Here is a 56,746-nt window from a genome sequence, read left to right as displayed (position 1 = left end):
CGCCATGCCGGAATATCGGTATCAGAACTTCTCAAACTTCTGCGCATCACCAAACAAAGCCTATCGCGGGTGTTAGGCGATTTGGCCGCCATGGAACTGATCGATCAGGCACCGGGGTTGCGGGATCGCCGGCGGCGTCACCTGTCGCTGACACCAAAAGGCATGGAGATTGAACGCGCGTTGACCGAAAGCCAGCGCGCCTGCCTTGCCCGAGCCTATCGCCAGGTCGGCGCAGAAGCCGTGGATGGATTTCGCAAAGTGCTGCTTGGGGTCATTGGCGAAGATGATCGCCGCATTTTCAATGCCAATGCCACCGATCAATCAGACACACCCGATCCTCATGCCAATCCGGGCGCGGCCCGCTTGCGCCCCGAAAGAGACTGAACCGCCTATGCCAATGACACCGAATGACATAATTGGCGATGAAACCGGGCAGGCCCATATCCTGATCGTTGACGATGACCGGCGCCTGCGCGAATTGCTGCACCGCTATCTTTCCGAGAATGGCTTTCGCGTCACCGAGGCCCAGGACACGACACAGGCCCGCGCCCGCATGCAGGGGCTGGATTTTGATCTTCTTGTGCTCGACGTCATGATGCCGGGAGAAAGCGGACTTGATTTTGCATCCGATCTACGACGAACCAACGCCGTGCCCATTCTCATGTTGACCGCCATGGGGGAAACCGAAGACCGCATCAATGGGTTGGAGCGGGGCGTGGATGATTACCTTTCCAAACCGTTTGAACCCCGGGAACTGGTCTTGCGCATCCGCCGCATTCTGTCCCGCGCAGTGGCAAAGCCACCCCCCAGCCGCACGCTTTCTTTTGGGGACTGTCAATTCGACCTCAATCGTCAGGAATTAACGCGGGATGGAACGCTGATCCGCCTGACCACCACTGAAGCCAGCCTGCTGAATGCCCTGGCACGCAGTGCAGATGTTGCCCTGTCCCGCGAAACCCTGTCGCGCATGAGTGGCGAGACGGGCAGCGATCGCGCCATTGATGTTCAGGTAACCAGACTTCGGCGCAAGATTGAAGTTGACCCCAAAATGCCCCGCTACCTATGCACTGTGCGGGGCAAGGGCTATATCTTGAGGCCTGATTAACATGCGCGCCCTTTTCCACCCCACCCGCTTCATCAAACGGCTTTTGCCCAAGACCCTGCTGGGACGGTCGCTTTTAATCATCGTCTCCCCCTTGATCTTGCTGCAAATATTTTCTGCCTGGGTATTTTTTGAACGCCACTGGGATACCGTTGCACTGCGCCTTGCCCGTGGGCTTTCGGGCGATATTGCCGCTACCATTGATCTGGCCCGTCAGTCTCCGGGGACAAAAAACCACAAGGCGACCTTCGAATTTGCCCGGGTCCACTGGAACATCCATGTGACGTTTAAAGAAGGTGAAATCCTTCGCAATGTTGCCCCCGTGGCGGCACCCAATAATCTGGAGCGCATTCTCCGTCATGCGCTGACCGATCGTATCCACCTGCCAATGGTGATCGATTCACGATCAAAGGACCGCGACGTCTTTATTAATATTCAGGCACCCGATGGCGTCTTTCACATCATTGCGCCGCGCAAACGGCTGTTTACGTCTACGACGTATTTGTTTCTGGCCCTGATGGCAGGGTCTTCGCTTATTTTATTCGCTGTGGCCATGCTGTTTATGCGCAATCAGATCAGACCCATACGGCGGCTGGCGGCGGCTGCCGATACCCTTGGCAAGGGGGGGGATATTCCCATTTTCAGAATTCAGGGCGCCGTAGAAGTGCGACAAGCCGCGGCGGCATTTAATCGGATGCGCGACCGCCTGCAACGCCAGATCGGCCAGCGCACCGAAATGCTCGCAGGCGTTTCCCACGACCTGCGAACACCATTGACGCGCATGAAGCTTCAGATCGCCATGATGAACAATCCAGAAACCGAAGCGCTTAAGGGCGACGTAACGGAAATGGAACAAATGGTTGAAGGGTATCTGGCCTTTGCCAGGGGCGAAGGCAATGAACCCATGGCCGCAACCGATCTTACCGGGCTTTTGAAAACAATTGTCCGCGATGCCACCCGCAGTGGCGCGAACATCGATTTCACATGTGACGAAGCACTAACCCTGTCCGTCCGACGCGATGCCATCCGACGCTGCATTTCCAATCTGGTTTCCAATGCCGCCAAATATGGCGACCAAGTGAGCCTGAGCGCCGCACGCAAAAAGGACAAAATAGAAATCAACGTTGATGATAATGGCCCGGGCATACCCACAGATTTGCACGAAACCGTATTTCGCGCCTTTTCGCGTCTAGATCAATCGCGCAATACAGAAACCGGTGGTGTCGGGCTGGGCCTGACCATTGCCAAGGATATCGCACACACCCATGGTGGGGAAATCCAGCTTGGGGAATCCCCGATGGGTGGATTGCGGGCAAGTTTATATTTGCCCGTCTAGCGCACCGAACAGATTAAACCAAAATTTCTGAATTATTTGGCCAATTCAATGGAACGTTTTTTGGCCGCCGCAACGGCGCGGATCATCAGAGATTGAAGCCCATCATCGGCCATCAAGACCGCCAGGGCAGCGGCAGTGGTGCCGCCAGGGCTGGTAACCTGAACCCTGAGATCGCCTGCGGGCTCTTCTGATTGCAGCGCCAATTCCCCCGCACCGGCCACCGTGGCCCGTGCCAATTGATCGGCCAAATCTGGTGCCAGACCTGCTTTTTCGCCTGCCGCTGCCAGACATTCAATCATATAAAACACATAAGCCGGGCCAGAACCCGATAGGGCCGTGACCGCATCCATCAGGGATTCATCGGCCAACCAGACCACATCCCCAACGGCCGCCATCAATCGCTGGCATAACGCCTTACCGGCATCCTTCACCGACGGGGTCCCGTAAAGGGCCGTAATGCCGCGCCCAATCTGGGCCGGCGTATTGGGCATGGCCCGGACAATGGCCGCATCCGCGCCAAGTAAGCCTTCGAAATAACCCGCAGGCTTGCCCGCAGCGATAGAGAACATGATGCTTCCCCCAGCCGCAAACGGCGCATAAACGGGCACAACCACATCCATGATTTGGGGTTTCACTGCGAATAGGACAAGTGCCGGCGGGGCGGGAGGTGATTTGGAAAGAATTTCATCGGGGCTGTCAAAAACATCTACCCCCATTGCTGCGATTTCCTGGGCTGCGGCTTCATTGGGCTCAATGACCGTGATGTCCCCAGATTGGGCGACGCCACCAGATATCCAGCGATGCAAAAGCGCACCCCCCATGCGGCCACAACCAACCAGAAGCAGTTTTTCACCCACAGACATTTCCTTCAGTTTAATTTTTCAATCAGGCCACGCCTGGAATGGCGTGGTTAAGCCTCGCCGACCGGATCGACCATGGCACAAGTAATCGCCTCTGCTGGTTCTTTTCCGCCCCACAACACAAACTGGAACGCAGGATAAAACCGATCTGATTCACACAGCGCCACACTGACCAGTTCTTCAATTTGTTCTGGTGTTGGCCCGGAAGTGCCGCGCAACAAAATGGCATAACGGAACATTGGCAAGCCGTCTTCGGACCACAGGTCAAAATGGCCAAGCCAAAGCTTTTCATTAATCAAGGCCAGCAGGCCACTGACCGCATCGCGTTTCTTGGGCTCCACCCGAAGATCAAGGGCCAGAGAAAAATGCAATGCCTGCGCTTCGCCATGCCAGGCAAAAAACAAACGATAATCACACCAGCGACCGGCAATTTCGATTGCCAGTTCATCCATGGCAACACGATCACAGCTCCACTGGTTCGCAATCACCAGATTTTCGACCAAATCTATTGGATGTCCGTCATCAAAATCTGTTTCAAAGGCAAGATCACTCATGGCCTGAAACCCCCTTTTTTAACGACATGTTGTATGACCCCCATCTCCAACCCACTATGGAGTGTAGGTTGCCAAAAACACCCCATCGACGCAAGTGGCGATTGATGCGACACCGAAATAAGTTGTGGAAAAGTTTTCAGATCACGAAGGGGGAAAGCCTGCCAAAGATAATTTGGGGCTTATTTTTTGGCCGCTTTTTTCTTTTTTACCGGCACTTCTTTTTTGGCTGCCTTTTTCTTTTTCTGCGCGGGGGCCTTCTCTAAGGCCGCAATGCGCTTTTCCAGAGCTTCATTTTCTGTCCGCGCGCGAACAACCATCGCCTTGGCAACGTCGAATTCTTCGCGGGAAACAAAGTCTGCCGATGCAAGAATGGCGGCAAAGCGCATGCGCAACAATTCTTCGGCCTCTTTACGCAAGCCACCAGCCACCCCCAACGCGCCAGAGGCGACCCGGGCAAGATCATCAAGGATCGGATTACGTGTTTGCATGGCTTTTTCCTAAGGCTGAAAGTTGCACCCTATTATGGACAGGCGCCGGGTTTGCCGCAACGGTGTTGCGACAAGCGCCGCAGAAACCTATCGTGTCACACACGTTCCATAAATTCATGAAGGCGCATCATGTTTCCCGTGTTTCCCGCTTTTCCGGCCTTGGCCCTACCGTTTCCCACCATTGATCCGGTTATCGTTTCTTTCGGCCCCTTCGCCATCCGTTGGTACGCGCTGGCCTACGTGGCCGGATTGTTGATCGGCTGGTGGATGTTGATCCGCATCGCAGAAAAGCCACCAGCCCCCGACCAACCCGCCGTCATAAACCGGCTGGGCGTCGATGATTTCCTGCTTTGGGCAACCCTTGGGATCATTCTGGGCGGCCGGATGGGCTACGTCTTGTTCTATCAGGGCAGTTATTATCTGGATGACCCTTTGCGCATTCTCGCCGTCTGGCAGGGCGGCATGTCTTTTCACGGCGGCCTGATCGGGGTTGTCCTTTCCGGGATGTGGTTTTGTCGCCGACGCACCATTCCAGCGCTTGCCCTTGGTGATCTTTTGGCGCTTGTCGCCCCGATCGGCATTTTCTTCGGGCGCATTGCCAATTTCATCAATGGTGAACTGTTTGGCCGCGTCACAGACGTTCCCTGGGCCGTGGTGTTCCCCCGTGGTGGCGCGTTGTCGCGCCATCCCAGCCAGCTTTACGAAGCCGGTCTGGAAGGCATTCTTTTATTCGCCATACTATGGGGGCTGCATTTCTTTTGCGCCGCCCGGGCCAGACGCGGCTTTCTGACTGGTGCGTTTTTGCTGGGCTATGGCATTTTCCGCATTGGTTCTGAATTCTTTCGTGAGCCCGACGCCCATCTGGGCTTTATTGCGGGGGGCACGACCATGGGGCAATGGCTGTCCCTGCCCGTTGCCATGATTGGCGCATGGCTGATCTTCAAAGCGTTTAATCCCGGAGGCCAGAAAGCACGGTGAGCACCCTTTCGCGTTTGATCGCCAGCGAAATTAAAGACCACGGCCCGATCCCTGTCAGCCGTTTTATGGATTTGGCCCTGGCCCATCCGGAACACGGGTATTACCGGACCCGTGACCCCTTGGGCCAAACAGGTGATTTCATCACCGCGCCGGAAATCAGCCAGATGTTTGGGGAAATCATTGGCCTGTGGGCGGCCGTCGTCTGGCAATCGCTGGGCTGTCCTGATCCCTTTATCCTTGCCGAATTTGGCCCCGGCCGGGGCACCATGATGGCCGATGCACTCAGGGCTGCAAAATTGCAACCGGGCTTTGTTGAGGCTGCACACATTCATCTGGTGGAAACCAGCCCAACCTTGCGCGCCCACCAGAAGGAAACCTTGGCTGGCCATCACCCGATTTGGCACGACACCATCGAAGACCTGCCCCAAGGCCCCAGCATCATCATCGCCAATGAATTTTTTGACGCCCTTCCTATTCAGCAATTTTTATTGGGGGAACACGGCTGGACGGAACGCTTGATTGCAGGGGGTGACCCGTTTCATTTTGTTGCCTCAAAACCCATCCCGGATGCCATCCGACTGGCAGAAAATCTGCCCGAAACATCCCCCCCCAACACCATCAAGGAAACCTGCCCTGCGGCATTGGCGATTGCCGAATCCATCGCGCGGCGTCTGGTTGAACATTCCGGGGCCTGTTTGATCATTGATTATGGGTACGCCGATGATGCGGTTGGAGAAACCTGGCAGGCCATCCAACATCACGAATTTGTCGATCCATTGATCGACCCAGGTGATTCGGATTTGACGGCCCATGTAAATTTCAAAGCCCTCTGCCAGGCCGGTCGCGCAGGCGGGGCGTCGTGTTTTGGTCCCGTAACCCAGGGTGCCTTTTTAATGGACCTTGGCATTGGCCAACGCGCCCAACGCCTGAACAAAAATGCCACGCCCGAACAGATTGAAGTGATTGACGCGTCTTTGCGGCGTTTGATTGCGCCATCGGAAATGGGCAACCTGTTTAAGGTGATGGCGCTGGCCAGCCCCGATTTGGAAACCCTACCCGGTCTTTCACAGAACAGCGAGGCACAGAACATAGAGGCACAAAACACAGTGGCCCCGTCATGACCGCGCCCTTGGATGTGATCAAAGACGATGGCCTTTTGGCAATTGATGCCATCACCCACGGATTTTTTACCCGCAACGGCGGGCGCAGTCAGGGGATTTATCAATCCCTCAACACCGGGTTTGGATCCGATGATGACCCCGATGCGGTATCCCAAAACCGCACCCTGTGCCTGAAGTCGCTTGATCTTGACGCGGACGCGTTGGTCACGGTGCATCAGGTGCATTCTGCCAAAGCCGTGATCATCGATGGCCCACATGATCCCCATAATTCTGCGGATCACAAAGCAGACGCAATGGTGACAAACCAGTCCGGCGCTGCCCTTGGTATCCTGACCGCCGATTGCGTGCCCATTTTGATGGCATCTCAGGATGGAACGGTCATTGGCGCCGCCCATGCCGGGTGGCGCGGCGCACTGTCGGGGATCATTGAGGCAACGCTCGATGCCATGGAAAGCATCGGTGCCAATGGCAAAACCATTACCGCAGCCATTGGCCCCGCAATCGGCCAGCAATCCTATGAGGTCGGCCCCGAATTCCCCGCACCGTTTCTTGCCGAAGACCCAGCCGCCATCACCTTCTTCAAAGATGCGCCCAGAACCGGGCATTACCTATTTGACCTTGGGGGGTATACAAGCGCGCGTCTTTTGCGTCGCGGCATCACCGTATGCCATAGCCGGTTTGATACCTGTGCGCTGGAAGATCAGTTTTTCAGCTATCGGCGATCCACCCTGAATGGCGAGGCGGGCTATGGCCGCAACCTTTCCGTCATCGCACGCAGGGCCTAAGGAACCGACCATGCCACATCTTATTATCTTCACGATGTTTCTGGTGCTAACCCTGATGGTGAGCTGTGTTTTGTTATAAAAATACCGCCATCAAGAAGGGCCTTCTGGCAATCGGAATACTTTTCGCGCTTGTTGCCTGCACGCCTGCTGGCAAGCTTTATTCCGGGGGGCATTCCCAACACAATCTGCTGCTCAGGCCACAAGATCAGGGCTCTGTTCTGGTCGCCCCAATCATTGGCGTCCCCGCCAGCAAAGCACTGACCGAAGCCATTGCCTTGGCCCTGATCGAAGCGGAAATTCCAGCCCATACCAGCCTGATAAGCAATTCTGCCCACAAAACCGGCTATACCCTGATCGGAATTGCACAAACAACACGATCCGGGCAAATCCATTGGCGGCTGATGGATGCCAGAGGATTAATGGTCGGCGAATACCAGCAAAAAATACGCAAAATCGACCAAAACAACCCCCCCAAGAAATTTATAGCCAAGATCGCAACCGGCGTCGCCAAGGCCATGGCCCCCTTCTTTCCCGGCCATTCCAAACCCTTGTCCCCCCCCGTCATTACCATCCTGGGCATTGAAGGCGCACCGGGAGACGGGGCCATCAGCCTTCGCCGAAGCATGGGGTTTGCCCTTTCAAAACTGGGATTCAAAATTACGTCTGATCTTGCCACCGACGGGGCGGCCATGGTTTTGGTTGGGGATGTCCAAATGGAAAAAATATCTCCCGAATTTGAGCGCGCCAGAATTGCATGGTCGGTTCTGGCCCCCGATGGCCGGGTTCTCGGCACCATTCGACAGGCGTCTCAGGTTCGCGCAGGATCGCTGGATCAGAACTGGGGACCGGTTGCAGCACTTGCCACAAAGGCCGGGGCCGAAGGCGTGACACAATTAATCAAGCGCAGTCTTAAAATAACGCCCACACAAATCAACCAGAACCAGAAAAAAATCACACCATAGAGGCGTTGCCAGAATGCCCCCCTGCTGGTAAGTTCAGCCCGCTTGTTCAGGTCCTGTCAAAAAACTGTCTGTCTGACCCAATCATGAAAATTATGTGCTGCAATTCCAACCGTCCTCTTGCCGAAGCCATTGCGAAAAACCTTGGAACCCAACTGACCAAGGCCGATGTCCGACGCTTTTCCGATATGGAAATTTACGTCGAAATTCTGGAAAATGTGCGCGGCCAGGATGTTTTTGTCGTCCAGTCCACGTCTTTCCCGGCCAACGATAATCTGATGGAATTGCTGATCACCCTGGATGCCCTGCGCAGGGGTTCCGCTAAACGCGTCACGGCTGTCATTCCCTATTTCGGCTATGCCCGCCAGGATCGCAAGACCGCGCCTCGCGCCCCTATTTCTGCAAAGCTGGTCGCCAACCTGATTACCGCAGCCGGTGCCGACCGGGTCCTGACCATGGACCTTCATGCCGGGCAGATACAGGGTTTCTTCGATATTCCCGTGGACAATCTTTATGCCCAGCCGGTGTTTTCGAAAAACATCAAAGACGTGTTCAACGGCGATGACCTATGCGTTGTTTCCCCCGATGTGGGCGGTGTGTTACGGGCCCGGGGCATGGCCAGCCGCCTTGATGCCGATCTTGCCATTATCGACAAGCGCCGTGAACGCGCGGGCGTATCAGAAGTGATGAATATCATTGGCGAAGTAAAAGGCCGTGATTGCATTTTGATCGACGATATTGTCGATTCTGCTGGCACGCTCTGCAATGCATCCGTGGCCCTGACCAACGCGGGCGCCAAAAGCGTCTCGGCCTATGTCACCCACGGGGTGTTGTCTGGTGATGCCGTGGCGCGGGCAACCGCATCCCCCATGAGCCGTTTGGTGGTGACAGATTCGATTCAAGCGACCGATGCGGTCAACCAATCTGATACCGTACAACAGCTTTCCATTGCCCCCCTCATGGCCGAAGCCATCCGGCGCATTGAGGATGACAGCTCTATTTCCAACCTGTTTGACTGATTTCTGTAAATTTTTGGGAATTTCTGTAAATTTCTGTAAAAAACCCGCAATTTAGGGTTAAAACCTGCAATCAGCACTACCAAAACCTATTTTTTTGCCGTATACGAGCCGCTCAAACACGCTGGCACCCTGGAGGCTGGCGTACAATCAAAGGAGAATTACACTATGGCTGACGTCATTTCGCTTTCGGCGCGTGCCAAGGACCGAGCAGGTAAGGGAGCAGCTCGGGCCGTTCGTCGCACTGGATTTATTCCCGCTGTCATTTATGGCGGCAAAGAGGCCCCGGTCTCGATCGCTTTGGAACCCAAGATTTTGAACAAGGAATTAACCCGTGCCGGGTTTTTCAATACCTTGATCGATCTTGATGTGGATGACACAAAACACCGGGTTCTTGCCCGTGATGTCCAATCCCACCCTGTCACCGATGCCCCCATGCATGTTGATTTTCTCAGAGTTACGGCAGCCACCACTTTGACGGTGGCCATCCCGATGCTCTTTGAAAATGAAGAAGAATCCCCGGGGCTCAAACAGGGCGGCGTGTTGAATATTGTGCGCCATGATATTGAACTGAACTGTCGGGCGGATGCCATTCCCCAATCGCTGATCATTGATTTGACCGGTCGCGAAGTTGGCGACAGTATTCATATCAGTCATGTCGATCTGCCGGACGGTGCAACACCGGCCATTACCGACCGTGATTTCACCATTGCCACCATCGCCGCGCCGACTGTTGTGGTTGAAGAAGAGATCACCGCTGAAGAAGGCGAAGAAGGCGAAGAAGGCGAAGAAGGTGTCGAAGGTGCAGAAGGTACCGAAGGTGCAGAAGCCGCAGAAGGCGGCGACGACAAGGGAGAGGGCGGCAAAGCTTAGAGCCACCCACCCTTTGACCAAGGCAAACCCATGCGATTGCTTGTGGGGCTGGGTAATCCCGGCACTAAATATGCCCATAACAGGCACAATATTGGCTTTATGGCGGTGGATGAAATTGTCCGCCGCCATGGCTTTGGTGCTTGGCGCGGTCGTTTCCAGAGCCAATGCGCCGAAGGCATCATGGACGGCAATAAAATTCTGGCCATCAAACCCGAAACCTACATGAACGAATCCGGTCTGGCCGTGGGCGCTGCATTGCGCTTTTTCAAGCTTGAAGCGGAAGATGTCATCGTCATTCATGACGAAATTGATCTGGCGCCGGGCAAAGTGCGGATCAAACAAGGTGGCGGCCATGCCGGGCACAATGGGCTGCGCGATATTGATGCCCATATTGGCAAGAACTATCACCGGGTACGCATGGGTGTTGGCCATCCCGGATTAAAAGAACGGGTCACCGGCCATGTTCTGGATGATTTTTCAAAAGCAGATATGGTCTGGCTGAGCCCCCTTCTGGATGCGGTCGCAGAATCCTTTCCAAAGTTGGCTGCAAATGATGAAAAGGGCTTCACCAACACCCTTGGCCAAATTATTGGTCCGCAAGCCCCCCCCCAAAAAACCAAAGACGACAGGGAAACATAATGGGATTTAACTGTGGCATCGTCGGACTGCCCAATGTTGGCAAGTCCACCCTGTTTAATGCCCTGACGGCAACCGCATCGGCCGAGGCGGCGAATTACCCGTTTTGCACCATAGAGCCCAATACCGGGCGCGTTTCTGTGCCTGATGAACGTCTGGATACATTGGCAAAGCTTGCCAAATCGGTCAAAACCATCCCGGCCCAGCTTGAATTTGTTGATATTGCGGGCTTGGTCGCCGGGGCCAGCAAGGGTGAAGGCCTGGGCAACCAGTTTCTGGGGCATATCCGCGAAGTCGATGCCATTGTCCATGTGCTGCGCTGTTTCGAAGACGACGACATTACCCATGTTTCTGGTCGGGTTGATCCCGTGGCCGATGCCGATGTGGTGGAAACCGAGCTGATGCTGGCCGATCTTGAAAGTTTGGAAAAACGCATTGATGGGCTGGTTAAAAAAGCAAAGGGTAATGATAAGGAAGCCATGGCCACCCTGCCGGTTGCTGAAAAAGTTGCCGCAGCGCTTCGCGATGGCGTGCCGGCGCGCGCACTTGAATTAAGCGCAGATGAAAAACCAATTTTTGCTGGTCTGCAATTATTGACCGGAAAACCCGTGTTATATGCCTGCAACACCGATGAAGCATCGGCTGCCAAGGGCAATGCCTATACCGAAGCCGTTGCTGCCAAGGCTGCAAAAGAAGGCGCTGGCACGGTGATCATTTCAGCCGCCATCGAAGCCGATGTATCGCAACTGACCGACGATGATGAGCGCGATGCCTTTCTGGAAGAAATGGGACTGACCGAGCCCGGATTGAACCGATTGATCCGCGAGGGCTATCGCCTTTTGGGGCTGATCACGTATTTTACAGCAGGCCCCAAAGAAGCCCGGGCATGGACCATTCCTGTGGGCACCAACGCGCCCCAGGCAGCAGGGTGCATCCACACCGATTTCGAACGCGGGTTTATCGCCGCTGAAACCATGTCTTACGCCGATTATGTCGCAGAAGGCGGTGAACAAGGGGCCAAAGCGGCGGGCAAAATGCGCACCGAAGGCAAAACCTATGTGGTTCTCGATGGCGACATCATCGAGTTTCGCTTTAACGTTTAAAAATATATAGAATTTGAAATAAGGGATATTTGCGTCCAACCCGCCCAACCACTACAATCGCGCCTGATTTTACGGGCAACAAATCCAAATCATTAATTCAAAACAGGGAGAAATCAAAATGGGACAAATGGTAAAATTAACGTCTAGCGATGGCTTTGAACTCGGTGCCTATCGGGCCGATCCAGCAGGCGCGCCCAAGGGTGGCGTGGTCATCATCCAGGAAATTTTTGGCGTCAACAAACACATCAAGGAAGTCTGCGATGGCTACGCCGCAGATGGCTACATTGCCATTGCACCCGCCTTGTTTGACCGCGTCGAAAAGGACCTTGAACTGGGCTACGTTCCTGAAGATCAAGAAAAGGGCAAAGCCACCCGTGGCCAGCTGAACTGGGATGATTCATTAGCCGATTCCCAAGCCGCCGCAGAAGCCATCCGTGGCGATGCTGGCAAGGTTGGCATCATTGGTTATTGCTTCGGCGGTTCTGTTGCATGGATTGCAGCAACACGCGGCAATTTTGATTGCGCCGTTTCTTATTACGGCGGCAATGCAGCAGAGTTTGCCGAAGAAGTTCCAAAGTGCCCTGTCATTTGCCACATTGGCACCGAAGACAAGGGTGTGAATGCCGAAAAGGTTGCGACCATCAAAGCCGCACGCCCCGAAGTGCCTGTGCACATGTATGAAGGTGCGGGCCACGGCTTTAACTGTGACCATCGTGGTTCATTCGACGAGGCTGCCTCTAAAACAGCCCGCGAACGCAGCCTAGCACTTTTGGCCGAAAACATCGGCTAACCAGCGTTTATCGCTTCTTTTGCGGCCAGCAGCCTTAACCGGTTGCTGGCCGCAATTGTTTGAAATTGATTTCTAAGGTTTGGGCTATAAAACACGCCCGGCAACGGCATCCAGATGCGCCATAAGCGCCGGGTCACGAACTTCCGGTGCGGTGACCAAGGCCATATCCAGCGCCCTGTGACAGCCCTCTGGACAAACATCGGGGCTATCCGACAAATCCGGTGCCAAATGGCCGACCATGGACCGGGCCTTGTCCGCATTGGCCAACAGGGTCTTGATAATGGCGTCCACGGTGACGTCATCATGGTCTGGGTGCCAACAATCATAATCAGTGACCATAGCCACGGTCGCGTAACACATCTCTGCTTCGCGGGCCAATTTGGCTTCGGGCATATTGGTCATGCCGATCACCGATGCCCCCCATGAACGATACAGCTCAGATTCAGCCAGGGTCGAAAATTGTGGGCCTTCCATGGCAAGGTAAGCCCCGCCGCGATGGACCTGAATGCCTTCAGCCCGCGCGGCCGCCTCGATGGCATCGCCCATGCGCGCGCAAACCGGTTTGGCCATAGACACATGGGCCACCAGGCCGGTCCCGAAAAAGCTTTTTTCCCGGGCGAACGTCCGATCAATAAATTGATCAACGACGACAAATGCCCCCGGCGCCAATGCTTCCTTTAACGATCCAACGGCACTGACCGAAAGAATTTCGGTCACGCCCGAACGTTTAAGCGCATCAATGTTGGCGCGAAAATTAATGTCACTGGGCGGGATGCGATGGCCACGGCCATGGCGAGGACAGAACACAACTTTTTTGCCGGCAATATCGCCAAACAAAAATTCGTCTGATGGGTCCCCGAACGGGCTTTCCACCCGTTCCCAACGGGTATTGTTCAGGCCATCAATCTCATAAAGACCAGACCCGCCAATGATGCCAAGAACGGTTTCTTTTGCATCTGCCATTCTGCGGCTCCCCCGTAAAAATCAGTCGGTAAAGATCGACTAGTGAAGGTCGGCCCAGATTTTGCGTTTGAGCGCATAGAGCAAGCCGGTCAGGACCAACAAGAACAACAACACCTTGATGCCAAGGCGTTTGCGTTCTTCCATTTCAGGTTCTGCCGCCCACGACATAAAGACCGTGACGTCTTTGGCCATCTGCTTGGTCGTTGCTTTCGTGCCATCGGTGTATTCCACCGCTTCTTCGCCCAAAGGTGGCACCATGGCAATCTGGCCGCCACCGAAGGCCGAATTATAGAACATGCCTTCGGCCAGCTTTACGCCCTTTGGCGGGGTTTCCTTGTACGACGTCATCAACGCATACAGATAATCGGGGCCATGAAGACGTGCCTTTGTGATCACCGAAAGATCCGGGGGAAATGCCCCGTTATTGGCCGCACGCGCGGCATTGGCATTGGGGAACGGCGCCTTGAAGCGATCATAAGGGCGGCCCTTGCGGGTATACATTTCGCCTTCATCATTGGGGCCATCAATGACCTCAGTGGTGGCGGCAATGGCCTTGATTTCTTTTTCGGAATACCCCAGCGCTGATAGATTGCGATACGACAGGTAATCCATGGAATGGCACGATGAACAGACTTCCTTGTAAACCTGAAACCCGCGTTGCAAGGCAGCGCGATCAAATTTTCCAAAGATGCCATCAAACGACCATTTCTGGGCGGTAGGCTTTGGCGCACCAGAAGCAAAGGCCCCACCGATTAAGGCAGCACTCAAAATAAGAGAAAGGGTGATGTGTTTAAGTTTTATCATGGCCTTATTCCCCCCCTTCATTTTTTAACACCGGGTCTGAAATACTTTCTGGCAAAGGTCGGGTCTTTTCGAACTTGGCCACCAATGGCATTAAAATCAGAAGATGCGCAAAATAATACGCCGTTGCCGCACGTCCTAAGAACAGGGTCATGCCTTCAGGTTTTTGTGCCCCAACCCAACCAAGCAGGATGCAGTCAGCCAGGAAAATCCAGAACAATTGCTTGTAAATAGGCCGGAACTGGGCCGAGCGCACCTTTGAGAAATCAAGCCAAGGCAGTGCAGCCGGCACCAAAAGGGCACCAAACATGGCAATCACACCGGCCAATTTTGCCTCCATAAACACGATGGACGTGCCGGGGATGGCAATATCAGGCACGGAACGCAAAATGGCGTAGAACGGCAACAAATACCATTCGGGCACAATTTCTGCGGGCGTCTGAAGGGGGTTGGCAGGGATATAGTTATCGGGTTCGCCAAAGAAGTTTGGCGCGAAAAACACAAACCCCATGAAGAAGATCAGAAACACCCCAAGACCAAACATATCCTTGATCGTGTAATAGGGATGGAATGGGATGGAATCTTTTTCTGATTTGCGATCAATCCCCAGCGGGTTATTGGACCCGTGGGTGTGCAGTGCCACCAGATGCAACACCACCACACCAACGATCACAAACGGCAATAGATAATGCAGCGAGAAGAACCGTTGCAGGGTTGGATTATCCACCGCAAAGCCGCCCCACAACCAGGTCACGATTGGATCGCCGACAAGGGGGATGGCTGAAAACAGATTGGTGATGACGGTTGCGCCCCAGAAGCTCATCTGGCCCCAAGGCAACACATAGCCCATGAAGGCCGTTGCCATCATCAAGATCAGGACAATCAGGCCCAACCACCACAACAATTCACGGGGGCCTTTATAGGAACCATAATAAAGACCACGGAACATATGGATATAGACCACCAGAAAGAACATTGATGCGCCGTTCATATGAACGTAGCGGATCAACCAGCCATAATTAACGTCGCGCATAATCCGTTCAACGGAACCAAACGCCATGTCCACATGGGCCGTGTAATTCATGGCAAGGAAAATGCCCGTGGCAATCATGATCACCAGAACAATCCCGGCCAGCGAGCCAAAATTCCACCAGTAATTCAGATTTTTTGGTGTCGGGTAATCATTGAGTTCATGTTCCATGAACGTAAAAATTGGCAGCCGTTCATCGATCCAGCGGACAATGGGCCCTTGAGAGGATGGGGGACGTGGGGAAGATGATGTCATGGCTCTTCTCTATCCTATACGCAGCATGGTGTCGGTGAGGAACGTGTAAGTAGGCACTGTCAAATTCTTTGGCGCAGGCCCTTTGCGAATACGACCCGATGCGTCGTAATGGGACCCGTGACAGGGACAGAACCAACCATCAAATTCGCCGCGCGGCTGGCCTGTTTTCTGGCCCAGTGGCACGCAACCCAAATGGGTGCAAACACCAACCAGAACCAGCCATTCGGCCTTTTTGACCCGGGCCTTGTCGACTTCGGGATCGCGCAGTTTGGCACCATCATCGGCGCGGGCGCGTTTGATTTGGGCCTGTGTGCGGTGATCAATAAAAACGGGTTTTCCCCGCCATTTAACGGTAATGCGCTGGCCCGTTTCTATGGGCTTCAAATCCACCTCAATGGAAGAAAGCGCCAAGGTATCAGCCGCTGGGTTCATACTATCAACCAACGGCCAAACGGCGGCGGCGGCACCGGCGGCACCAAGGGCCACGGTTGCCAGTGTCAGAAAATCGCGCCGGGTTTCCCCGTCATCGCCCTGATCACTGTCTTTTACAGATTCCGACATTTCAAACTTTCCTTTGCTGCCCCAGAACGTGGCTTCAGTTGCTGTCGGTGTAATATAAATTCCCCTGCAATTAAAGCCCTAATCTGGCCGTTTTCTGTAGAATCCCCGCAGAATCCCCGTAAAATCTCTTTAAAAACAGGTTTGAATTTTACCCCAAAGGACTCAACAACCCATGCGAATCGCCCTGTTCCAGCCAGACATCCCCCAAAATACGGGCGCAATCCTGCGCCTTGGGGCCTGTTTGAACCTGAACATCGACATTATCGGACCAGCAGGTTTTGTCATTGCCGATGCCCGATTAAAACGCGCTGGCCTTGATTATGCCGCCCGTGCCGCATTACGCGAACACGACAGCTGGGACGCATTTTTACAAACCCTCGGCCCCGATGCACGGTTGCTGCTGTTGACCACCAAGGGGAGCACCGATTTTCGGGATGTCGATTACAAACCAAACGATATTTTGCTGATGGGCCGAGAATCGGCCGGGGTTCCCGATTTCGTTCATGACCGGGCTGATTTACGGATCACTATCCCCTTGGCCGAAGGCAACCGTAGTCTTAATGTGGCCATGACAGCCGCCATGGTCACAAGCGAGGCCCTTCGACAAACCGATGGGTTTCCAAAAAATTCTTAAGGAGCAACAGAACTTGAGCACCGCGCCCGACACACAAAAAGAAACTGCCGTTGCCTGGTTCGAAAGTTTGCGCGACCGCATCTGTAGCGCCTTTGAAAATCTGGAAGACACGCTTTCAGGCCCAGCCCTTGAGCACGTTAAAGGCATTGAACCCGGTCGCTTTGAACGCAAGGCCTGGGAACGGGACGGGATTGATGGCACTGCGGCGGGCGGCGGCGTCATGTCCGTTATGCGCGGGCGGGTGTTTGAAAAAGTCGGCGTTAATGTTTCTACCGTCCACGGAAAATTTTCCGAAGAATTTGCAAAAAACATTCCCGGTGCCGATACCAACCCGGAATTCTGGGCAGCAGGCATATCCCTTGTTGCCCACCTGCACTCCCCATTGGCACCGGCTGTTCACATGAACACGCGCCACATTGTCACCGCCAAGGGATGGTTTGGCGGAGGCGCCGACCTGACACCGATGTTTATGGAATCCCCCGAAGCTCTGGAGGATGCCGCCGATTTTCACGCCGCCCTGAAAGGCGCCTGTGACACATTTGACCCAGAATACTATCCCCGCTTTAAAAAATGGTGCGATGAATATTTCTATCTGCCACACCGTGGAGAGACTCGGGGGCTCGGCGGCATTTTTTACGATTATCTGGATGCCGATTGGGACAAAGATTTCGCCTTTACCAAGGCTGTGGGCGAAGCCTTTTTAAACGGCTATCCCCCCTTGGTGGCCCGGCGCATGAATGCCCCCTGGACCGATGAGCAACGCCACCATCAGTTGATCAGACGCGGGCGTTATGTGGAATTCAACCTTCTTTATGACCGGGGAACCCAGTTCGGGCTGAAAACCGGCGGTAATACCGAAGCCATTCTGATGTCCATGCCCCCTGAAGCCATTTGGCCCTGATCCCCGCCATCTGAACCCACCCCTGCGCCACGGGGCAGCACGCCTGCGCTGGACATCCAAAATATAGTTAAAATTTCTCTTAATTTTTCGCCGGTTTCAGCCAGTTTTCTTCAAAATTTAACGTATCGTTAATAATTCACGGCTAAAACTCCCCCTATCGCTGTTGGTCCTTGGGGGGCGGCTTGTCGCCAGCAGTTGCATGGTTATTTGTACAGACATAAAATTAGGACAGGCGTCAATAGCGTGAAAAATCAATCCTCCTTAAAAGCCGGAAGCACCTTCCGGCTGACCCGGAATTTTGCAATCTTTGCGGGCAGCGTTATCTTCGTAATTGCCCTTGTGGTGTTCTACGCGCAGCACAGCTTGGCCAGAAACTGGATTCTGGATGCCACCATCATTGGCGTGGCGCTGATTTCTGTTTTTATCATTTTGCTGATCATGGTTTGGCGTGCAGAAAAACAGATCCAGACCCAGCATCTGGAAATTATCAAAACCACACAGGGCATCCTGCGCGCCGATGCGGCCAATCAGGAAAAAACACAATTTTTGGCAAATATCAGCCACGAACTTCGCACGCCGCTTAATGCTATTATCGGGTTTTCGGAAATCATCAAAAATGAAATCCGGGGGCCACTGGGCAATACGGCCTACAAAGAATACATCGTTGATATTCATCGTTCCGGCCAACACCTTCTCAATGTCATCAATGAAGTGCTGTCCATGGTCAAGGCGGAAAGCGGGGCCATGGTCATAGAGACCAAGCCGGTTGATCTGGTATCCCTGATTAACACCGTCATCCGCATGATGCGACAAGAAGCGGAAAAATCCGGCGTCGCCATTTCCATCGAAGCAGAAGCAAACCTTCAGAAAATCAGCACCGATGGCAGCAAGCTGAACCATGTTTTGATTAATTTGCTGTCCAATGCCATCAAATTCACCCCGGCCGGGGGGCGCGTGCGCATCACTGTGGTCCAGGACCCCAGCATTCTGGAAACCCGAATTCTGGTTTCAGATACAGGGATCGGCATGCGCATCGAAGACATCCCCCTTGCCATGTCTCCATTTGGCCAGATTGAAAATGTATTCACCAAGGTAAAAGAAGGCACCGGCCTTGGACTCAGCCTGTGCCAGAAATTTGTCACCCTGTTGGGGGGGAAATTGGAAATTGAATCCGTCCCTGACCAAGGCACTACCGTCACCGTGACCTTGCCCAACCATCTGGGCGAAGAAGGTCAAAAAGAAGATGATGGGTCAGAAAGCAATGATAGCGATGACATCATTAGTGTCGCCTAAGCGCTAGGGTTGCTAGCAATTTTGCGTAGTTTTTCAAGGCATGCAGCCCGGTCCGGGCGAAAATCTTCTTCAATCCACCATTCTTCTACCTGCTCCACCAATTGGCCCACCGCTGGGCCTCGATCAACCCCCAGCGCCAAAACGTCTGATCCCCGAACCGGGAATTCCGGACGCGGCCAATCGCGGCCATATGCCAGGACTGCGCGATAATCGGCATTCGGTTGTTCCGCCCAGGAAAGCAGCACCAGATCGCAGTAGAGCGGGTTTCCGAAACGGTAAATGCTCCGGCGCTGATCAACCTCTGTGATATCCTCTGTGATCATCCCCCCGTCCACACACAAGCCCGCCAACCGATCCCGATCATGGTTTGAATGGCGCAGGCGTTGTGAAATTTTCAAGGCGCCGGCCTTATCGGTTTCAATCAATGCCGCCAGACGCAGCACAGGATCAGGCCCATTTTCTTCTATCGCTGCCAACGCTTCCAAACGATCAAAATGCTGTGCTTCGGGCAAAATATGAACCAGCGCCCCCACATCATGCATCAACCGCAATACCGAAACGGGCGCGGGGTTTAAAAAAATCCGCGTCAATTCTGCCCATACCCGCTCCCCTGAAAGGGTGGGCAATAAATGCGCGCAATTTTTTATCGCTGCCAGCGCTGCCCCGTCGGGGCCAGCCTTGTCATAGATGCCATGGAACCTGAAAAACCGTAAAATCCGCAACACGTCTTCTTTGATGCGTGTTTCGGGATCGCCGACAAACCGCACCCGGCCATTGTCCAGATCATCCAACCCGCCAAAGGGATCATGAACAATCCCATCCATGGTCATAGACAGGGCGTTGATGGTGAAATCACGCCGGGCCGCATCCTCGACCCAGTCTTCGGTAAAGGCGACATCGGCGCGGCGGCCATCGGTGGCGACATCAAGGCGCAAGGTGGTGATTTCAAAATGCTCTTTGTCGACCACGGCCGTTACCGTGCCGTGGGCAATCCCTGTGGGGACCGCCTTCAGATTGGCGCGCTGCAATAGCGCCATGACACGATCTGGGGGTTCATGGGTGGCAATATCAATGTCATGGACCACTTGGCCCGTGATGGTGTCGCGCACGCAGCCCCCAACAAACCGGGCCTCCCCGCCATCGGCAGAGAGCGCGTCCATGACGGCACGGGTCGCAGGTGCGTTCATCCACGGCTGAACATCAATGGGTTTTGTTGCGGTCACAGTGTTGGCACCCGTGTTGCGTTAACGCGTTTCGGCAGGCACCAGCTTGCCATTTTCCATGTGGGGCGGAACATAGGTGGCACTGGTGTTTGCCACATCCCCAAACAAAACAAAGCCAAACAGGGTGATCACCAAAATTGAAATGCCCGCACCCGCCAACAAAAGCCATGGGGCTTCGGCAAAGCTTGGGGGCGGTTCTGCGCGCTTGCCCGACAAGGTGCGCCGCACTTGCATCCAGTTCCACGCCACATACAATAATGCGGGCGCAATTAAAGGCAGGATGTAGGTAAAAAATAACCTGAACATAATCTAGCCGTCCTTTTTGCCTATAATCCAGAGTTCTGAAAGCCGTACCAGTATACGGGCAGTAAAGCCCCATATAAATCTTTCCCCATAAGGAATGGCATAAAATTCCCGCCGCTTTTGGTTTGTCGGAGACCGGTCACGGAGTTCATGGTTGGATTTATCAAAAATGAAAGAAAGCGGCACTTCAAAAACATCTGCCACCTCGTCGGCCTGCAGGCGCGGGGTAAACTGTGTCACCAAACCCACCACGGGCGTCACCCGATAGTCCGATATGGTGGCGCGCTGTTCCAAGGCACCCAAAATGGTGACATGGGATTGGGGCATCCCCACTTCTTCTTCTGCTTCGCGCAATGCCGCCGCCACCGCATCTTGATCACATGGTTCTACCGCCCCGCCGGGAAAGCTGACCTCGCCCGGATGATCGGGCAAATGGTCCGCACGTTGGGTCAACAGCACCGTGACGCCATCTTCATGGGCCACCAAGGGCACCAAAACGCCTGCGGGGCGCAAATTGCGCTCAAAGCCTTCCAGTTGAACGCGTTTATCTTTCAGACCCACCCCAACCGCGATATCGGTTGAACACGCAGAATCTGATGCCCCCATCAATTGAGGGCCGAGCCTGGCCGCCACGGCCTTTGGACTAAACGCGTTCACAATATTTCCAATCCCATCATTCAGGCATCAGGGAGAAAAAATGCCCCATGCTCCATATCCCGTGCGAGTTCTGGTTCACCCCGTTCGGGTCATCGTTCCCCTTTTCAGCCATATCCACAAGGGCGTAATAAACCGGACGTGTGATCAGGGCTGACATTTCTCCGCCATCTCCATTTCCAAGACCTATATATGGGCGCGGCCCACGAGCGGTATCCCGCACAATCAGGGGATGGGCTAAATCCATCCTCACCCATTCATCCAAATTGGTCTTCAAAGACACAACGGCCTTTTGATCCACCCCTTCAACGCGCAAATCCACGGCAACAAAAGGCGCGTCATCGACCAAAACCCGCACTTTTTCTACCGGTGTCACCAGCCAGTACTGCCCCTGTTCATCGCGTTGTAAAATGGTCGCAAACAATTTGACCAGATTGATCCGGTGTATCACCGTCCCCTGATGATGCCAGATGCCATCCTTCGTGATGCGAAATTCCCCTTCGCCGCACGCTTTCAAAGCATCCATTACATTATCAGCCATCTGGTAATTCATCGCGCTGTTTGCCATAATTTACCCTATAATGGCACCCGTGCTTTGCTTCGTCATGTCCTAGACGCGGGTTTTATAAAAGACGGCCAAACTAATTGGCCCGCCAACGTTAAATCCGCCTGCTTTTTCTAAAGGGGATCGTAGTGACCATTACCGAAAATCCATCAGACAATGCCTCTGATTTGGCAAATGATATTGAAACGCTGGGGGTGCGCCTCCAAGAGGTCCGCACCGCCATTGGCGAAGTGATCTTCGGCCAGAAAGAAGTCATTGATGAGTCTCTGATCACCCTGCTGGCCGGGGGCCATGCCCTGCTGATCGGTGTGCCTGGCCTTGCCAAGACACGGTTGGTCCAAACCCTGGGCACCGTCTTGGGGCTGGAAGACAAACGGGTGCAATTCACCCCGGACCTGATGCCCGCCGATATTCTGGGTTCCGAAGTTCTGGAAGAATCCGAAACCGGCAAACGCAATTTCCGCTTCATTCGGGGGCCTGTGTTTTGCCAGTTGTTGATGGCCGATGAAATCAACCGCGCCAGCCCCAGAACCCAGTCCGCGCTGTTACAGGCGATGCAGGAACGTTCCGTTGCCGTTGCCGGGGTTTCCCATGATCTACCGAGCCCCTTCCACGTGCTGGCGACCCAAAACCCGCTGGAACAAGAAGGCACCTATCCCCTGCCCGAAGCCCAGCTGGACCGTTTTCTGCTGCAAATTGATGTGGGCTATCCCGATGAACAGGCCGAACGCGCCATGCTGATCGCCACCACTGGCATTGACGAAGCCGATGTGCGGGTGGTGTTCACTACCAAAGAATTATTAGCCGCACAACGGCTGGTACGGCGCATTCCCATCGGGGATTCCGTGATCAATGCAATTTTGGAACTGGTGCGCAAAGGCCGCCCCGGACAAGGGGACGCAGATATTGATGCGACCATTGCCTGGGGACCCGGGCCGCGCGCCAGCCAGGCGTTGATGCTGGCGTGTCGCGCCCGTGCCGTTTTGGAGGGCCGGCTGGCACCATCGGTGGATGATGTCATCGAACTTGCCCATCCGGTATTGCGCCATCGCATGGCCCTGACCTTCGCTGCACGCGCCGACGGCATCACCATGGATCAGGTGATCGACCGGCTTGCTGAGCCCATAGCCTAGAGGACGCGCCCGATGGCCGCCCCCACCCTTCCCGCATCTTCTTCGGCTTCTTATGCCATCTTGCAACGTGCCGAAGTGGCGGGGGCACAACTGCCGCCCTTATTGATTGCCGCAAAAAGGATTGCCGCCACGGTGATGCAGGGGCTGCATGGTCGACGCAGACGCGGACCCGGCGATACGTTCTGGCAATATCGCCATTATCAACCGGGCGACCCCACCACCCGCATTGATTGGCGCCAAAGTGCCAAAACGAGCAGCATTTTCATCCGTGAACATGAATGGATTGCCGCCCAATCGGTCTGGTTATGGCGCGATTGTTCGCCGTCCATGTCCTATAGCGCCTCTAAAAACCTGACAGAAAAAGGCGATCGCGCAGAATTGCTAACCTTAGCGCTGGCATCGCTTTTAATGCGCGCGGGCGAACATGTTGGCTTAAGCGGCGATGGCAGGCCCCCAAGATCAGGCCGGGCCGCCTTGACGCAAATGGCCGAAACATTGGCCCGCAATGCAGCAAGGGCTGCAAGTGGTGAAGATGCCCCGAGCGTGCCCCCGATTGAGCCGTTGCCGCGCTACGGGCACATTGTCCTGTTCAGCGATTTTTTAGGACCCATGGAAGAAATTGCCGGGATCATTGGTGCCTATGGCGCGCGCGGGATCATCGGCCATCTTGTGCAAATTCTGGACCCATCAGAAGAAACCCTACCCTTCACCGGCAGGGTCCGGTTTGAAGGCATGGAAGACGAAGGGTCGACCCTGATCAACCGGACAGAAACCGTGCGCAATGACTATCAAAACCGATTGATCGCACGGCGGGAACAACTGATCGCCCTTGGCCAGCGCCATGGTTGGTCCTTTACCCTGCATCACACCGATCATCCCGCCACCGAAGCCCTGCTGGCCCTTTACAACGCCATGACCTTGAGCCGGGATCAGTGGTGAGCAACATGATGACCACCTTGCTGAACGCCGGAAATTTTTCATCATGCTGAACCTTGGCCCCATCGCCTTTGCCTCCCCCTGGATAGGGCTGGCACTGGCTGGGTTGCCCATTTTGTGGTGGTTGTTGCGGGTAACCCCGCCTGCACCAAAACTGCTGCGCTTCCCGGCCATTCGTTTGTTATTTAATCTGCCCCAAGACGAACAAACCCCGGCCAAGACACCCTTGTGGCTGGTCCTGCTGCGCGTTTTCATCGCTGCCCTGGTGATCCTGGGTCTGGCCCAACCCCTGCTTAATCCCACCACCCAGTTTCAAGCAACCGGGCCTGTCGTTGTTGTCATTGATGATGGCTGGGCATCCGCCCGGGGCTGGTCGATGCGCCAAAGGGCCATTGATGGCTTGATCGACCGTGCCCAGCGTGCGGAAAAACTGGTCATGGTTGCCTCAACGGCCCAACCCATCGATGGCGGGCCTATCACCGCTGGAAAACTTTTAAGCCCAAATGCTGCGCGCGCGCTGGTTCAGGCACTGGCACCAAAACCCTGGCCCGTTTCCAGAACCCGTGCCCTCAAAACGCTGAAAGCCGCCCTTAAAGCAGCGCAGGTTGATGATCCTGCCAACGTGGTGTGGATCAGCAACGGGATCGAAAACAACACCACTGGCGACACATCAACAGATGCCTTCATCGCCAACCTGCAACAGATCGGACCAGTTACCGTCATGGCCGATGCACCGGGCAAGGGTGCGTTGGTGTTGCCACCCCCCGTCACCGGGGAAACCCCGTTTAAAATGAAACTGCATCGGGCCCATAAGGGTGCAGAGACGCAATTCTGGCTCCGGGGCACCGATGAACAGGGCAGGGTTTTACTGCGCGAAGCGATTCGCTTTCCAGAAGACAGCCCAACCGCTACCACCGATTTGGCCCTGCCGATCGAGCTGCGCAATCGTCTGACGCGCCTTGATGTCGAAGGCGTTGCCAGTGCGGGAACCACCGTCTTGTTCGATGAACGTTGGCGCCGTCGGCCCATCGGTATCGTCACGGCCGCCGATTCCCGTGCCGAAGCACGGCCCTTGCTGTCAGAACTGTATTATCTGGAACGGGCCCTTTCCCCTTATGCAGAAATCCGCAAAGGGTCGGCCACAGCCCTTCTTACCCGCAGCCTTGCGGTTTTGATCATCCCCGACAGTGGCATTCTGGGTGAAAACGATCGCACCAAAATCAAGACCTGGATGGATCAGGGCGGCACGGTTCTCAGGTTTGCAGGGCCGCGCATGGGCCAGAAACCCGATACCCTGTCCCCGGTACAGTTGCGCATTGGGGGACGCACATTGGGCGGTGCCATGTCGTGGGGACAGCCCGCCAAACTGGCCCCCTTTGAGGCAACATCCCCCCTTGCTGGCATTGCCCTTCCGGGCGATGTCCGGGTAACACGACAGGTTTTGGCCCAACCCACGCTGGCACTGCCTGAACGAACGTGGGCACGGCTGGCCGATGGCACGCCGTTGATTACGGCTGCCCCAAAGGGACGCGGGCGCATTGTGCTGATCCACACCACCGCCAATACCGAATGGTCGAACCTTGCTATTTCGGGGCTTTATATTGATATCCTGCGCCGCATCATCAGCCTGAGCCAAGGGGTCAGCGGGGCGCGCCTTCAGGCATTGGCCCCCATCACCACCCTTGATGGGTTTGGCCGCTTAACCACCCCGCCGCCATCGGCAACATCCCTACCTGTGCCTAGTTTAGGCTCGGGCAAAGGCCACAGCCATCTGCCCAGTCCCAAACACCCGCCGGGATTTTACGGCAACGATTCAACGCGCACCGCGCTTAATCTGGGGTCGGGCATTAAAACAATTACCGCCATGGCCGAACTGCCCCCGAGCGTGCGTGAATTGTCGCTGACGGCGCGCGAAGAATTTGACCTGAAACCCTGGCTGCTGGCAGGCGCGCTGGCACTATTGATTGGGGATTTCTGGATTGGGCTGTTCCTGCGCGGGCTGCTGTCCGCATCAAGGATCGGTCGCGCTGCCAAAAGCACCAGTGCCGCACTGATCATGTGCCTTTTGTGGACCGCGCCTGCTTATGCGCAAGCTCAAAAAACCGTTGCCAACGATTCCGACGCCCGGGTGATGGAAGCCACTTTTGATACCCGCCTTGCCTATGTTCAAACCGGCAACCCCAAGATTGATGCGACATCGCGCGCCGGACTGATGGGCCTGTCTGAAATGCTGCGCACCCGAACGTCTGTAGAACCAAAATCGCCCCTTGGCGTTGATATTGAACGCAATGAATTAAGCCTTTTCCCTTTCCTATATTGGCCCATCACGACGACCCAGCCCCTGCCCAGTGTGGCGGCCCGCACACGGCTGGCGCGGTATTTGCGCGGCGGCGGCATGATTTTGTTGGATACCCGGGATCGGGGTCAGGGCAGCATTGGCACTGAGGGGGGAATAGCACCAACGGGCGATGGTGCCGCACGACTGCGCCAGATTTTAAGCGGGCTTCAAGTGCCGTCTCTGGTCCCCGTCACCCCACGCCATGTTCTGACAAAATCCTTTTACCTGTTGAAAGAGTTCCCCGGCCGCTGGACCGGCGGCACCTTGTGGGTGGAAAAATCCGCAGGCAATGCCAATGACGGTGTTTCGTCTTTGATCATCGGGGCCAATGATTACGCCGCCGCTTGGGCCACAGACATCACGGGCCAGCCCCTGTATCCCGTTGTCCCCGGCGGTGCCCGACAACGAGAACTGTCATTCAGGTTCGGGGTCAATCTGGTGATGTATGCATTGACCGGAAATTACAAAGCCGATCAGGTCCATGTGCCAGCAATTCTGGAAAGGCTGGGCCAATAATGGACGGCGTGACCCAGATCGTTTTTGCCCCGCTGGTTGATTGGGCCATCATCATCACCCTTGGCGGTGCCGGGGCGGTGGTTGCGGCATACGCGGCATGGCAAGGTGCGCGGGGATGGGGGTTAAGAACACTGGCCATGGCTGCGTTAATTGCGCTGTTGGCCAATCCATCCATCCGTGAAGAAAAACGCGAACCGCTTTCTGATATCGCCGTGGTGGTGGTTGACGAAAGCCCCAGCCAGAACATCGGCCCAAGACGCGAACACGCCGAAGCCGCCCTTAATCACATCAAAAAAATGACAGAACGCGACAGCCTTTTGGAAATTCGGGTGGTGCGCGCGGGCAAGCCCCGGGCCATTTCCAAAAATGACGCGGGGGCGGCCACACAAATTCCAAAAGACCGGGGCACCCGATTGTTTGAAGCCTTGTCGCGCGTCATGGGAGACATCCCGCCAGACCGTTTTGCAGGCGCCGTGATGATCACTGATGGCCAGGTCCATGATGTGCCAAAATCAGCTACTACTCTGCCCTTTCCAGCCCCCCTGCATACTGTTTTGACGGGCACCCGGAACGTCAATGACCGGCGTTTGGTGGTGGAACGTGCGGCGGGTTTTGGCATTGTGAATGAAGCGGTCACCCTGACATTGCGCATCGAAGAATCAGGCAAAGCTTCGGGGCGCGCACGGGTGACCATCACCCGAGACGGCAAAAAACCCCGTGACCTTGATCTCGCCACCGGGTTCAGCCATTCCATAGAACTTACTGTCGATCATGGCGGGCCCAATGTGTTTGAAATTGCGGTGGCACCGGCAGCCGGTGAGCTGACCCTTGCCAATAACCGCGCCGCAGAAGTGGTCAATGGCATTCGCGACCGGCTTCGGGTGCTGTTGATTTCAGGCCTGCCCCATGCCGGGGAAAGGGTGTGGCGCAATCTTTTGAAAGCAGACCCATCAGTGGATTTGGTGCATTTCACCATTTTGCGCCCGCCAGAAAAACAAGATGGCACCCCGGTCAATGAGCTGTCGCTGATCGCGTTTCCCACCCGCGAATTGTTTGAAGAAAAGCTGGACGATTTCAACCTGATCATCTTTGATCGCTATCACCGGCGCGGGGTTTTGCCGGTCAATTACCTGCACAACATTGTCAAATATGTGCGCAATGGCGGAGCCATTCTAGAAGCAGGTGGCCCGGCACTGGCAACGCCTCTGGGCCTGTTCCGCACCCCGTTGCGGACCATCCTGCCCCTGGCGCCCACAGGGCGCGTCTTCAAACGTGGCTTTCGGGCCGAGATTACACCACTGGGTCGCCGCCACCCGGTAACAGCCAATCTGGGGGGGCATAAAAACAACAAGGCAAAACCCCAATGGGGCCGCTGGTTCAGGTTGGTCGAAGCAAAACCCCTGCGCGGGTCCGTGGTCATGCAAGGGTTGAACAACCAGCCGGTATTGTCACTGGACCGGGTGGGCAAAGGGCGCATCGCACAATTGTTAACCGATCACATCTGGCTGTGGGCGCGGGGCTTTGAAGGTGGGGGGCCCCAGGCTGAATTGCTTCGCCGCACCGCGCATTGGCTGATGAAGGAACCGGACCTTGAAGAAAACGATCTGCGCGCATCGATCCTTGGCACCCAGTTAAGCATTACCCGGCGCAGCCTGAAAAAGAACCCAAGCCCCGTCACCATCATCAAGCCTTCGGGCAAACGCGAAACCAAAGCCCTTAAAGAACGGGGTGATGGCCGTGCAACAACCATGATGACCATCAACGAACCGGGCCTTTACCGGATCACCGACAAGGGGGGGAAACGCGTGGTCTTTGCCGCAGCGGGCACGCTCAATCCCCTTGAATTTTCCGATGTCACAACATCGCCCAAACATCTGGCCCCTCTGGCAAAAGCCACCAAAAGCGGCATTCTTTGGGCCGCAGACGGCATGCCCGATATCCGCCGACCAAAGCCCGGGCGCGCGCTCCATGGGCGCGGCTGGCTGGGACTGAGAGCCAATGGCGATTACATCGTGCGCGGGGTCAATGAAATCCCGCTGGCACCGGCGTTGCTGGCATTGCTGCTGGCCCTTGGTTTGATGATTGCTGCATGGCGGCGCGAAGGGAATTGATGATCGCCGCCCGGCCGCGCGAAGGCCGTAAGCCTAAAGATCAAATTCGGCAACCACGGGCGCGTGATAGGAAACCGGCGATGCCTCAACCGCGCCATAACCCACCAGTTCATCGGCCAGATCTTCGTTGTGAATTTCAGACCCCTTGTAAAAACCCAACATTGCCCGCGACACCATAATGTGATCCAGCATTTGGCGGTGGCCCTGATGGATCACCGTGAAACGCCTGGTTTCGGGAAGGGAATGTTCCACGGGCACCATGACCCGGGATGCAAGGGCGCCATTGCCGGTGTTATCCACATCACCGCGCAGGATTTCCACCGGGGTGTGATGTTCTTCGGCATTGAAATCGCCCGCAATGCAAATCAACGCGTCCGGTTCACCCTCAAAAATCTGGTCCACCTTGCGACGCACTTCCAATGCCTGTCCTGCGCGTTTGATCTCGGACAGATAATACCCCTCTGCCCAGGCAGAAACGCTGTTCCAGACAAAGGCATCTTGTTTTTCCCCGGGCACTGGACACGCCAATGGGGCACGCAGATGCAGGTTAAAACAATGCAAAACCCGGCCGCCATCAAGGGCGATGCGTCCATATTGCGCGGGCCGATCCCAGTTGAGGGTGATGTCTTTTCCCCTGTCCTGGCCTTCGATAAAGCGATGGGTTGGTTCTGCCACCAAATCATGCCAGAGCTGATGGTTCTCGATCATGGGGTCGCGCGACACAATGGCCAGATTATGGATATCGGCAAACCCGGAAGCGGCCCGGTTGCGGGTGGCACAGACATGAAAATCCGAAAGCCCCGCAGCCTTTAACAAGGCATCAAGGGCATCAAGTCTTCGGTGTTCGGCCTTGTCTGATTTACCTTCGGGCCTTTGGGCATTGATTTCCTGAAGACACAAAATGTCTGCATTGATGCGCCTGATCTGGGGGCCGAGCAGTTTGAGCCGCGCGTCCAAAGGCACGCAGGCAGATGACCCCATATCCAGATTTTCAAGATTAAACGTGGCAATGCGCAACATGCAGACTCCTAGGTCTCTGTTGTCATCCAGTATAAATGAAAAAAACGCCCGAGGTCTCCCCCGGGCGTTTAATTCTCATAATCGACTTATTGGGCCAATTATCTAGGCCCCGATTATCTAGGTGTCGTGCGAACGTCAAGAACAGCAACGGCACCGCCTTCAACTTCTTTCACGGCCCGTTTCAGCGCACCGGTGATGGCATCGCCCTCAACCGGGCCCTCGGTCCAGGCACCGTAACCCCGCGCAATGGTCGCAAGATCGGCTTCTGGATCACGGGTGGTGGTGCCGATCCATGCATTTTCAGGCGCACGGCCACGCATTTTGGCAACCTCAATCTGATGCTGTTCATCATTGTACCAGGACGTGTTGTTGTTGATGACGCACAGCAATGGAATTTTCATGTGCACCGCAGACCACAGGGCCTGAGACTGCATCAGGAAGTCACCATCGCCAAGAATGGCCACGGGGAACCGGCCCTGATCGCGTGCCGCCAACGATGCGCCCAACATGGCACCGGGGCCATAACCAACCCCGCCGCCGCCAGAAACGCCGATGTTTTCACCGGCACCCTTGAACTGCCAGATGCCCTGGGGCCATCCCCGATGCCCACGTACGGTCAACATCCAGGGCTTGCGGCGAACCGCTTCAAAGACTTCATAGACAAACCGGTGAGGCGACAGCGGTGTGTCGTTCCAGCGCTTTTTCAGCATCGCTTGTTGGCTGCGAATGAAGGCGTTATGGACCCTTGCATGTTTGTTGGCCCTTGCCGCCATGGCAGCACGACGCGATTTTGGCAGGCGTTTTTTCACGGCAGCCAGAATCTGGTTCAGCCCAACCACGGGATCGGCCAAAAGCTGGATCGCGGTGGGGGCAACCTTGCCGCCCAGACGCGTCCATGACCGGATAGCGTAATCATTTTGGGAAAGGTCAATGACCTTGGTGCCCTTGCCACTGGCCCCGACAACGCCGCGCACTCTGGATGAGTATGAATCGATGATGACGTTAACGTCAGGGGAATCAATGGCCAGCAACACATCGGCCTTAGCGATAACCCCTGAAACCCCGGTCAGATTCTGGGGATGTGCGGTTGGGAAACAGACACAGTTGCGATCTTCAACATAAGCCGCCCCCAACAGTTCAACCAACTGGATCAAAGGCTTTGTGCTTTCCTTTTTATACATCAACCGTCCACCGGTGATCACCGGGGTCTTCGCCTTGATCAACATATCGGCGGTTTCATTCACCGCATCAAGATTGGCCGCAGGTGGGGGGGCGGGCTGATTGCAGGCTGCGCGCATATCAGGAATATCGATGGCTTCGGTCAATTTGGTTTCCTGAATGCCCGCATCCACAGAAACATAAGTCGGGCCCATGGGGCCGGTGTTGGAAATTTTATAAGCCCGGGCAATCGAATCGCACACGCCTTGGGCCGTGGATGCTTCATCATCCCATTTCACCCAGTCGCGGACGATTTGGCCCTGAACGTTGGCGGAATGTTCATAATCGATGCCGCGACGCAGTTTTGGGTCCGCAGGGCCAGAGCCCCCCATCACCACCACCGGCTGCTGATCAGCAAAGGCATTATAGATGGCCATGGAACCATGCATCAGGCCAACCAGGTCATGAAGCATGGCAAGGGCGGGTTCACCCGATGCCTTTGCATAGGCCTGGGCCGCATGAACACAGACATCTTCATGGGCACACAAAATCGCCTGGGGATCACGGTTGCCAAGATAATTAACCATGGAATCGTGCAAGCCCCGATAACTGGAGCCGGGATTGACGAATGCGTATTTAAAACCGATGGAGCGCATGGTTTCAGCCATGGCATCGGATGCATATTGTGGCCGATTAAGCTTTTTGAGCTTGATTGGCCGATCAATTGCATCTGCCGATTTTACAGCCGATTTTTTAGCTGCTTTTTTGACGGGTTTGCGCTTTGCAGGTTTTCTCATGATATTTCCTCTTTTTTCTTATGGCAGAACAAGCCCGTCTTCGCCGAAACGATCCGGGGTCTGTCGAAACACTGTTATTTTTGAAGACGGGCGGGTGTGGCCTTTCGTCTCCCTGATCAAACATTATTATTATTGGCATTCTTGGTACACCGAACGCCTATGGGGCGTCAATTTGCGTATGACCCGCAGTTAGATGCAAAAACCTGATCATTAGGCATGAAAGAACTTGAGCCTGCCGACAATTTAGATAGAGTTCCCCCTACATGCATGGGTCCATGCGAATTGGATGCCTGTAACCAGTAACAAGCGTATGGAATGGGGCGTCTGATTAAAAGGACGGGACAAAAATGATTGATGTATTAAGTGGGCTGGTGGGGTCTCTTGGCACCGCATCCCTGCATTTTCTTAATTTTAATTCACTTATTTTCCTAATCGCCGGAACGTCCATTGGGCTTCTGTTCGGGGCCATCCCCGGGCTTGGCGGCACCACGGCGCTGGCGCTTTTGATTCCCCTGACCTTTGGTATGGATAAAGCAGACGCCATCATGTTGATGGGGGGCTCCATGGCCGCAACCTCCACGGGCGGGTCGGTTTCGGCCATCTTGCTGAACACGCCGGGCATCGCCCCCAATGCTGCCACCACCTTTGATGGCTTTCCGCTGGCCCAGCAGGGCCGCGCCGGTGAAGCCATCGGAGCTGCCGCGACATCATCGGCACTCGGTGGACTGATTGGTGTCTTTACATTGATTTTGGTGATCCCCATCGCCAAGGAAATCGTGTTGCTGTTTTCACCGCCGGAATTTTTCCTGCTGGCCGTGTTCGGCCTTTGCGCCATTGCTGTTTCCACCGGGACGCGGTTGTTGCAGGCGCTGATCGCAGCCATTTTCGGGTTTATTTGTGCCTTTGTCGGGTTTGATCTGGTGTCTGGCGCTGTGCGCTATGCCTATGGAGTTGAAGCCCTGTGGGATGGCATCAAGCTGGTGCCCGCCCTTATCGGGCTGTTCGCCATTTCCCAGATGATTGATCTTGCCGTTAAAGGCGGGGCCATCGCTGATGAAAAGATTGATATCAAACTGCAACGCATGTCGGTCGGCATCAAAGCGGTGTTTAAGAACTGGAGCACCATGCTGACGGGATCGGCCATTGGCACCTTCATTGGTGCCGTTCCCGGTGTTGGCGGCACCGTGGCAGGGTTCTTAAGCTATTCCACACAGGTCCAGCGCGATACCAACCCCGATGTGCCCTATGGCAAGGGCAACATCAAAGGGGTGATCGCACCGGAATCGGCAAACAATGCAAAAGACGGCGGGTCTCTGATCCCGACCCTTGCTTTTGGCATCCCCGGCAGTGCGGAGACGGCCGTGTTCCTGGGAGCAATGGTCCTTCATGGGCTGGAACCCGGGCCAAGATTATTGTTTGAACATGAAGACGTTGTGTTCACCCTTGTATTGACGCTGACCATTGCCTGCGTCATTGCCACCCTGATCGTTCTGGCGCTGGCCCGGCCAATGTCATACCTGACCAAGGTTGATGCCCATATTCTGGCCCCGGTGGTGACCATGGTTGCCTTGGTCGGGGCTTATGCGCTGCAAGGTGAGATCGGGGATGTGGTCGTCGCCATGGTCTTTGCGATCATCGGCTACCTGATGATCCGGTTCCAATACCCAAGGATCACCTTCACCATCGCTCTGGTGCTGGGCAACATTACCGAGCGCAGCTTTTTCCAGACCATGGGGATTTCCGATGACTCCTATGCGATCTTCTTTACCCGCAACGTGTCCCTGATCCTGATCGCGCTGATCATCATCAGCCTTATGATCCCGTCGTTTAGAAACTGGATGGCCGATCGCAGTGCACGAAAAGAAGAAGGGAGTGCCACATGAGCATTCAAGCCCTTCCCCGCAACACCCTTGTTGGTGGTATCACCCTCATCCTTGCAGGGGCGATTTTTCTGGGCCTCCATGCCCAAGAGGTTCACCAGAGCCTGCTGGCCATTCCAGCGTTCATTGGATGGGCCGCAGCGATTTATGCAACACGGCCCCTGGTTAAGGACGAAAATCACACGGCGCTTTATTTTGCCTTTTCAATCATGGCATTGATGATTGTTTTCCTGCATGAAACCTATGAATACTCGGGCAAGTTACGCCTGTTCCCCTTGATGATTGGCTATGCCGGTGTGGTGCTGTCGGCCTTTGACATCCTGAGCCTGACCGACACCCGTTTGGGCCATGCCATTACCCGCATTTTGGGGGCCGCCCTTGATCCTGATGAAATTCATGTCCGCAAAGTCACCCGTGAACTGATCGTTTTTTCAGCCATGGCCGCCGTCGTGCTGTGCATTTACCTGATCGGCTTTTTGGTCACGACGCCGATTTTCGTGTTTCTGTGGATGCGGCTGGGTGGCAAAAAAAGCATCAAGGCGTGCTTTTATGGGGGCTTTTTCAGTCTGGTCTTTGTCTATCTGTTGTTTGAGGTCATTTTGCGATACGAACTTTACCTCGGCAAAATCCCGTTATGGGCCATTGATAAGTTTCTGCCCTAAACCCTTCAGAATAAAATTTCAGATTAAATCCTTCGATTCTTGGACGCCTTGGGATATGGTTTCGCCAAGATGCGCACAAGCGGATCGTGTACTGGCGGCTAACGCCTTGTTTTTAAAAAATTTGGGAGACTAATTATGATCAAAAAATCCGGACTTGCAGCAGCAGCCTTTGGTGCTGTTGCCATGGCTTTCTCCGGGGGGGCGAGTGCCGCTTTCCCAGAAAAAGACATTACCTTCATCATTCCTTACGGCCCCGGCGGCGGTTTTGACACGTATGTGCGCAAAATTGCACCGGTGATGCAGAAATACCTGCCAAACAAGGTCAACGTCATTCCTAAAAACGTTGCTGGCGCTGGTGGTAAAAAGGCACTGAACGTTCTTTATCGTGCCAAACCCAATGGCCGCAACATTGCCATCTTCAACATGCCCGGCATGTTGCTTGACAAAATTCTTGGCAAGAAGACCACCTTTGACATCGACAAGTTCGTCTGGCTTGGCCGGATTGCTCAGTCCAAATATGTGCTGACCGTCGGCGCCAAGGGCAAGTACCAGTCGATCAAAAGCCTGATGAAAGCCAAGAAGCTGAAATATGCGGTCACAAGCCCCAGTTCAGGTTCTTATGTTGCCGGTAAAATCATGGCCGATGCCATGAAGATGGATGTCAAATTCCTCACTGGTTACAAAGGGTCTTCCAAGATCTCGCTTTCAATCATTCGCGGCGATACCCATCTTTCGCTGTTCAACACCCGGTCCTACGCAAAATGGGCCAAGGGTGGCGATCTTAAAGCGGTTCTTTCCTTTGAAAAGAAAAGCCCCTTCAAGGGCGTTCCCACAGCCGCTGAAGTTGGCTTTCCAGCCCTTGAGTTGCTGACCATTGAACGCGTTGTCGGCACCACACCAGGTACGCCGAAGAAGATTGCGAAGATTCTTTCAAAGGCACTGTTCTCTGCTTTGAACGATCCAAAGATCCAGGGTTGGCACAAAAAGACAAGGCGTCCTATTGATCCCTTGCCTGCAAAGGCCACCGGTAAATTGCTGAAAGCATCAGCAAAGTTCTTTGAACAATACAAAGGCGTGCTTTCCAGTAAGTAAGCCCGCATCGAAGACCATTAAAGGGCGCCCATATGGGCGCCCTTTTTTTGTCTGAATTTTAAAACTGAATTAAGCCCCGGATCAAGCTGTAGCGGGCGCTTCAACATCCGAAACTGTATAGCGGCGCAACAGGCGCTCTTCGGTTTCCGGGAAATCTGTCCGCGCGTGGTTCACACACCGGTTGTCCCACATCAGAAAATCATCCACGGCCCATTGGTGGGCATAGATGAATTCGGGGCGTTCCGTATGGTCCACCAATTCAGCCAGCAAGGCATCACCTTCAGTTTCAGGCATATCGACGATATGGCGCGACATCAGGCGATTGACAAACAGCGCTTTGCGCCCGGTTTCAGGATGCACCTTGGCCAATGGATGGGTGGCCCGGCGGATCAGGGCATCGCCTTCTTCAAATTCTTCGCGGTGCGTCGCATCCTGATAATAAACATTCAAAACCTGCTTATCATCGATCATCGCTTTGGTTTCATCGGAAAGCGCATCATAGGCGGCATAAAGATCGGCGAAAACCGTATCCCCGCCGGTGCCCGGGATTTTGATCGCGTACAGGGTGGTCGCAAGATAGGGGCTTTGCCGATGGGACCCATCGGAATGGAACTGCATTTCACCATCGGGCAGACTGCCAATGGGTTTGCCATCTTTGCGCAAATTGGAAACCAGCATGACACCCCGGCGATAATCATCGGGCCTATCACGGCCCGGTGCCTTGAACCCGGAATCGGCACTGCCAAACCGGTCACAAAAACTGATTTGGTCTGTCGATGTGATCGTTTGGCCAGGAAAATGCAAAAGCTGATGATCGAGAAATGCCTGTTGGATCAGGTCGAATGCCGCATCTGCCACAGGTTTATGCAGATCAATGCCCTCAACACGGGCCCCAAGGGTGTCTTTAAGGGGGATAATGGCAAGAGTCACGCCGTTGATCCTATCGTGTTGTGGAAAGCACGCAATGTGCGCCAATGGTGGGCTTAGTTTATCCCCCCCAGCCCACCCCGCCAAGGGGTGATCGGGGCTGTGAATAAGAGTGGCCTATAGCCCTTGATCCTGAGGCCCGGGCGGGATACCTTGCCCACCCGCCCGCGAAAATCGCAAAAATCGCGAAAATTGCAGAGATTACAGATTTTATTCTGACTGCATTCATGGGCAAAAAACAGGAATTAAAACGTGTCCCAAAAAAGCCTTTCCCCCATTGAAGATATCATCGAAGACGCCCGCAATGGACGAATGTTCATCCTTGTCGACGATGAAAACCGCGAAAATGAAGGGGATTTAGTGATCCCTGCGGAAAAGGCCGATGCCGATATCATTAATTTTATGGCCAAATACGGCCGCGGCCTGATCTGTCTTTCGGTCACACCGGAACGCGCCAATGAATTGGGCCTTGAAATGATGGCTTCGCGCAACAATGCGCGCCATCAAACGGCGTTTACCGTTTCCATTGAGGCCCGCGAAGGGGTTACCACCGGCATTTCTGCCGCGGATCGGGCGCACACGGTTTCCGTCGCCATTAATTCCAATCGCGGCCAAGAAGACATCGTTACCCCGGGCCACGTGTTTCCCTTAATCGCCCAAACCGGTGGCGTTTTGATCCGCGCCGGGCACACCGAAGCTGCCGTAGATGTTGCCAAAATGGCCGATTTGAATCCCTCAGGCGTGATCTGTGAGATCATGAATGACGATGGCACCATGGCCAGATTGCCTGATTTGCTTAAATTTGCTGAAACGCATGATCTCAAGGTCGCATCGATTGCCGATCTGATTTCATATCGTCGGCGCACCGAAAAAATTATCGAAAAAGTCGCTGAAACAACCATCAACAGCCGTTTCGGGGGCGAGTTTCAATTGCACGTCTTCGCCAACCAGATCGAATATGGCGAACACATTGCCATCAGCTATGGCGATGTAAGTGGCGAAGAGCCGGTTCTGGTGCGGATGCATGCGCTGAACATGATTGCCGATGTTCTGGGCGACACCACGGAAACCCAGTTTGCCGCCGGTGAAAAACGCGACCGGGCAACCGAACTCCACGCCGCCATGCAGATGATTGCCGATAAAGGCCGCGGCGTCGTGGTCATTATCCGCGAACCCAGCCCCACTGCGCTGTCGCGCTTTGTTCAGGAGCGCGAGGGAAAACCAATGTCCAAGCCCATATCCGAACTACGCCAATATGGGATTGGGGCCCAAATTCTTCTGGAACTGGGGGTCCACAATATGGTGCTTCTAACCAATACCCGCCGCACCATTGTGGGTCTTGATGGATACGGCCTTAATCTGGTTGCCCAGGAACCCCTTCCAACCTAAATCAGCGGTAAATATAGAAAAATGGCCCCTTCTGGGTCTTGTACTCTGTTGGCCCAGACTGTAGAATTACTTAGAATACTAACGAGAACACGCGTCACGATCGGGAGAACAAGCCATTATGGCAAAACAACAAGATGGAAGCGTCGAAATCCTGAAAATTCAGGATTTCGAAATAGAAGTGGAACGCCGGGGTTCCGGGACACCGCTTGTACTGCTCTACGGAGAAGAAGCGCTTGAACTGGAAGCACCCTTTCTGGATGAGCTTGCCACAACCAATGAAATTATCATTCTGTCGCCTCCGGGCTTTGGCAAATCAAACCGTCCCGATAGTGTCGGCAATCCCGATGATATCTCATATGTGATGCTGGACGCGCTTGATGCCCTTGGCCTTGAAGACGTGACCCTGATGGGTTGTTCCTTTGGCGGTTGGATTGCTGCGGAAATGGCCACCAAAAATAGCGCCCGCATCAAGCAATTGATCTTGGTTGACCCCTACGGGATCAAGGTCAGTGACCGTTGGACCCGCGACATTCAGGACATCTGGTTCATGACCGCCGAAGACGTCCAGGACCGCAAATATTCTGACACCAAAAAAGGTGATATCGATTACACCGTCATGGCCGATGAAAAGCTGGAAATTATTGCACGCAATCGGGAATCCTTGGCCTTGTTTGGCTGGCAGCCTTACATGCACAACCCGAAGCTTAAAGGCCGGCTACATCGCATTAATGTGCCAACCCTGATTGTTTGGGGCGTTGATGACGGGATTGTCACCACAGATTACGGCAAGGCGTATGCCGCCGAAATTCCTGGTGCAAAATTCGAAGCCATTAAACAAGCTGGGCATTACCCCCAGATTGAACAACCCGCAGCCTTTGTGAAACTGGTCAGCAGCTTTATCGCAAAAGCATAAGCGACCGCCTGACCAGATTAGGGAGAATTTATTATGTATGCATGGCACTTCACCGAAATGCCTTACCCCAATCACCCGGACCCGGATACGGTTCCCTCCGTGCGCGTCAGCTTGCCCAGCAAGCATTTTGACCCAAAGCTTGGAGCGGAACTTTATAACCGCTATCTGGATGAACACTTGCTCGCCGATGACCTGGGGCTCAACATCATGTTGAACGAGCATCACCAGACAGCGACCTGTCTGGATGTCGCCGCCCCGCTATCCGGTGCGATTCTTGCGCGCCAGACCACAAAGGCGCGCATCTGTATCCTGGGGAACCCCATGGCCAACCGGGCCGATCCGATCCGGGTTGCCGAAGAAATGGCCATGATCGATGTGATCTCCAAAGGCCGTCTTGATGCCGGTTTTGTGCGTGGCGTTCCATACGAAGTCTTCGCCGCCAACACAAACCCGACCCAAACCCTAGAGCGTTTGTGGGAAGGCATTGATCTTTGCGTCAAAGCCTGGACCACCCATGATGGGCCCTTCAATTTCGAAGGCAAATACTGGCACAAACGCCAGGTCAACGTATGGCCCCGCCCGTATCAGGACCCGCACCCACCCGTCTGGATCACCGGTTCATCGGACAAAGAAAACATCCGTGAAGTTGCACGTCGTGGCTTTACTTTCGCCATGTTCCTTCAGCCCCATGAAAAGGTGAAGGAAATGTTCGATGCGTATCGCGAAAGTTCCATTTATGACGACCCAGAGGAAACACGGCGCCACATTGCCTATATGCCTTTGGTCGCCACGGGTGAGACCGAAGAAGAAGCAGAAGGATTTGCGAAGAAAATTGCCTGGTATCTTCAGGCAAAGACCGCACCGCAGTTCCGTAACCCACCGGGTTATGTGCCCGTTGCCTTCAACGTACAAGCGCTGAAAGGCAAGTATTCAGGGCGTACCGACGCCGTGCGTGCCGGTGGCATGGATTATCTCAAGGAACAGGGCGTCATGATCTATGGCACCCCCGATTCGGTCTTTGAACAGATCAAAACCTTCTATCACAACGTTGGTGGTTTTGGCCAATTCCTGATGATGCAACAAGCCGGGCATCTGGATCACAATGAAACAGTCAAAAGCATGAGCCTGTTTGCCAAGGAAGTGTATCCCCGCCTGCGCGAGGAATTTGCTTTCAAAATCAAAGGGGCCGCCGCCGAATAGTGGCGGGATGGCTTTTTGTGTGCATCGATGAGCAACTCTAAATTCGTCACAGTTGACGGGGTCAAGACCCATTACCTAGAGGCCGGCCAATCAGATGGCCGGCCGACGGTTTTGCTTTTGCACTCGGCTGAATTTGGCGGTGCAGCTGAGTTAAGCTGGGAATTCAACATCGGTCCATTGGGGGAACACTTCCACGTTCTGGCCCCCGATCATCTGGGCTTTGGCCGAACCGACAAAGTGTTCGATTTTTGTGGCCAGTTTGACAGACGCATTGAACACATCCGCCGCTTTTTAGAAGTCATGGACGTCCACGATGTCTATGTCATCGGTTCATCCATGTCCGGTGGATTGTCGCTGACGGTCGCATGCCGGGACAAGCCCGACTGGCCCATGCGCAAGGTGATTTCCTGTTCAGGGGGTGGCCTGTCACCAGCCAATGATGCGCGCGCGGTTCTTAATTCCTATGAAGGGGATTTCGAACACATGCGCCGTATCGTCGAGGTCATGTTTGTAGACCCAAAATGGGCAGGCGATGATGCCTACATCGCCAGGCGCCAGGAATTGGCCCAACTGCCCGGCGCATGGGAAGCCACCGCTGCTGCCCGGTTCCGTGCTCCCTTCCGCGAAGCGGCCGGAAAATCGGAACGCGAACAGCTGGATCACGGGAATATCAAAATCCCGGCCCTGATCATTGCCGGGTCGAAAGATCCGTTGCGCCTACCCGGTTATGCCGATGAACTGGTTGCGGAAATTCCAGGTGGGAAACTTTATACATTTGAAAATGCTGGCCATATGGGCAATATCGAATGCGCCGATGAATTTAACCGGGAAGTGATTGCCTTCCTGAAGGAGGACACGTGAGCGAAGAAAAATCCCACCAGCCAATTGAAGGCAGTGCGTTGCGCGCCTTCGCTGGTAGTTTCGCCTCTGGCATCGTCGTCCTGACCACCCGTGACACAGCAGGAACGGCCTTTGGGCTGACCATGAATGCCGTTTCCAGCCTGTGTGTGGAACCGCCGCAGTTTCTGGCCTGTATCGCTAAAACGGCCGCAACCCTTGGCCCAGTTCTGGAAAGCAAGGTCTTTGCGCTCAACATTCTTGCAGAGAACCAAGAAAGCATTTCCAACACCTTTGCCTCCAAGGGTGATGACAAATTTGCCAACATTGACACCCATGACGGTGTTCTGGGTGTGCCGCTGATTGACGGCGCACTGGGCCATGCAGAATTTCGTTTAGTGGATACCCACGAATCAGGGGATCACGTCATTGTCATTGGTGAAGCCGTCAGCAGCAGCGTCGAAGATAGTGCTCCACTGGTCTATTTCCGCGGCAAATACGCAAAAATCTAACGCAATCTCTGTTTATTAGGTGGGCTTGTCGCCTAACACTGTCAGACGGCGCATGATGCGGCTTTCTTCCGGGTCAAAATCACGCCGGGCATGGGCGGTACAGCGGTTATCCCACATCAACATATCCCCCACCTGCCAACGATGCTCAAAAACAAAGTCGGGGTTTTCGATATGGTCAAACAACTGGTCTAACAATGCCTTGCTGTCATCATCCCCCATGCCCTCAATGGACCAGGTCATCAGGCGGTTGATGAACAAGCATTTGCGCCCCGTGACCGGATGGGTGCGAACCACAGGCTGGGTATGTTGCGGCGCATCAACGGACAATTCCTTCGCTGCATGGGTGGCGGCGGCATCGTAGTCATAAACATTCAGCGCCTTTAACCCATCAATCTTTGCCTTTACCCCATCATCCAGGGTCTCATAGGCCCGATACAGATCCACAAACATGGTATTGCCCCGAGTTTCGGGCACTGCAATCGAAAACAGGATCGTCGCCTGGGCCGGGCGTTCTGTATAGCACTGGTCAATATGGAACATCATCTCGCCAACCGGCAGGGCGTGGACATATTCCCCATCTTCCTTGACGTTGGAGATGTACATGATGGCGGGGTCTTCGCCGACAAAGTTTTCTGTATGAATTTCGGAAAGCACCCCAATGCGGCGGCCAAACCGCAGTTGATCGGCAGCCTCCAGCTTTTGGCCCCGGAAATAAATCACCAGGTTCTGGTGCCAAACATCCAAAATTGCCTGAAACGTTTCCTCATCCATATCCTTGGAAAGATCAACATTACAAATTTCGGCACCACAAGGGCTGTAGCGAATGATTTCAAGGCCCTTATAGGTTTCCTTGATGCCCGGGCCGGGATTGGTTTCTGGAAAATTGGAAATCTGTACTGACATTCTTAAAAAACCTTGTTCGTAGCCCGATCAAACCGGGGCAAAGAAGTAAAACAAGGGATAAGGGCGAACCATGGCCCTTATCCCCAGCGTTTAATGCATCGAGCGCCCGCCATCGACATTGATGGTTTGGCCGGTAATGTAATTTGACGCATCCGATAACAAGAACATCACCGCACCCACCAGATCGTCTGGCAATTGGTCGCGGTTAAAACATTTGGTGCTGTCGGCGCGTTTTGACATGTGTTCATTTGAACTGTTGGCAACCTGGGTTTCAGAAAGGGTGAAACCCGGGCTGACCGAATTAACACAGATATTATCTTCACCCACTTCACGGGCAAGGGCACGGGTCAGAACCACCACCGCGCCCTTTGATGCGCTGTAATGCAACCGCCACATGCCGCCATCAAAGACGCGGGATGAGGAAATATTGACGATCTTTCCCCCGCCCTGTTTCTTCATATGCGGGTAAACCGCAAGACAGCACAAAAACACACCCTTGGTGTTGACCTGCATCACACGATCCCATTCATCGGCGGCAATTTCATGCCAGGGCTTGCGGCCCAAAACAGACATCAGGGATGCGTTGTTGATCAACCCGTCAATGCGTCCCCATTTATCCATGGTCGCCTGGGCCATGGCTTTTGTCTTGGCCTCATCGGCAACATCCGTGGTTTGTGCCAAAGCCTGTCCGCCAGCGGCATTAATCTCATCGGCAAGAGCATGATTGGCTTCATCAACGATATCGGCGATCACGACCTTTGCGCCCGCTTCTGCGAGCCTTTGGGAATAGACCTTGCCAATGCCGGTCGCACCCCCGGTGATGATAATCACCCGATCGGTCATGTCCAGGCTGGGGCGAGTTGGTGAAATTTCATTCATTGGTTTCAGTCTCCATGGGTATCAACGTTTATGGGCATATTTACTTATTCGCCGACCAAAGGCCCGCCTTCAACGGTAAAGCGCCTGAGATGGCGTTCTTTTGTCGGATCAAAATCGGTCCGGGCATGAACGGTGCACAGGTTATCCCATATCAACAGGTCCCCCTTGCGCCATTTATGGGTATAGAGAAATTCTGGCTGTTCTTCATGGGCAACCAACCGGTCGATAATGGCCCGACCCGCATCCCCCGGCATGCCCACAATTTCCGACGTCATCAGCCGGTTTACATAAAGGGCTTTTCTGCCTGTCACCGGATGGGACACGACCATGGGCTGGACAAATTGGCGGGCATTCGAAATTTTCCCCACTTGCTCCCGTGACGTTGAATCATAGCTAAAGACATTCAACGCATCATAGTCATCCACCACCCCACGCAGGTCATCGGGCAGGGCATCATAGGCACGACACAGGTCGCCAAAGATTGTATCCCCGCCCGCATCGGGCACCACAATGGCATAGAGACACGTCGCCCGAGCAGGGCGTTCCACATAACATTGATCGATATGGAACTGCATCTCACCATCGGGCAGAGAGCCGATAAATTTACCGTCTTCCTTGCGATTGGAAACAAACATTACTTCTGATGGGGCATCGGTGCCTTCATGACGATCATCCGCTGGCCGGGATCGCTTGCCCAGATTGCCAAACAATTCACAAAATCGGACATGATCTTCGGGCGAAAGGTTCTCCTGATCACGAACCACTAACACAAGGTGTTTAGCCCATGCCGCACGCAGCCGGGCTTTCGTGTCATCATCCAAAGAACCAGCTAGGTCAACACCGGTTACTTCGACACCAAACCCTGCAGAAAACGGGGTTATTTTCATCAACGCATACTCCTACTGCAGCTCTATATTATCCCTGATTTTTATGCTTGGCATTGGCATTCACGCTTGACCATAAATGTTCATTCCAGTCTTGGGGCAGGGTGCCATCGTCCAGCGCCATGCCGACATAATGGCTCCACAGCTTGTAACAATGCTGTTCACGGTTGTTGTTGGTGACAGCAATCAGATCCAGCTCTTCGCGGGTGAGAGGGTTCACCTTGCCGATGGTCGCCGCCTGATAATGGGCCTTGGCATTTTCTTCAAAATGAACGGCATCCACCAAAAGTGCGGGCAGACTTTCGGCCACCAAAACCCCGCCATGGGCACGCAACAACGCACCGTTATTATCGCCAAGGGTCTTTGCCAGTTCCTGGCCTTGGCGTGCCGACAAGATATGGCTGGGATCACCATGGATGGGCACCCCTGACTTCCAACGCTGGGCGTGGCTTTTCATCAAGGCCAATTCAACGCCTTCGATCATTGTGAACATTGCCGCCAATTCAGAATGGGTATGAACCACGGTTTCAATATCGGGGCGCGCGCGCAGAATTTGGGCATGAATATGTGCCTCAACGGGCGGACGGTCACCGGCGGGGCCTTCTAAAAGATTGCAATCAAAATCACAAATCAACAACCCCTCAGGATTAATGCCCGCACGGCTGTCGTTGATGGATTGAATCATAAAGGCATCGCGGCCCGGAATACGAATACTGGCATGGCCTGAATAGGTAAGAATTCCTTCTTTGTGCAACAATCGTGTCAGGGCAGCCAATTGCACCCGGTACCCGGTGATAACAGCATCAGAATTAGAACCCGCATTTGCGGTGGTCATTATTGTCTCCTTGGAAATAACGTTTGGAATTAAATGCGTTGGCGCTACAGCGTACCCAGATTTTGTTGCATGGTATGAAGCACGCGACGAATGGTTTCAACATCCTCAACGGATACGCCTTGGACCGAACTAATATTAACATCAATGGCATGGGGCAATAAAACATTGCGCAGGGCACGGCCCTTTTTGGTCAGGTAAATATTGACCTTGCGCTTGTCGTCGGTGTTGCGCACACGCTTCACATAATCCCGTTTTTCCATACCATTCAGCGCGGTCACCGTGGTCGGCTCCATCATGCCCACACGTTGGGATAATTCGCGCTGGGTTAATCCGTCTTCTTCCCACAAGACACGAAGAAAATACCACTGACCAATGGTGACGCCATGGGCGGAAATTCGAGCTTGGAGAATTTTCGTAAATGCCCGGTACGTGTCGCGCAATAAATACCCGACACTGGTTTCGGAATCAAATTCGACATCCCCCCCATTTGCAGCACATTTAATCGCTGCCTGGGCTTCGGGAACAAGTTCGCTTGTGTCACTCATGGCCCTTGTCATCTTTCGCTTTGTTAGCCTGACCATATTCTTGGACAGTTCATTAGCATGCTAATCATTCTACGGCATAACCGTTAGAATTCCAACCATTAGACTCCCACTGGAATTCCCGGCTTTCCGGTCATTTCAACAATTTTCATTCCTTTTATCAGCATTTCAGGGGGGCTAAACTAAGCCCCGGAAGGAAACCCATGGCCAAATCTGGCAAAAAATCTAGCGCCCCCCCTGTGACCGGGGCCATTACAAAGGCGATTTATCACCGAGCAACGGCCCTTGGCTTTGACGCGGTCGGCTTTTCGGTCGTTGAGGATGCCCCCGATGGTAGTGCCGATCTGGCTGCCTTTATCGAACAGGGCCGCCAAGGTGACACAGACGGGAACATGGACTGGGACATGGACTGGATGGAAAAGCGCGTCACTGCCCGCGCCCGACCGGGGAACCTTTGGCCAGATGCCCGGTCCGTTATTTCTTTGGGCCTCAATTACGGCCAGGGCGAAGACCCAATGATTAACCTGACCCGGCCCGGGCGCGGCACCATCGCATCCTATGCCCGGGGGCGGGATTATCATCTGGTGGTCAAATCCCGGCTCAAACAATTGGGACGATGGATTGCTGAAACCTACGATTCCGATATCAAGGTCTTCGTCGATACCGCCCCGGTCATGGAAAAACCATTGGCGCAACGCGCCGGCATTGGATGGCAGGGCAAACACACCAACATGGTTTCCCGTGAATTTGGCTCGTGGCTGTTTCTGGGTGAAATTTTTACCACCCTTGATCTCACCCCCGATGCACCGGAATCTGATCATTGCGGCAACTGTCAGGCGTGCCTTGATATTTGCCCCACCGATGCCTTTCCGGAACCGGGAAAGCTGGATTCAAAGCGGTGCATTTCGTATCTGACCATTGAACACAAAGGCACCATTGCACCGGAATTTCGTATCCCCATGGGCAACCGCATCTATGGCTGTGATGATTGCCTTGCGATTTGTCCCTGGAATAAATACGCATCCCAAACCAGCGAGCCAACCTTTTTGCCCCGCATTGAGCTGACCGCACCGAAACTTGCCGATCTTGTGCTGCTTGATGATCAAGGCTTCAGGGATGTTTTCTCCACCTCTCCCATCAAACGGATCGGGCGCGCCCGATTTATCCGCAACGTATTGATTGCCATAGGAAATTCTGGCGATTCCACCCTTGCCCCTGTGGTGCGTGATCGGCTAAAAGATGATGCGCCTGTGGTCCGGGCCATGGCCGTCTGGGCGCTTTCAAGATTAATTCCAGCGGATGAATTTTCAGCGCTGTCTGCCCAAACCATGGGGGATGAAAAAGATCCCGACGTTATCGAAGAATGGAATATGGCCCTTCAATCCGACATGAAACACAGTCATGAAACTAAGTGATTTTGATTTCGACCTGCCAAAGGCATTGATTGCAGATCGCCCGATGGAGCCCCGCGAAGCGGCAAAGCTTTTGGTGATCGGCGAAACGCTGGAAGACCGCCATGTCGCCGATTTACCAGATTTGCTGAACCCGGGCGACATCATCGTTGTCAATGACACAAAGGTGATCCCAGCGCAGCTAAAGGGCAAACGGGGGGATGCCATGGTCGACATTACCCTGCACAAACCGCTGGGTATGGGCCGCTGGCAGGCCTTTGCAAGGGGTGCCAAAAAATTGAAACCCGGCGACACCATTACCTTTGGTGATGCCTTCACAGCCACGGTCGAAAGCCGGGGTGAAGGCCGGGCCGGCGGCGAAGTGATCCTTGATTTTGCCATGGATGATGGCCAAATGTTTTCAGCCCTCGAACTTTTCGGCGCTGCACCCCTGCCCCCGTATATTCCCCGTGAAACAGGTGCTGATGCCCGCGACACGGTTGATTATCAGACCATTTTTGCAGCCAACCCCGGGGCCGTCGCTGCCCCCACGGCAGGCTTCCATTTCACCGATACGCTTTTGGAGGCCATTAAAGCCCACGGCGTGGCAAAGGCCACCGTGACGCTCCATGTTGGGGGCGGCACCTTTTTGCCGGTCAAGGTGGACGACATCAAAGATCACAAGATGCACGCCGAACGCGCCATTATTGATCAAGCCACGGCAGACAAGATCAACCAGGCCCGCGAACGCGGGGGCCGGGTGGTGGCCATTGGCACCACGGCGGCACGGCTGTTGGAAACCGCAGCGGATGATCAGGGAAAAGTGCAGGCCTTTGAAGGCGATACTGATATTTTTATGTCGCCGGGGTATAAATTCCGGGCCGTGGACCTGTTACTCAGCAATTTTCACCTGCCAAAATCGACCCTGTTCATGCTGGTGGCCGCCCTTGCGGGGCTGGATAAAATGAAGGGGGCGTATGACCATGCCAAGGCGCAAAAATACCGGTTCTATTCCTATGGCGATTGCTGCCTGATTAGTCCCGCACCCGGGGCACGACTTGGAGATACAGTTTGAGCACGCCAAAATTTGAATATCAGGCCCTTGGGAAATCCGGATTAGCACGGCGCGGTCGCCTGCACACAGCGCACGGCACCGTAGAACTGCCTGCCTTCATGCCCGTGGGCACCCAAGCGACCGTCAAGGCCATGATGCCCGAAGATGTGGCTGCCACCGGGGCCGATATGATCCTCGCCAACACCTATCACCTGACCCTCAGGCCCGGGGCCGATATCGTGGAACAGCTGGGGGGGTTGCATAAATTCATGAACTGGCCGGGGCCGATCCTGACCGATTCCGGCGGCTTTCAGGTGATGTCTTTATCGAAACTTCGCAAACTCACCGACCACGGCGTCACCTTTCAATCCCATCTTGATGGCAATACCTGCGAATTAACGCCCGAAACATCGATCGAAATTCAGCGCCAACTGGATGCCGATGTCACCATGGTTCTGGATGAATGCACCGCATTTCCAGCAACCGAAGACGTCGCCGCCCGGTCACTGGACCTGTCCATGAAATGGGCCAAACGATCAAAGGATGCTTTCACAGACAGGCCCGGTTATGGATTGTTCGGCATTGTTCAGGGCAGTGTCTATCCAGATTTACGCGAACAATCCGCAACGGCGCTCACCGAAATCGGCTTTGATGGTTACGCCATTGGCGGCTTGGCCGTGGGCGAAGGCCAGGACATGATGCTTGAAACGCTCGGCATCACCCTGCCCCATTTACCTGAAAACAAAGCGCGCTACCTCATGGGGGTTGGCACACCGTCTGATTTGATTAATGCGGTCGCCCTTGGGGTTGATATGTTTGATTGTGTAATGCCAACCCGGTCCGGGCGCACGGGAAAGGCATTCACCCGGCGCGGCGAGATCAATATGCGCAATGCGCGCCACGCGAAAGACCCCCGCCCGATTGATGAAAATTGTGCGTGTCCCGCCTGTGCCGATTATTCCAGAGCCTATATCCACCACCTGTTTCGAGCCGAAGAAATGCTGGGGGGCATGTTGCTGACCCGCCATAATCTGCATCTGTATCAAGACCTGATGGCCGATCTGCGCGCATCGATTGAAACCGACACCTTTTCAAAGGTCGCAAAAATCTGGGAAACCGGGCTGAAAATCGGCGATATAGAAGCCATTTGACCCATCCTGCCCACAGCCATAAGATCGCGCCATGAATGATGACAAAAAACCTGAACTAACCCAATTGGGCAGGCCAAGCCCACTTCCTGAAAGCCCGGAAGTGGCCGTTCTTGAAACATTTGAGAACCCTAATCTGGGAAAGGATGTTCTGGTGCGGTTTTCGTGCCCGGAATTTACCTGTCTTTGCCCCATCACCGGCCAGCCAGATTTTGCCCATTTTGTGTTTGATTATGTGCCCGATCAACACTGCATTGAGAGCAAATCCCTGAAGCTGTTTCTGGCGAGCTGGCGCAATACGGGGGCATTTCATGAAAAAACCACCGTGACCATTGCCGAGCGCTTGATCGAGGTGACATCGCCAAAATGGCTGCGAGTTTCCGGGTTCTGGTATCCGCGCGGCGGCATTCCCATCGATGTTTTCTATCAAACCGGCAATCCGCCTGATGGCGTTCATATCCCCGATGCCGGTGTTCCGGCCTATCAAGGCCGGTAAGTCATACCCCGATCACGCGCCGCGATACACACAGCCTGCCGTGCAGGTTTCGTTCAACACCACCGATGACAATCCCGGCAAGTCTGGCTTCAGGCTGTCCCAAATCCAGCGCGCGATGACCTCGCTGGTGGGATTTTCAAGGCCCACAATTTCATTCAGATAATGATGATCCAGCTGATCCAGAATGGGGGCGAAAATTTGCTTCACATCGGCAAAATCCATCACCCAGTCTTCGGGCGGCGCAATGGGGCCTTCAATATGAAGTTCAACCTGAAAAGAATGGCCATGCAATCGATGGCACTTATGGGTTTCAGGCAAATTGGGCAGACGGTGGGCTGCTTCGAACGTAAACCGTTTAAAAATTTCCATCATGTCTCTCTAAGCTAGGCCAAGGGTTTTGTGAATCTGGAGGCTGAGCCGCCAGCGGGGATGGGCAAGGCAATATTCTATCCCCTTTTTGGTATTTTGATCGCGTTCAGGACTATCCATGGGCTGCAGGAAAAAATGATCAAACGCCAGATCATTGTATTGTTCGGGCATGGCACCGGTTTGCGGATACACCAATTTCAATTCATTACCCGTTGTCAAAACAAGGTCCGTGCCCGCCTTGGGGCTGACGCAGATCCAATCAATGCCATCAGGGGCCGCCAATGTGCCGTTGGTTTCAATGCCGATGCTGAACCCCGCCTCATGAAATGCATCAATCAAGGCCTTATCCAATTGCAATAATGGCTCTCCGCCGGTGCAAACAACATAGCCCGGTGCCTCGCCATCGCTGTCTTTTGCCCAAAGGACTTTAGCTGCTGCCACCAAAGACGCGGCATCTTCAAATTGGCCGCCACCGGGACCATCGGTGCCGACAAAATCTGTATCGCAAAACTGGCACTGGGCATCCAGGCGATCTTTTTCGCGGCCCGACCACAGGTTACACCCGGAAAACCGGCAGAAAAGCGCTGCCCGACCCGCCTGTGCCCCTTCCCCTTGCAGGGTCAGGTACATTTCCTTGACCATATAGGCCATGTTAATTCCGGTCCTGATACGGGGTTGGATCGGCTAGGCCTGCTTCGGAAAAACCCTTCAGGCGTAGCTGACAGGAATCACATTCGCCGCACGCACGCCCCGCATCGTCGGGGTCATAGCAACTGCGGGTCTGGCCGTAATCAACCCCAAGGGCGGTGCCCGCACGGATGATTTCACCCTTGGTCATATCAATCAATGGGGTGTGAATTTTCACCGGCAACCTGCCTTCAACCGCACCCTGGGTTGCCAGATTGGCCATGGTTTCATAGGCCTGAATAAATTCGCCCCGGCAATCGGGATAGCCGGAATAATCCCTGGCATTCACGCCAATAAAAAGATCGCCACTGTCCATCGTTTCCGCCCAGCCCAGCGCCAGAGACAAAAAGATGGTGTTGCGCGCGGGCACATAGGTGATGGGGATGGCACCCTCTATTTCATCATTGGTGCGGCCCTTGGGCACGGGGATATTATCGGTCAGGGCAGACCCACCAAAGGCGCGCAGATCAATGGGCAACACCACATGGCGGGCCACATCAAAGGTGCGCGCCACCGTTCGGGCTGCCTCAATTTCAATGTTGTGGCGCTGGCCGTAATCAATGGTAAGCGCACAAATATTAAAGCCCTGGGCCTGTGCCATGGCTGTAAGCGTCGTGGAATCAAGGCCGCCCGAAAGCAGAAGAATTGCGTTTTTGGCCATCCTAGCCTTCCCCCTCGCCCCTGCCGGGGACCGGCGCAACGGTGATGCCGGGGACCGGCGCATCGGTAATGTCACGCAAGGTCCGGTAGCGCCGATACAGATAAATGCCAAGCATGCCGGAAATGATAAACAGGCCGACAGATGCCCCAATGCGCAAGCCCGGATCAAGATGGATGCCACTGCCCAAAAGGGCAAAAATCACTGTTTGGGGAATATAGCCAAGGGCACTGCCAGCAAAAAACGGCACGGGTTTTGTGCCGGAAACCCCGGCGGCCAGATTGGTCAAAAGATTGCTGCCCGCAGGCAACAGACGGATCAAAAGTGCTGTCGAGAACGTGTTGTCATGGAGAAACCCATCGATGCGAGCAATGCGATCTGGAAACCGTCTCAGGATAAAATCACGCCCAAGAAACCGCGCACAATAGAGCGCTACCACGGAGCCGCCGACCACAGCGCCCAATGCCAATGCCGTGCCAAGACCAAAGCCAAAGGCATAGCCGCCTAAAAAACTGATGGCTTGGCGGGGAAACCCGATGGCTGCCATCACAATGCCAGCACCGATGAAGATGAACTCTCCTGATAATCCCTGACCCCGGATCGTTTGATCAATCCACGCTTCGTCCAACAGGCCATACAGCCCCGTTGCCTTGACCAGAAAGCCAAAAGCAACGAACGCCCCGATCAGGACAAAGCCGCGTAGATAGGGTTTTAAGGCGTTCATGAATCGGGCTTGATATCCGGGCGTTTAATTCTGCGCAACAGCCAGGCAACCCCGAACAGATCGGTGATTCCCACCCATAGGCGATCGAATAACCCGTAATTGGAAACGCCACGAAGCCGTGGGCGATGGTTTACATCGACACAGATAATTTTTCCGCCACCCCGGATCACAAGAGCCGGATAATACCGGTGCATATGATCGAAACAGGGCAGCCGCAAAAAGGGAATACGCGCCATAACCTTCAACCCGCACCCGGTATCTGTCACCCCGTCTTTCAACATCCATTGCCGAATGCCATTGGCAATGCGCGACGTAACCCGGCGCAGCCAATTGTCCTGGCGTTTGGCCCGAATGCCCGCCACCAGATGCAGGGTTTCATCATCTGAGCCAAGGGCGACATCGACCAGTGCTGGAATATCGGCAGGATCGTTCTGGCCATCCCCATCAAGGGTAATAATCCATTCCCCTCGTGCCGCAGAGGCACCGGTCCAGATTGCGGCCGATTGACCACAGCTTTTTTCATGGTGGATCACCCGAAGCTCTGGAAATTCAGCGCACGCCTTTGCCAGAATATCCGCCGTATCATCGGTGGAGCCATCATTGACATAGATAATTTCAAATTCATGGCGGCCATGAAGGGCTGCATGAATTTCCCCGATCAAGGGCAAAACATTTTCCGCTTCATTACGAACCGGAACGATGACAGAAAGGGCGATGGTCATGGTAGTCTGGTTTCCAAAATGGGTGCCAAATGGCAATATGCCCGTGCTTTATACGGGTTTTATAAAAGCAGGGGATTCTTGTTTAAAGATAATTTTGCTAGATTGCCCCATATGAGACAGTTTAATACGGTGAAAAGATGAAACCTGCCACCTTCCTTGGCGCCAGCATTGCTTTAGCAGCCCTGTTTATGGCCTTTCCGGGCCTGGACGAAGCATTTTCACACCTGTTTTACGTTGATGGGGAAAAATTCTTCCTAAAAGGCTGGGGACCGTTCGTTTTTCTCTATGACATTGTTCCCCTTGTTTTACGCGTTACCGTCGGGTTGATCATCATCATGGCGCTGATCCGCCTGATACCAGACAGCCTGAGCAACCGCGCACCGGCCATCCTTCATGCCCGGGGACAGGCCATTGTCTTTATCGTCCTGTCCCTTGCCATTGGGCCGGGGCTGGTTACCAACGAAGTTCTTAAAAATCATGTGGATCGCGCCAGACCGGCGCAAACCACAGAATTTGGCGGCACCAAAACCTTTACCCCCGCCTTTATCGTGTCCGATCAATGTGAGCGCAATTGTGCGTTTGTTTCCGGCCATGCCTCCATGGGCTTTTTCTTTGCAAGCTTTGGCTTCCTGATGATCCCGGGGTTCAGGCGAACCATGGTTTTTAGTCTGGCAATCGCCTTTGGGGCCGCCGTTGGCCTCGCCCGCATTGCCCAGGGGGCGCATTATCTTTCCGATGTCATCTTTGCCGGCGTGATTAACATCGCCATTGCATGGGCGCTGTATCACTGGATCGTCACCCGCAACGGGCTGGGCAGAGAAACCCTATCCCGGGTCTGGCACCGGATCACGGGCCACAAGTCTTAAAAAATTACCGCTTTGCTTTGCGCAGGGCTTTGGTCGCGGGCAAATCCACAATGAAGGCCCCCTTTGATTTTTTCAAAGCCACCCGGTAATCCTGTTTGGCCGATTTGGCGCTGACATAGCCTTCGTTCACATCGTGGCAAACCGATTGGGGGTCACGTTTTCTTGGGTCCCCGAAGCCCCCACCGCCCGGACTTTCCAGACGGAAAATATTCCCCGCCATCAGGGGATAATCGGAATAGCGCGAAGGCAGGATTTCTGCGCCTTTGGTATCAGGGTGCATGGTCAATCGACCACACCGGCCATCCGATCCCTTGCGCACCCCACGGGGTGCGATGAAATGCTTGTTGGAACGGATGGTAAATCTGGCTTCGGCAAGGTTTTCATATTCCCTGAGAATACCAAGCCCCCCCCGAAAGGCCCCCGGGCCCCCGGAATCTGGGATCAGTTCAAACCGTTTCACCCGGGTTGGGAATTCACTTTCGACAATTTCAATCGGCGCGATGCGGGCGTTGGATTGATGGGAACACGTACCCGAAACCCCATCCATCATAGCTCGCCCGCCGGTGCCACCGCCGACGATTTCATATTGAACGTAACCCTTGCCCGAACGCGTTGATCGCCCGCCAATAATGATAGACCGCGACCCACAGCCATCGGCGCGGGCGCATTCGGGAACAATATTGCTGATGGCCTCAACCGTTGCTTCCGTCACGGCCGTGACCGTTGGCATATAGGTGTTTACCGGGGCCGGGAAATGGGGGTCCAGAACACTGCCCTTGCGCAGTTTGACTTCTGCCACCTTTAACAGGCCGGAATTAATGGTGATGGTGGGGTCCACCTGAGAAATCAGGGTATAGACCATGGCCGCCTGAACCAGTGGCGGGCGGATATTCGCAGGCCCCCGGGTTTGATCGTTAGAGCCCGTGAAATCAAAGGAAATACGATCGCCCTTTTTCTCCAGAACCACATGAACCCGAATGGGTTTATCCAGATCAATGCCGTCATTATCAACGAACCGTTCGGCCTCATAGCGGCCATCTTTCCATGTCCGCATGGCGGCGCGAATGATGCCTTCGGAAACCCGCATCAATTCATCAAACGATGCCATCACCTGATCGGCACCATATTTTGTAACCAATTCGCCAACCCGTCCTTCACCCAGACGGTCCGCGCCCACCTGGCCGCGAATATCGCCCAGTACCATTTCCGGCGTGCGTGAATTGGCGGCCAGAATTTTATCCACTTCATGCAAGGTCTTGCCATCACGCTGATAGCGAATGGCTGGCAAATGCAGGCCTTCGGCAAAAATTTCTTTGGCCAAGGCATAACAACTGCCGGGCACCACCCCGCCCAAATCTGGCTTATGGGCAATGTTGCCGGAAAACCCGATCAGTTGAGACCCAGCAAAAATCGGTGTGATCACGGCCATATCCGGGGCATGGGGACTGCCGCCTTCATAGGTGTGATTAATGATGTAGGCATCGCCCGGCGCGATATCATCGCCATAATCGCGCAGCACAGCGGCGGTGCAATGGGGGAATGCACCAACATGAAGGGGCAGCACAACATGCTGGGCCACCACTTCACCTTTGGCGTTCATCAACGCACAACTGGCGTCCTGGGATTCACGAATGATGGTCGAAAAGCCGGTGCGAAACAGGCAGTTCTGCATTTCGCGCACGATGCCAACCAAGGATGCCTTGATCACCTGAAAGGTGATGGGATCGATGCCGGGTTTCGAGCCCTTTTTTGACCTTTTTTTCTGGGCGGGCCGTTTTGCAATTTTTGCCATGGGCTTTTCCTAAACAATCATCAAGTTTTTAAAACGGTCGACCTCAGCGGATTGACCGGGGCCAATCACAAGGGTGGAATCGAGCTGTTCAACCACGGCTGCCCCCTTGATCTTGTGCCCAACATCAAGGCGTTCACGCTGGTATACCGGAACATCATGGGTAACCCCATCAAACCGCGCAGTGCGCTTGCCAAGATACGCATCGTTCAACTTCAGGCCTTGGCGGCGGAAGGTGGGCATCTTGACCTCTGGTAATTTACCGATGCCAACCACCCTATACGTCACCACCTCTACCGGTTCTTCCGGTGCCGAATGGCCAAACAATTGGCGATGGGTTTCATCAAAGGTATTGCGCACGGCTGCAAGCGTTTTTGCCGTGACCTTGCCGCTGTCCAGGGGCACGGTCAGCTCATAGCCTTGACCGGCGTAGCGCATGTCAATGGCGTATTCGATGATGATTTGCCCCGCTTTAAATCCTTCGGCACGCAGTTCCCCGCGGGCACGATCCGCGAGCTCTTTAAGCATTCCCGCCACGTCCCTGGGGCCAAGTTTTGAAATCAAGGTCAGGCGCGACACCGCATAATCATGGCGAACATCGGCCTGAAGCAGACCAATGGCCGAATTAACCCCCGGGTACAGCGGCACCAAAATACCCCGCATCCCAAGGTTACTGGCCATTTGGCAGGCATGCAGGGGGCCCGCGCCGCCAAAAGCCACCAGCGTGAAATCACGAAGATCAAACCCGCGCATGGTGGAAATGGCCTTGATCGCCTCTTCCATCTTGACGTTGATAATTCTGGCAATGCCTTCGGCCGCATCCATAATCGACATGCCCAATGGATCTGCGACTTGCTTTTTCATGGCCGCCTTGGCGCTAGCCGTATCCAGTGCCATGCGCCCGCCCAGAAAATTATTTTCCCCAAGATAGCCCAAAATAAGATTGGCATCAGTCACCGTCGGCTGGGTACCGCCATGGCCATAACACGCAGGGCCCGGCTGGGCACCTGCTGATTCCGGCCCGACCTGAAGCTGTCCGACGCTGTCGGCTCGGGCAATGGTGCCCCCGCCCGCAGACACCGTATTGATGTCCATCATCGGCACGGAAATAACCCGGCCATCCACTTCGATGCGGTTGGAATGCGATGCCTCACCATCCTTGATCAAGGCCACATCACAACTGGTGCCGCCCATGTCAAAGGTGATCAGATTGGGTTCGCGAACGTCCCGGGCCAGATTGACCCCGGCCGTTACCCCACCTGCGGGGCCTGACAACACCGTCGCCACCGCTTTGCGTGCTGCGGCATCAAACGTTGCCGTGCCGCCATTGGACTGCATGATGTAGCGTTTTTTGGTATGTAGCCCGGCATCATCCAGCTGGGTTTCCAGGTGGTGGACATAACGTTCTAAAATAAGCTGCAGATAGGCATTGATCACAGTTGTGGAGAGGCGGAAAAATTCCCGAATTTGCGGCAAAATTTCAGAAGAAAGCGAAATGCTGATTTCCGGGGCTTCTTTTTCGAAGATTTCCGCAATGCGTTTTTCATGGCGGGGATAGAGAAAGGAAAACAAAAGGCAAACCGCAACAGATTGG

The 56,746-nt window shown here is 54.4% G+C and carries 58 protein-coding genes (2 of these 58 cut by a window edge); 32 read left to right on the top strand and 26 right to left on the bottom strand.

Features of this window, described 5'->3' with window-relative positions:
• The 3 genes in view from HOJ08_05985 to HOJ08_05975 are tightly spaced (at most 13 nt apart) and all read left to right on the top strand, a layout consistent with a single transcriptional unit that may run on beyond the window.
• Positions 1-384, top strand: partial view of a MarR family transcriptional regulator gene (locus HOJ08_05985; GenBank protein ID MBT5672983.1) — the 3' portion only. 171 nt of this gene lie to the left of the window's left edge; 384 of the gene's 555 nt are visible here — the last part of the coding sequence; the start codon falls outside the window, past its left edge; the stop codon is at positions 382-384.
• A 13-nt stretch (positions 385-397) separates the two neighbouring features.
• Positions 398-1,105 (top strand): response regulator, encoded by a 708-nt coding sequence (locus HOJ08_05980; protein ID MBT5672982.1) that lies wholly within the window; start codon positions 398-400, stop codon positions 1,103-1,105.
• A gap of 1 nt (position 1,106) precedes the next feature.
• Positions 1,107-2,438 carry a HAMP domain-containing protein gene (locus HOJ08_05975; GenBank protein ID MBT5672981.1) on the top strand — a complete coding sequence of 444 codons (1,332 nt, stop codon included), beginning with the start codon at positions 1,107-1,109 and terminating at the stop codon, positions 2,436-2,438.
• Positions 2,439-2,470: 32 nt separating this feature from the next.
• Here HOJ08_05975 and HOJ08_05970 read toward each other — a convergent pair whose 3' ends face one another.
• From HOJ08_05970 to HOJ08_05960, 3 genes are all read right to left on the bottom strand, one after another.
• On the bottom strand, positions 2,471-3,301 hold the full coding sequence (locus HOJ08_05970) for a pyrroline-5-carboxylate reductase (GenBank protein MBT5672980.1): 831 nt from the start codon (positions 3,299-3,301) through the stop codon (positions 2,471-2,473).
• Between the two features lie 47 nt (positions 3,302-3,348).
• Positions 3,349-3,852 (bottom strand): hypothetical protein, encoded by a 504-nt coding sequence (locus HOJ08_05965; GenBank protein MBT5672979.1) that lies wholly within the window; start codon positions 3,850-3,852, stop codon positions 3,349-3,351.
• Between the two features lie 179 nt (positions 3,853-4,031).
• Positions 4,032-4,340, bottom strand: coding sequence for an accessory factor UbiK family protein (locus HOJ08_05960; protein ID MBT5672978.1), 309 nt, complete (start codon positions 4,338-4,340; stop codon positions 4,032-4,034).
• Positions 4,341-4,469: 129 nt separating this feature from the next.
• Here HOJ08_05960 and HOJ08_05955 point away from each other — a divergent pair, with 129 nt between their 5' ends.
• The 9 genes from HOJ08_05955 to HOJ08_05915 all read left to right on the top strand — a co-directional run bounded on the left by HOJ08_05955 (position 4,470) and on the right by HOJ08_05915 (position 12,601).
• Complete coding sequence (locus HOJ08_05955; GenBank protein MBT5672977.1) at positions 4,470-5,318, top strand: prolipoprotein diacylglyceryl transferase; 849 nt, start codon at positions 4,470-4,472, stop codon at positions 5,316-5,318.
• 65 nt (positions 5,319-5,383) lie between these two features.
• Complete coding sequence (locus HOJ08_05950) at positions 5,384-6,439, top strand: class I SAM-dependent methyltransferase (GenBank protein ID MBT5672976.1); 1,056 nt, start codon at positions 5,384-5,386, stop codon at positions 6,437-6,439.
• Complete coding sequence (gene pgeF / locus HOJ08_05945; GenBank protein MBT5672975.1) at positions 6,436-7,224, top strand: peptidoglycan editing factor PgeF; 789 nt, start codon at positions 6,436-6,438, stop codon at positions 7,222-7,224. Before HOJ08_05950 ends, pgeF begins: the two co-directional genes overlap by 4 nt.
• 65 nt (positions 7,225-7,289) lie before the next feature.
• Positions 7,290-8,186 carry a hypothetical protein gene (locus tag HOJ08_05940; protein MBT5672974.1) on the top strand — a complete coding sequence of 299 codons (897 nt, stop codon included), beginning with the start codon at positions 7,290-7,292 and terminating at the stop codon, positions 8,184-8,186.
• A gap of 83 nt (positions 8,187-8,269) precedes the next feature.
• The gene (locus HOJ08_05935; GenBank protein ID MBT5672973.1) at positions 8,270-9,202 is read left to right on the top strand and encodes a ribose-phosphate pyrophosphokinase; all 933 of its coding nucleotides are present in this window, start codon (positions 8,270-8,272) and stop codon (positions 9,200-9,202) included.
• 165 nt (positions 9,203-9,367) lie between these two features.
• The gene (locus tag HOJ08_05930) at positions 9,368-10,072 is read left to right on the top strand and encodes a 50S ribosomal protein L25/general stress protein Ctc (GenBank protein ID MBT5672972.1); all 705 of its coding nucleotides are present in this window, start codon (positions 9,368-9,370) and stop codon (positions 10,070-10,072) included.
• A 30-nt stretch (positions 10,073-10,102) separates the two neighbouring features.
• The gene (locus HOJ08_05925) at positions 10,103-10,711 is read left to right on the top strand and encodes an aminoacyl-tRNA hydrolase (GenBank protein ID MBT5672971.1); all 609 of its coding nucleotides are present in this window, start codon (positions 10,103-10,105) and stop codon (positions 10,709-10,711) included.
• A complete protein-coding gene (gene ychF / locus HOJ08_05920) occupies positions 10,711-11,811 on the top strand; it encodes a redox-regulated ATPase YchF (protein MBT5672970.1) in 1,101 nt (366 codons plus the stop codon). The genes HOJ08_05925 and ychF overlap by 1 nt, the downstream gene beginning before the upstream one ends.
• Positions 11,812-11,929: 118 nt before the next feature.
• Positions 11,930-12,601 carry a dienelactone hydrolase family protein gene (locus HOJ08_05915; protein ID MBT5672969.1) on the top strand — a complete coding sequence of 224 codons (672 nt, stop codon included), beginning with the start codon at positions 11,930-11,932 and terminating at the stop codon, positions 12,599-12,601.
• A gap of 84 nt (positions 12,602-12,685) precedes the next feature.
• Here HOJ08_05915 and HOJ08_05910 read toward each other — a convergent pair whose 3' ends face one another.
• The 4 genes from HOJ08_05910 to petA are packed head-to-tail and all read right to left on the bottom strand — an operon-like array spanning position 12,686 to position 16,211.
• The gene (locus tag HOJ08_05910) at positions 12,686-13,564 is read right to left on the bottom strand and encodes an S-methyl-5'-thioadenosine phosphorylase (protein MBT5672968.1); all 879 of its coding nucleotides are present in this window, start codon (positions 13,562-13,564) and stop codon (positions 12,686-12,688) included.
• Positions 13,565-13,603: 39 nt separating this feature from the next.
• Positions 13,604-14,368, bottom strand: a complete 765-nt coding sequence (locus HOJ08_05905) for a cytochrome c1 (GenBank protein ID MBT5672967.1) — start codon at positions 14,366-14,368, stop codon at positions 13,604-13,606.
• A 4-nt stretch (positions 14,369-14,372) separates the two neighbouring features.
• Positions 14,373-15,650 (bottom strand): cytochrome b, encoded by a 1,278-nt coding sequence (locus HOJ08_05900; GenBank protein MBT5672966.1) that lies wholly within the window; start codon positions 15,648-15,650, stop codon positions 14,373-14,375.
• Between the two features lie 9 nt (positions 15,651-15,659).
• The gene (gene petA / locus HOJ08_05895; protein ID MBT5672965.1) at positions 15,660-16,211 is read right to left on the bottom strand and encodes a ubiquinol-cytochrome c reductase iron-sulfur subunit; all 552 of its coding nucleotides are present in this window, start codon (positions 16,209-16,211) and stop codon (positions 15,660-15,662) included.
• 172 nt (positions 16,212-16,383) lie between these two features.
• Between petA and HOJ08_05890 the strand changes: the two genes are divergently transcribed.
• From HOJ08_05890 to HOJ08_05880, 3 genes are all read left to right on the top strand, one after another.
• The gene (locus HOJ08_05890; protein MBT5672964.1) at positions 16,384-16,845 is read left to right on the top strand and encodes a tRNA (cytidine(34)-2'-O)-methyltransferase; all 462 of its coding nucleotides are present in this window, start codon (positions 16,384-16,386) and stop codon (positions 16,843-16,845) included.
• On the top strand, positions 16,823-17,746 hold the full coding sequence (gene hemF, locus HOJ08_05885) for an oxygen-dependent coproporphyrinogen oxidase (protein MBT5672963.1): 924 nt from the start codon (positions 16,823-16,825) through the stop codon (positions 17,744-17,746). The genes HOJ08_05890 and hemF overlap by 23 nt, the downstream gene beginning before the upstream one ends.
• Before the next feature lie 243 nt (positions 17,747-17,989).
• On the top strand, positions 17,990-19,039 hold the full coding sequence (locus HOJ08_05880; GenBank protein ID MBT5672962.1) for a HAMP domain-containing histidine kinase: 1,050 nt from the start codon (positions 17,990-17,992) through the stop codon (positions 19,037-19,039).
• Here the strand turns inward: HOJ08_05880 and HOJ08_05875 are convergent.
• From HOJ08_05875 to HOJ08_05860, 4 genes are all read right to left on the bottom strand, one after another.
• Positions 19,036-20,226, bottom strand: a complete 1,191-nt coding sequence (locus tag HOJ08_05875; protein ID MBT5672961.1) for a CCA tRNA nucleotidyltransferase — start codon at positions 20,224-20,226, stop codon at positions 19,036-19,038. The genes HOJ08_05880 and HOJ08_05875 overlap by 4 nt on opposite strands.
• 57 nt (positions 20,227-20,283) lie before the next feature.
• Positions 20,284-20,568, bottom strand: a complete 285-nt coding sequence (locus HOJ08_05870) for a hypothetical protein (protein MBT5672960.1) — start codon at positions 20,566-20,568, stop codon at positions 20,284-20,286.
• Between the two features lie 3 nt (positions 20,569-20,571).
• Positions 20,572-21,171 carry a CoA pyrophosphatase gene (locus HOJ08_05865; GenBank protein ID MBT5672959.1) on the bottom strand — a complete coding sequence of 200 codons (600 nt, stop codon included), beginning with the start codon at positions 21,169-21,171 and terminating at the stop codon, positions 20,572-20,574.
• Positions 21,172-21,238: 67 nt separating this feature from the next.
• Positions 21,239-21,760, bottom strand: coding sequence for a DUF1285 domain-containing protein (locus HOJ08_05860; protein ID MBT5672958.1), 522 nt, complete (start codon positions 21,758-21,760; stop codon positions 21,239-21,241).
• A gap of 212 nt (positions 21,761-21,972) precedes the next feature.
• Here HOJ08_05860 and HOJ08_05855 point away from each other — a divergent pair, with 212 nt between their 5' ends.
• Genes HOJ08_05855 through HOJ08_05840 form a run of 4 tightly spaced genes read left to right on the top strand, consistent with a single transcriptional unit; the run spans position 21,973 to position 28,818 of the window.
• On the top strand, positions 21,973-22,917 hold the full coding sequence (locus tag HOJ08_05855) for a MoxR family ATPase (GenBank protein ID MBT5672957.1): 945 nt from the start codon (positions 21,973-21,975) through the stop codon (positions 22,915-22,917).
• A 12-nt stretch (positions 22,918-22,929) separates the two neighbouring features.
• Entirely contained in the window at positions 22,930-23,856 is a 927-nt protein-coding gene (locus tag HOJ08_05850) for a DUF58 domain-containing protein (protein MBT5672956.1), read from the top strand.
• 43 nt (positions 23,857-23,899) lie between these two features.
• Positions 23,900-26,707, top strand: a complete 2,808-nt coding sequence (locus HOJ08_05845; protein MBT5672955.1) for a DUF4159 domain-containing protein — start codon at positions 23,900-23,902, stop codon at positions 26,705-26,707.
• The gene (locus HOJ08_05840) at positions 26,707-28,818 is read left to right on the top strand and encodes a hypothetical protein (GenBank protein MBT5672954.1); all 2,112 of its coding nucleotides are present in this window, start codon (positions 26,707-26,709) and stop codon (positions 28,816-28,818) included. The genes HOJ08_05845 and HOJ08_05840 overlap by 1 nt, the downstream gene beginning before the upstream one ends.
• A gap of 33 nt (positions 28,819-28,851) precedes the next feature.
• Here HOJ08_05840 and HOJ08_05835 read toward each other — a convergent pair whose 3' ends face one another.
• Positions 28,852-29,838: an endonuclease gene (locus HOJ08_05835; GenBank protein ID MBT5672953.1), complete on the bottom strand. Its 987-nt coding sequence runs from the start codon at positions 29,836-29,838 to the stop codon at positions 28,852-28,854.
• A gap of 113 nt (positions 29,839-29,951) precedes the next feature.
• Positions 29,952-31,793 carry a hypothetical protein gene (locus tag HOJ08_05830; GenBank protein ID MBT5672952.1) on the bottom strand — a complete coding sequence of 614 codons (1,842 nt, stop codon included), beginning with the start codon at positions 31,791-31,793 and terminating at the stop codon, positions 29,952-29,954.
• A 368-nt stretch (positions 31,794-32,161) separates the two neighbouring features.
• On the opposite strand from HOJ08_05830, the gene HOJ08_05825 reads away from it, so the two are divergent.
• The 3 genes from HOJ08_05825 to HOJ08_05815 all read left to right on the top strand — a co-directional run bounded on the left by HOJ08_05825 (position 32,162) and on the right by HOJ08_05815 (position 35,427).
• On the top strand, positions 32,162-33,676 hold the full coding sequence (locus tag HOJ08_05825; protein ID MBT5672951.1) for a tripartite tricarboxylate transporter permease: 1,515 nt from the start codon (positions 32,162-32,164) through the stop codon (positions 33,674-33,676).
• Positions 33,673-34,335, top strand: coding sequence for a hypothetical protein (locus tag HOJ08_05820; protein MBT5672950.1), 663 nt, complete (start codon positions 33,673-33,675; stop codon positions 34,333-34,335). Before HOJ08_05825 ends, HOJ08_05820 begins: the two co-directional genes overlap by 4 nt.
• A 135-nt stretch (positions 34,336-34,470) precedes the next feature.
• Positions 34,471-35,427, top strand: a complete 957-nt coding sequence (locus tag HOJ08_05815) for a hypothetical protein (GenBank protein ID MBT5672949.1) — start codon at positions 34,471-34,473, stop codon at positions 35,425-35,427.
• 81 nt (positions 35,428-35,508) lie between these two features.
• Here the strand turns inward: HOJ08_05815 and HOJ08_05810 are convergent, their stop codons facing one another.
• On the bottom strand, positions 35,509-36,357 hold the full coding sequence (locus HOJ08_05810; protein MBT5672948.1) for a TauD/TfdA family dioxygenase: 849 nt from the start codon (positions 36,355-36,357) through the stop codon (positions 35,509-35,511).
• Between the two features lie 249 nt (positions 36,358-36,606).
• Between HOJ08_05810 and ribB the strand changes: the two genes are divergently transcribed.
• The 5 genes from ribB (at position 36,607) to HOJ08_05785 (ending at position 41,205) form a co-directional block, all read left to right on the top strand.
• Positions 36,607-37,743, top strand: coding sequence for a 3,4-dihydroxy-2-butanone-4-phosphate synthase (gene ribB / locus HOJ08_05805; protein ID MBT5672947.1), 1,137 nt, complete (start codon positions 36,607-36,609; stop codon positions 37,741-37,743).
• Between the two features lie 118 nt (positions 37,744-37,861).
• Entirely contained in the window at positions 37,862-38,656 is a 795-nt protein-coding gene (locus HOJ08_05800) for an alpha/beta hydrolase (GenBank protein MBT5672946.1), read from the top strand.
• Positions 38,657-38,689: 33 nt separating this feature from the next.
• Positions 38,690-39,856, top strand: a complete 1,167-nt coding sequence (locus tag HOJ08_05795; protein ID MBT5672945.1) for an LLM class flavin-dependent oxidoreductase — start codon at positions 38,690-38,692, stop codon at positions 39,854-39,856.
• Between the two features lie 27 nt (positions 39,857-39,883).
• Positions 39,884-40,717, top strand: a complete 834-nt coding sequence (locus tag HOJ08_05790) for an alpha/beta hydrolase (protein MBT5672944.1) — start codon at positions 39,884-39,886, stop codon at positions 40,715-40,717.
• Positions 40,714-41,205 (top strand): flavin reductase family protein, encoded by a 492-nt coding sequence (locus HOJ08_05785; protein MBT5672943.1) that lies wholly within the window; start codon positions 40,714-40,716, stop codon positions 41,203-41,205. The genes HOJ08_05790 and HOJ08_05785 overlap by 4 nt, the downstream gene beginning before the upstream one ends.
• Before the next feature lie 15 nt (positions 41,206-41,220).
• On the opposite strand, the gene HOJ08_05780 is transcribed toward HOJ08_05785, so the two are convergent.
• The 5 genes from HOJ08_05780 to HOJ08_05760 all read right to left on the bottom strand — a co-directional run bounded on the left by HOJ08_05780 (position 41,221) and on the right by HOJ08_05760 (position 45,251).
• Complete coding sequence (locus tag HOJ08_05780) at positions 41,221-42,108, bottom strand: TauD/TfdA family dioxygenase (GenBank protein MBT5672942.1); 888 nt, start codon at positions 42,106-42,108, stop codon at positions 41,221-41,223.
• A gap of 90 nt (positions 42,109-42,198) precedes the next feature.
• Entirely contained in the window at positions 42,199-42,951 is a 753-nt protein-coding gene (locus HOJ08_05775) for a glucose 1-dehydrogenase (GenBank protein MBT5672941.1), read from the bottom strand.
• A gap of 80 nt (positions 42,952-43,031) precedes the next feature.
• Positions 43,032-43,874, bottom strand: a complete 843-nt coding sequence (locus HOJ08_05770) for a TauD/TfdA family dioxygenase (GenBank protein ID MBT5672940.1) — start codon at positions 43,872-43,874, stop codon at positions 43,032-43,034.
• 28 nt (positions 43,875-43,902) lie between these two features.
• Complete coding sequence (locus HOJ08_05765; GenBank protein ID MBT5672939.1) at positions 43,903-44,706, bottom strand: class II aldolase/adducin family protein; 804 nt, start codon at positions 44,704-44,706, stop codon at positions 43,903-43,905.
• A gap of 44 nt (positions 44,707-44,750) precedes the next feature.
• Positions 44,751-45,251, bottom strand: a complete 501-nt coding sequence (locus HOJ08_05760) for a MarR family transcriptional regulator (GenBank protein MBT5672938.1) — start codon at positions 45,249-45,251, stop codon at positions 44,751-44,753.
• Between the two features lie 200 nt (positions 45,252-45,451).
• Between HOJ08_05760 and queG the strand changes: the two genes are divergently transcribed.
• The 4 genes from queG to queF are packed head-to-tail and all read left to right on the top strand — an operon-like array spanning position 45,452 to position 49,337.
• Positions 45,452-46,663: a tRNA epoxyqueuosine(34) reductase QueG gene (gene queG / locus HOJ08_05755; protein ID MBT5672937.1), complete on the top strand. Its 1,212-nt coding sequence runs from the start codon at positions 45,452-45,454 to the stop codon at positions 46,661-46,663.
• A complete protein-coding gene (gene queA / locus HOJ08_05750; protein MBT5672936.1) occupies positions 46,650-47,714 on the top strand; it encodes a tRNA preQ1(34) S-adenosylmethionine ribosyltransferase-isomerase QueA in 1,065 nt (354 codons plus the stop codon). The genes queG and queA overlap by 14 nt, the downstream gene beginning before the upstream one ends.
• Positions 47,711-48,844 (top strand): tRNA guanosine(34) transglycosylase Tgt, encoded by a 1,134-nt coding sequence (gene tgt, locus HOJ08_05745; protein ID MBT5672935.1) that lies wholly within the window; start codon positions 47,711-47,713, stop codon positions 48,842-48,844. The genes queA and tgt overlap by 4 nt, the downstream gene beginning before the upstream one ends.
• Positions 48,845-48,875: 31 nt before the next feature.
• Positions 48,876-49,337, top strand: a complete 462-nt coding sequence (queF, locus tag HOJ08_05740) for an NADPH-dependent 7-cyano-7-deazaguanine reductase QueF (GenBank protein ID MBT5672934.1) — start codon at positions 48,876-48,878, stop codon at positions 49,335-49,337.
• A gap of 12 nt (positions 49,338-49,349) precedes the next feature.
• Here the strand turns inward: queF and queD are convergent, their stop codons facing one another.
• The 5 genes from queD to HOJ08_05715 are packed head-to-tail and all read right to left on the bottom strand — an operon-like array spanning position 49,350 to position 52,497.
• Positions 49,350-49,706 (bottom strand): 6-carboxytetrahydropterin synthase QueD, encoded by a 357-nt coding sequence (gene queD, locus HOJ08_05735; protein MBT5672933.1) that lies wholly within the window; start codon positions 49,704-49,706, stop codon positions 49,350-49,352.
• 9 nt (positions 49,707-49,715) lie between these two features.
• On the bottom strand, positions 49,716-50,357 hold the full coding sequence (gene queE / locus HOJ08_05730; GenBank protein ID MBT5672932.1) for a 7-carboxy-7-deazaguanine synthase: 642 nt from the start codon (positions 50,355-50,357) through the stop codon (positions 49,716-49,718).
• Between the two features lies 1 nt (position 50,358).
• Positions 50,359-51,054 (bottom strand): 7-cyano-7-deazaguanine synthase QueC, encoded by a 696-nt coding sequence (gene queC, locus HOJ08_05725; GenBank protein ID MBT5672931.1) that lies wholly within the window; start codon positions 51,052-51,054, stop codon positions 50,359-50,361.
• Between the two features lies 1 nt (position 51,055).
• Positions 51,056-51,775, bottom strand: coding sequence for a TVP38/TMEM64 family protein (locus tag HOJ08_05720; protein ID MBT5672930.1), 720 nt, complete (start codon positions 51,773-51,775; stop codon positions 51,056-51,058).
• Positions 51,772-52,497: a glycosyltransferase family 2 protein gene (locus tag HOJ08_05715; protein ID MBT5672929.1), complete on the bottom strand. Its 726-nt coding sequence runs from the start codon at positions 52,495-52,497 to the stop codon at positions 51,772-51,774. Before HOJ08_05715 ends, HOJ08_05720 begins: the two co-directional genes overlap by 4 nt.
• 137 nt (positions 52,498-52,634) lie before the next feature.
• On the opposite strand from HOJ08_05715, the gene HOJ08_05710 reads away from it, so the two are divergent.
• Positions 52,635-53,363: a phosphatase PAP2 family protein gene (locus tag HOJ08_05710; protein ID MBT5672928.1), complete on the top strand. Its 729-nt coding sequence runs from the start codon at positions 52,635-52,637 to the stop codon at positions 53,361-53,363.
• A gap of 4 nt (positions 53,364-53,367) precedes the next feature.
• Here the strand turns inward: HOJ08_05710 and HOJ08_05705 are convergent, their stop codons facing one another.
• Positions 53,368-55,155 (bottom strand): hydantoinase B/oxoprolinase family protein, encoded by a 1,788-nt coding sequence (locus HOJ08_05705; protein MBT5672927.1) that lies wholly within the window; start codon positions 55,153-55,155, stop codon positions 53,368-53,370.
• Positions 55,156-55,164: 9 nt separating this feature from the next.
• Positions 55,165-56,746, bottom strand: partial view of a hydantoinase/oxoprolinase family protein gene (locus tag HOJ08_05700; GenBank protein ID MBT5672926.1) — the 3' portion only. It continues 473 nt past the right edge of the window; the window shows 1,582 of its 2,055 coding nt (coding positions 474-2,055); its start codon lies off the right edge, out of view; it ends in the stop codon at positions 55,165-55,167.

The organism is Rhodospirillales bacterium (genome assembly GCA_018666775.1).
Lineage (GTDB): Bacteria > Pseudomonadota > Alphaproteobacteria > SMXQ01 > SMXQ01 > JABIXC01.
The sequence above is the reverse complement of the archived record's forward strand: the minus strand, read 5'-3'. Positions and strand labels throughout refer to the sequence as shown.

Excerpts from the sequence above, each read along its gene's own strand:
- HOJ08_05980 (MBT5672982.1), top strand. The coding sequence starts at position 398 with ATGACACCGAATGACATAATTGGCGATGAAACCGGGCAGGCCCATATC.
- HOJ08_05975 (MBT5672981.1), top strand. The coding sequence starts at position 1,107 with ATGCGCGCCCTTTTCCACCCCACCCGCTTCATCAAACGGCTTTTGCCC.
- HOJ08_05970 (MBT5672980.1), bottom strand. The coding sequence starts at position 3,301 with ATGTCTGTGGGTGAAAAACTGCTTCTGGTTGGTTGTGGCCGCATGGGG.
- HOJ08_05965 (MBT5672979.1), bottom strand. The coding sequence starts at position 3,852 with ATGAGTGATCTTGCCTTTGAAACAGATTTTGATGACGGACATCCAATA.
- HOJ08_05960 (MBT5672978.1), bottom strand. The coding sequence starts at position 4,340 with ATGCAAACACGTAATCCGATCCTTGATGATCTTGCCCGGGTCGCCTCT.
- HOJ08_05955 (MBT5672977.1), top strand. The coding sequence starts at position 4,470 with ATGTTTCCCGTGTTTCCCGCTTTTCCGGCCTTGGCCCTACCGTTTCCC.
- HOJ08_05950 (MBT5672976.1), top strand. The coding sequence starts at position 5,384 with ATGGATTTGGCCCTGGCCCATCCGGAACACGGGTATTACCGGACCCGT.
- pgeF (MBT5672975.1), top strand. The coding sequence starts at position 6,436 with ATGACCGCGCCCTTGGATGTGATCAAAGACGATGGCCTTTTGGCAATT.
- HOJ08_05935 (MBT5672973.1), top strand. The coding sequence starts at position 8,270 with ATGAAAATTATGTGCTGCAATTCCAACCGTCCTCTTGCCGAAGCCATT.
- HOJ08_05930 (MBT5672972.1), top strand. The coding sequence starts at position 9,368 with ATGGCTGACGTCATTTCGCTTTCGGCGCGTGCCAAGGACCGAGCAGGT.
- HOJ08_05925 (MBT5672971.1), top strand. The coding sequence starts at position 10,103 with ATGCGATTGCTTGTGGGGCTGGGTAATCCCGGCACTAAATATGCCCAT.
- ychF (MBT5672970.1), top strand. The coding sequence starts at position 10,711 with ATGGGATTTAACTGTGGCATCGTCGGACTGCCCAATGTTGGCAAGTCC.
- HOJ08_05915 (MBT5672969.1), top strand. The coding sequence starts at position 11,930 with ATGGGACAAATGGTAAAATTAACGTCTAGCGATGGCTTTGAACTCGGT.
- HOJ08_05910 (MBT5672968.1), bottom strand. The coding sequence starts at position 13,564 with ATGGCAGATGCAAAAGAAACCGTTCTTGGCATCATTGGCGGGTCTGGT.
- HOJ08_05905 (MBT5672967.1), bottom strand. The coding sequence starts at position 14,368 with ATGATAAAACTTAAACACATCACCCTTTCTCTTATTTTGAGTGCTGCC.
- HOJ08_05900 (MBT5672966.1), bottom strand. The coding sequence starts at position 15,650 with ATGACATCATCTTCCCCACGTCCCCCATCCTCTCAAGGGCCCATTGTC.
- petA (MBT5672965.1), bottom strand. The coding sequence starts at position 16,211 with ATGTCGGAATCTGTAAAAGACAGTGATCAGGGCGATGACGGGGAAACC.
- HOJ08_05890 (MBT5672964.1), top strand. The coding sequence starts at position 16,384 with ATGCGAATCGCCCTGTTCCAGCCAGACATCCCCCAAAATACGGGCGCA.
- hemF (MBT5672963.1), top strand. The coding sequence starts at position 16,823 with ATGGGTTTCCAAAAAATTCTTAAGGAGCAACAGAACTTGAGCACCGCG.
- HOJ08_05875 (MBT5672961.1), bottom strand. The coding sequence starts at position 20,226 with ATGAACGCACCTGCGACCCGTGCCGTCATGGACGCGCTCTCTGCCGAT.
- HOJ08_05870 (MBT5672960.1), bottom strand. The coding sequence starts at position 20,568 with ATGTTCAGGTTATTTTTTACCTACATCCTGCCTTTAATTGCGCCCGCA.
- HOJ08_05865 (MBT5672959.1), bottom strand. The coding sequence starts at position 21,171 with ATGGGGGCATCAGATTCTGCGTGTTCAACCGATATCGCGGTTGGGGTG.
- HOJ08_05860 (MBT5672958.1), bottom strand. The coding sequence starts at position 21,760 with ATGGCTGATAATGTAATGGATGCTTTGAAAGCGTGCGGCGAAGGGGAA.
- HOJ08_05850 (MBT5672956.1), top strand. The coding sequence starts at position 22,930 with ATGGCCGCCCCCACCCTTCCCGCATCTTCTTCGGCTTCTTATGCCATC.
- HOJ08_05845 (MBT5672955.1), top strand. The coding sequence starts at position 23,900 with ATGCTGAACCTTGGCCCCATCGCCTTTGCCTCCCCCTGGATAGGGCTG.
- HOJ08_05840 (MBT5672954.1), top strand. The coding sequence starts at position 26,707 with ATGGACGGCGTGACCCAGATCGTTTTTGCCCCGCTGGTTGATTGGGCC.
- HOJ08_05835 (MBT5672953.1), bottom strand. The coding sequence starts at position 29,838 with ATGTTGCGCATTGCCACGTTTAATCTTGAAAATCTGGATATGGGGTCA.
- HOJ08_05830 (MBT5672952.1), bottom strand. The coding sequence starts at position 31,793 with ATGAGAAAACCTGCAAAGCGCAAACCCGTCAAAAAAGCAGCTAAAAAA.
- HOJ08_05820 (MBT5672950.1), top strand. The coding sequence starts at position 33,673 with ATGAGCATTCAAGCCCTTCCCCGCAACACCCTTGTTGGTGGTATCACC.
- HOJ08_05815 (MBT5672949.1), top strand. The coding sequence starts at position 34,471 with ATGATCAAAAAATCCGGACTTGCAGCAGCAGCCTTTGGTGCTGTTGCC.
- HOJ08_05800 (MBT5672946.1), top strand. The coding sequence starts at position 37,862 with ATGGCAAAACAACAAGATGGAAGCGTCGAAATCCTGAAAATTCAGGAT.
- HOJ08_05795 (MBT5672945.1), top strand. The coding sequence starts at position 38,690 with ATGTATGCATGGCACTTCACCGAAATGCCTTACCCCAATCACCCGGAC.
- HOJ08_05790 (MBT5672944.1), top strand. The coding sequence starts at position 39,884 with ATGAGCAACTCTAAATTCGTCACAGTTGACGGGGTCAAGACCCATTAC.
- HOJ08_05780 (MBT5672942.1), bottom strand. The coding sequence starts at position 42,108 with ATGTCAGTACAGATTTCCAATTTTCCAGAAACCAATCCCGGCCCGGGC.
- HOJ08_05775 (MBT5672941.1), bottom strand. The coding sequence starts at position 42,951 with ATGACCGATCGGGTGATTATCATCACCGGGGGTGCGACCGGCATTGGC.
- HOJ08_05770 (MBT5672940.1), bottom strand. The coding sequence starts at position 43,874 with ATGAAAATAACCCCGTTTTCTGCAGGGTTTGGTGTCGAAGTAACCGGT.
- HOJ08_05765 (MBT5672939.1), bottom strand. The coding sequence starts at position 44,706 with ATGACCACCGCAAATGCGGGTTCTAATTCTGATGCTGTTATCACCGGG.
- HOJ08_05760 (MBT5672938.1), bottom strand. The coding sequence starts at position 45,251 with ATGAGTGACACAAGCGAACTTGTTCCCGAAGCCCAGGCAGCGATTAAA.
- queG (MBT5672937.1), top strand. The coding sequence starts at position 45,452 with ATGGCCAAATCTGGCAAAAAATCTAGCGCCCCCCCTGTGACCGGGGCC.
- queA (MBT5672936.1), top strand. The coding sequence starts at position 46,650 with ATGAAACTAAGTGATTTTGATTTCGACCTGCCAAAGGCATTGATTGCA.
- queF (MBT5672934.1), top strand. The coding sequence starts at position 48,876 with ATGAATGATGACAAAAAACCTGAACTAACCCAATTGGGCAGGCCAAGC.
- queD (MBT5672933.1), bottom strand. The coding sequence starts at position 49,706 with ATGGAAATTTTTAAACGGTTTACGTTCGAAGCAGCCCACCGTCTGCCC.
- queE (MBT5672932.1), bottom strand. The coding sequence starts at position 50,357 with ATGGCCTATATGGTCAAGGAAATGTACCTGACCCTGCAAGGGGAAGGG.
- queC (MBT5672931.1), bottom strand. The coding sequence starts at position 51,054 with ATGGCCAAAAACGCAATTCTTCTGCTTTCGGGCGGCCTTGATTCCACG.
- HOJ08_05720 (MBT5672930.1), bottom strand. The coding sequence starts at position 51,775 with ATGAACGCCTTAAAACCCTATCTACGCGGCTTTGTCCTGATCGGGGCG.
- HOJ08_05715 (MBT5672929.1), bottom strand. The coding sequence starts at position 52,497 with ATGACCATCGCCCTTTCTGTCATCGTTCCGGTTCGTAATGAAGCGGAA.
- HOJ08_05710 (MBT5672928.1), top strand. The coding sequence starts at position 52,635 with ATGAAACCTGCCACCTTCCTTGGCGCCAGCATTGCTTTAGCAGCCCTG.
- HOJ08_05705 (MBT5672927.1), bottom strand. The coding sequence starts at position 55,155 with ATGGCAAAAATTGCAAAACGGCCCGCCCAGAAAAAAAGGTCAAAAAAG.